The sequence below is a fragment of the Sphingomonas alpina genome, from assembly GCF_014490665.1.
Classification (GTDB): domain Bacteria; phylum Pseudomonadota; class Alphaproteobacteria; order Sphingomonadales; family Sphingomonadaceae; genus Sphingomonas; species Sphingomonas alpina.
The window spans coordinates 3,209,036-3,263,929 of record NZ_CP061038.1 but is presented as its reverse complement, the minus strand read 5'-3'; the positions used below and the strand labels follow the sequence as shown (position 1 = coordinate 3,263,929).

At 64.0% G+C, this 54,894-nt stretch carries 59 protein-coding genes and 1 pseudogene (2 of these 60 only partly in view); 28 read left to right on the top strand and 32 right to left on the bottom strand.

What is annotated here, in order from left to right; genetic code table 11:
• Positions 1-2,183: the 5' portion of a TonB-dependent receptor plug domain-containing protein gene (locus H3Z74_RS15215; protein WP_187760445.1), read on the bottom strand. 10 nt of this gene lie to the left of the window's left edge; only the first 2,183 of its 2,193 coding nucleotides appear in the window; its start codon is at positions 2,181-2,183; the stop codon falls past the left edge of the window.
• A 182-nt stretch (positions 2,184-2,365) separates the two neighbouring features.
• On the opposite strand from H3Z74_RS15215, the gene H3Z74_RS15210 reads away from it, so the two are divergent.
• Both H3Z74_RS15210 and H3Z74_RS15205 read left to right on the top strand, forming a co-directional pair.
• Positions 2,366-3,415, top strand: coding sequence for a phytase (locus tag H3Z74_RS15210; RefSeq protein ID WP_229726608.1), 1,050 nt, complete (start codon positions 2,366-2,368; stop codon positions 3,413-3,415).
• A 126-nt stretch (positions 3,416-3,541) separates the two neighbouring features.
• Positions 3,542-4,051, top strand: coding sequence for a c-type cytochrome (locus tag H3Z74_RS15205; protein WP_187760443.1), 510 nt, complete (start codon positions 3,542-3,544; stop codon positions 4,049-4,051).
• An 86-nt stretch (positions 4,052-4,137) separates the two neighbouring features.
• Here the strand turns inward: H3Z74_RS15205 and H3Z74_RS15200 are convergent, their stop codons facing one another.
• Positions 4,138-4,512: a hypothetical protein gene (locus H3Z74_RS15200; protein ID WP_187760442.1), complete on the bottom strand. Its 375-nt coding sequence runs from the start codon at positions 4,510-4,512 to the stop codon at positions 4,138-4,140.
• Positions 4,513-4,764: 252 nt separating this feature from the next.
• Positions 4,765-5,118, bottom strand: coding sequence for a hypothetical protein (locus tag H3Z74_RS15195; RefSeq protein WP_187760441.1), 354 nt, complete (start codon positions 5,116-5,118; stop codon positions 4,765-4,767).
• 675 nt (positions 5,119-5,793) lie between these two features.
• Between H3Z74_RS15195 and H3Z74_RS15190 the strand changes: the two genes are divergently transcribed.
• The 3 genes from H3Z74_RS15190 (at position 5,794) to H3Z74_RS15180 (ending at position 7,473) form a co-directional block, all read left to right on the top strand.
• The gene (locus H3Z74_RS15190; protein WP_187760440.1) at positions 5,794-6,438 is read left to right on the top strand and encodes a glutathione S-transferase family protein; all 645 of its coding nucleotides are present in this window, start codon (positions 5,794-5,796) and stop codon (positions 6,436-6,438) included.
• 97 nt (positions 6,439-6,535) lie between these two features.
• Positions 6,536-6,832: a GFA family protein gene (locus H3Z74_RS15185; protein ID WP_229726607.1), complete on the top strand. Its 297-nt coding sequence runs from the start codon at positions 6,536-6,538 to the stop codon at positions 6,830-6,832.
• Positions 6,833-7,014: 182 nt separating this feature from the next.
• Positions 7,015-7,473, top strand: coding sequence for a hypothetical protein (locus H3Z74_RS15180; protein ID WP_187760439.1), 459 nt, complete (start codon positions 7,015-7,017; stop codon positions 7,471-7,473).
• Here the strand turns inward: H3Z74_RS15180 and H3Z74_RS15175 are convergent.
• Positions 7,436-8,836: a transglutaminase-like domain-containing protein gene (locus H3Z74_RS15175; protein WP_187760438.1), complete on the bottom strand. Its 1,401-nt coding sequence runs from the start codon at positions 8,834-8,836 to the stop codon at positions 7,436-7,438. The genes H3Z74_RS15180 and H3Z74_RS15175 overlap by 38 nt on opposite strands.
• A gap of 113 nt (positions 8,837-8,949) precedes the next feature.
• On the opposite strand from H3Z74_RS15175, the gene H3Z74_RS15170 reads away from it, so the two are divergent.
• Positions 8,950-9,261 carry a hypothetical protein gene (locus H3Z74_RS15170; protein WP_187760437.1) on the top strand — a complete coding sequence of 104 codons (312 nt, stop codon included), beginning with the start codon at positions 8,950-8,952 and terminating at the stop codon, positions 9,259-9,261.
• A 57-nt stretch (positions 9,262-9,318) separates the two neighbouring features.
• Here H3Z74_RS15170 and H3Z74_RS15165 read toward each other — a convergent pair whose 3' ends face one another.
• From H3Z74_RS15165 to H3Z74_RS15145, 5 genes are all read right to left on the bottom strand, one after another.
• Positions 9,319-10,383: a ribonucleotide-diphosphate reductase subunit beta gene (locus tag H3Z74_RS15165; RefSeq protein WP_034160547.1), complete on the bottom strand. Its 1,065-nt coding sequence runs from the start codon at positions 10,381-10,383 to the stop codon at positions 9,319-9,321.
• 13 nt (positions 10,384-10,396) lie between these two features.
• Complete coding sequence (locus tag H3Z74_RS15160) at positions 10,397-10,696, bottom strand: hypothetical protein (RefSeq protein ID WP_187760436.1); 300 nt, start codon at positions 10,694-10,696, stop codon at positions 10,397-10,399.
• A gap of 142 nt (positions 10,697-10,838) precedes the next feature.
• A complete protein-coding gene (locus H3Z74_RS15155; protein ID WP_187760435.1) occupies positions 10,839-11,138 on the bottom strand; it encodes a hypothetical protein in 300 nt (99 codons plus the stop codon).
• Between the two features lie 11 nt (positions 11,139-11,149).
• Positions 11,150-11,350 (bottom strand): hypothetical protein, encoded by a 201-nt coding sequence (locus H3Z74_RS15150; protein WP_187760434.1) that lies wholly within the window; start codon positions 11,348-11,350, stop codon positions 11,150-11,152.
• Positions 11,347-11,658, bottom strand: a complete 312-nt coding sequence (locus tag H3Z74_RS15145; RefSeq protein ID WP_187760433.1) for a hypothetical protein — start codon at positions 11,656-11,658, stop codon at positions 11,347-11,349. Before H3Z74_RS15145 ends, H3Z74_RS15150 begins: the two co-directional genes overlap by 4 nt.
• Positions 11,659-11,732: 74 nt before the next feature.
• Between H3Z74_RS15145 and H3Z74_RS15140 the strand changes: the two genes are divergently transcribed.
• On the top strand, positions 11,733-11,975 hold the full coding sequence (locus tag H3Z74_RS15140) for a DUF2171 domain-containing protein (protein ID WP_187760432.1): 243 nt from the start codon (positions 11,733-11,735) through the stop codon (positions 11,973-11,975).
• Between the two features lie 77 nt (positions 11,976-12,052).
• Here H3Z74_RS15140 and H3Z74_RS15135 read toward each other — a convergent pair whose 3' ends face one another.
• The 4 genes from H3Z74_RS15135 to H3Z74_RS15120 all read right to left on the bottom strand — a co-directional run bounded on the left by H3Z74_RS15135 (position 12,053) and on the right by H3Z74_RS15120 (position 16,722).
• Positions 12,053-12,553: an endonuclease domain-containing protein gene (locus H3Z74_RS15135; protein WP_315443303.1), complete on the bottom strand. Its 501-nt coding sequence runs from the start codon at positions 12,551-12,553 to the stop codon at positions 12,053-12,055.
• Between the two features lie 133 nt (positions 12,554-12,686).
• Positions 12,687-14,606: a ribonucleoside-diphosphate reductase subunit alpha gene (locus tag H3Z74_RS15130; RefSeq protein ID WP_390901762.1), complete on the bottom strand. Its 1,920-nt coding sequence runs from the start codon at positions 14,604-14,606 to the stop codon at positions 12,687-12,689.
• A gap of 495 nt (positions 14,607-15,101) precedes the next feature.
• Complete coding sequence (locus H3Z74_RS15125) at positions 15,102-15,815, bottom strand: haloacid dehalogenase type II (protein WP_187760430.1); 714 nt, start codon at positions 15,813-15,815, stop codon at positions 15,102-15,104.
• 13 nt (positions 15,816-15,828) lie between these two features.
• The gene (locus H3Z74_RS15120; protein ID WP_187760429.1) at positions 15,829-16,722 is read right to left on the bottom strand and encodes a LysR family transcriptional regulator; all 894 of its coding nucleotides are present in this window, start codon (positions 16,720-16,722) and stop codon (positions 15,829-15,831) included.
• A gap of 96 nt (positions 16,723-16,818) precedes the next feature.
• Between H3Z74_RS15120 and H3Z74_RS15115 the strand changes: the two genes are divergently transcribed.
• Positions 16,819-17,814 carry an aldo/keto reductase gene (locus H3Z74_RS15115; protein ID WP_187760428.1) on the top strand — a complete coding sequence of 332 codons (996 nt, stop codon included), beginning with the start codon at positions 16,819-16,821 and terminating at the stop codon, positions 17,812-17,814.
• Positions 17,815-17,849: 35 nt separating this feature from the next.
• On the opposite strand, the gene H3Z74_RS15110 is transcribed toward H3Z74_RS15115, so the two are convergent.
• On the bottom strand, positions 17,850-19,202 hold the full coding sequence (locus tag H3Z74_RS15110) for a sensor histidine kinase (protein ID WP_187760427.1): 1,353 nt from the start codon (positions 19,200-19,202) through the stop codon (positions 17,850-17,852).
• The gene (locus H3Z74_RS15105; protein WP_187760426.1) at positions 19,199-19,864 is read right to left on the bottom strand and encodes a response regulator; all 666 of its coding nucleotides are present in this window, start codon (positions 19,862-19,864) and stop codon (positions 19,199-19,201) included. Before H3Z74_RS15105 ends, H3Z74_RS15110 begins: the two co-directional genes overlap by 4 nt.
• Before the next feature lie 120 nt (positions 19,865-19,984).
• On the opposite strand from H3Z74_RS15105, the gene H3Z74_RS15100 reads away from it, so the two are divergent.
• Complete coding sequence (locus H3Z74_RS15100; protein WP_187760425.1) at positions 19,985-20,554, top strand: hypothetical protein; 570 nt, start codon at positions 19,985-19,987, stop codon at positions 20,552-20,554.
• A 45-nt stretch (positions 20,555-20,599) separates the two neighbouring features.
• Here the strand turns inward: H3Z74_RS15100 and H3Z74_RS15095 are convergent, their stop codons facing one another.
• The 4 genes from H3Z74_RS15095 to H3Z74_RS15080 all read right to left on the bottom strand — a co-directional run bounded on the left by H3Z74_RS15095 (position 20,600) and on the right by H3Z74_RS15080 (position 22,985).
• Complete coding sequence (locus H3Z74_RS15095) at positions 20,600-20,959, bottom strand: hypothetical protein (protein ID WP_229726606.1); 360 nt, start codon at positions 20,957-20,959, stop codon at positions 20,600-20,602.
• 100 nt (positions 20,960-21,059) lie between these two features.
• Positions 21,060-21,857, bottom strand: a complete 798-nt coding sequence (locus tag H3Z74_RS15090) for an SDR family NAD(P)-dependent oxidoreductase (protein ID WP_187760424.1) — start codon at positions 21,855-21,857, stop codon at positions 21,060-21,062.
• On the bottom strand, positions 21,854-22,426 hold the full coding sequence (locus H3Z74_RS15085; RefSeq protein ID WP_187760423.1) for a carboxymuconolactone decarboxylase family protein: 573 nt from the start codon (positions 22,424-22,426) through the stop codon (positions 21,854-21,856). Before H3Z74_RS15085 ends, H3Z74_RS15090 begins: the two co-directional genes overlap by 4 nt.
• Positions 22,427-22,457: 31 nt before the next feature.
• Positions 22,458-22,985 carry a winged helix-turn-helix transcriptional regulator gene (locus H3Z74_RS15080; protein ID WP_187760422.1) on the bottom strand — a complete coding sequence of 176 codons (528 nt, stop codon included), beginning with the start codon at positions 22,983-22,985 and terminating at the stop codon, positions 22,458-22,460.
• A gap of 76 nt (positions 22,986-23,061) precedes the next feature.
• Here H3Z74_RS15080 and H3Z74_RS15075 point away from each other — a divergent pair, with 76 nt between their 5' ends.
• On the top strand, positions 23,062-23,715 hold the full coding sequence (locus H3Z74_RS15075; protein ID WP_187760421.1) for a dihydrofolate reductase family protein: 654 nt from the start codon (positions 23,062-23,064) through the stop codon (positions 23,713-23,715).
• 10 nt (positions 23,716-23,725) lie between these two features.
• Positions 23,726-24,373 (top strand): glutathione S-transferase family protein, encoded by a 648-nt coding sequence (locus H3Z74_RS15070; RefSeq protein WP_187760420.1) that lies wholly within the window; start codon positions 23,726-23,728, stop codon positions 24,371-24,373.
• Positions 24,374-24,530: 157 nt separating this feature from the next.
• Here the strand turns inward: H3Z74_RS15070 and H3Z74_RS15065 are convergent, their stop codons facing one another.
• The gene (locus H3Z74_RS15065; RefSeq protein WP_187760419.1) at positions 24,531-27,176 is read right to left on the bottom strand and encodes a putative bifunctional diguanylate cyclase/phosphodiesterase; all 2,646 of its coding nucleotides are present in this window, start codon (positions 27,174-27,176) and stop codon (positions 24,531-24,533) included.
• 156 nt (positions 27,177-27,332) lie between these two features.
• Between H3Z74_RS15065 and H3Z74_RS15060 the strand changes: the two genes are divergently transcribed.
• The 5 genes and pseudogenes from H3Z74_RS15060 (at position 27,333) to H3Z74_RS15040 (ending at position 31,685) form a co-directional block, all read left to right on the top strand.
• Positions 27,333-28,853, top strand: coding sequence for a fumarate hydratase (locus tag H3Z74_RS15060; RefSeq protein ID WP_187760418.1), 1,521 nt, complete (start codon positions 27,333-27,335; stop codon positions 28,851-28,853).
• Positions 28,850-29,503, top strand: a complete 654-nt coding sequence (locus H3Z74_RS15055; RefSeq protein ID WP_187760417.1) for a GNAT family N-acetyltransferase — start codon at positions 28,850-28,852, stop codon at positions 29,501-29,503. The genes H3Z74_RS15060 and H3Z74_RS15055 overlap by 4 nt, the downstream gene beginning before the upstream one ends.
• 13 nt (positions 29,504-29,516) lie before the next feature.
• A pseudogene (locus tag H3Z74_RS15050) lies at positions 29,517-30,438 on the top strand (DMT family transporter).
• Between the two features lie 13 nt (positions 30,439-30,451).
• The gene (locus tag H3Z74_RS15045) at positions 30,452-30,940 is read left to right on the top strand and encodes a hypothetical protein (protein WP_187760416.1); all 489 of its coding nucleotides are present in this window, start codon (positions 30,452-30,454) and stop codon (positions 30,938-30,940) included.
• Between the two features lie 289 nt (positions 30,941-31,229).
• Complete coding sequence (locus H3Z74_RS15040; protein ID WP_187760415.1) at positions 31,230-31,685, top strand: hypothetical protein; 456 nt, start codon at positions 31,230-31,232, stop codon at positions 31,683-31,685.
• Here H3Z74_RS15040 and rdgB read toward each other — a convergent pair.
• Together rdgB and rph are read right to left on the bottom strand one after the other, a co-directional pair.
• The gene (gene rdgB, locus H3Z74_RS15035) at positions 31,682-32,326 is read right to left on the bottom strand and encodes an RdgB/HAM1 family non-canonical purine NTP pyrophosphatase (protein ID WP_187760414.1); all 645 of its coding nucleotides are present in this window, start codon (positions 32,324-32,326) and stop codon (positions 31,682-31,684) included. The two genes, H3Z74_RS15040 and rdgB, sit on opposite strands and share 4 nt — an antisense overlap.
• Complete coding sequence (rph, locus tag H3Z74_RS15030; protein WP_034160525.1) at positions 32,323-33,039, bottom strand: ribonuclease PH; 717 nt, start codon at positions 33,037-33,039, stop codon at positions 32,323-32,325. The genes rdgB and rph overlap by 4 nt, the downstream gene beginning before the upstream one ends.
• 97 nt (positions 33,040-33,136) lie before the next feature.
• Between rph and H3Z74_RS15025 the strand changes: the two genes are divergently transcribed.
• From H3Z74_RS15025 to H3Z74_RS15005, 5 genes are read left to right on the top strand one after another with little or no spacing between them, the layout of a single operon-like run.
• Positions 33,137-33,634, top strand: a complete 498-nt coding sequence (locus H3Z74_RS15025; RefSeq protein ID WP_187760413.1) for a DUF6438 domain-containing protein — start codon at positions 33,137-33,139, stop codon at positions 33,632-33,634.
• Between the two features lie 31 nt (positions 33,635-33,665).
• On the top strand, positions 33,666-34,709 hold the full coding sequence (gene hrcA / locus H3Z74_RS15020; RefSeq protein WP_187760412.1) for a heat-inducible transcriptional repressor HrcA: 1,044 nt from the start codon (positions 33,666-33,668) through the stop codon (positions 34,707-34,709).
• 41 nt (positions 34,710-34,750) lie between these two features.
• Positions 34,751-35,296, top strand: coding sequence for a nucleotide exchange factor GrpE (gene grpE, locus H3Z74_RS15015; RefSeq protein ID WP_187760411.1), 546 nt, complete (start codon positions 34,751-34,753; stop codon positions 35,294-35,296).
• Entirely contained in the window at positions 35,293-35,520 is a 228-nt protein-coding gene (locus H3Z74_RS15010; protein ID WP_187760410.1) for a hypothetical protein, read from the top strand. Before grpE ends, H3Z74_RS15010 begins: the two co-directional genes overlap by 4 nt.
• A gap of 24 nt (positions 35,521-35,544) precedes the next feature.
• Positions 35,545-36,768, top strand: coding sequence for a threonine synthase (locus tag H3Z74_RS15005; protein ID WP_187764347.1), 1,224 nt, complete (start codon positions 35,545-35,547; stop codon positions 36,766-36,768).
• On the opposite strand, the gene H3Z74_RS15000 is transcribed toward H3Z74_RS15005, so the two are convergent.
• The 4 genes from H3Z74_RS15000 to H3Z74_RS14985 all read right to left on the bottom strand — a co-directional run bounded on the left by H3Z74_RS15000 (position 36,769) and on the right by H3Z74_RS14985 (position 39,661).
• Positions 36,769-37,701 (bottom strand): phosphatase PAP2 family protein, encoded by a 933-nt coding sequence (locus tag H3Z74_RS15000; RefSeq protein ID WP_187760409.1) that lies wholly within the window; start codon positions 37,699-37,701, stop codon positions 36,769-36,771. It abuts the gene before it with no gap.
• A gap of 148 nt (positions 37,702-37,849) precedes the next feature.
• A complete protein-coding gene (locus H3Z74_RS14995) occupies positions 37,850-38,278 on the bottom strand; it encodes a vgr related protein (RefSeq protein WP_326838793.1) in 429 nt (142 codons plus the stop codon).
• A 65-nt stretch (positions 38,279-38,343) separates the two neighbouring features.
• Positions 38,344-38,607: a hypothetical protein gene (locus H3Z74_RS14990; protein ID WP_187760408.1), complete on the bottom strand. Its 264-nt coding sequence runs from the start codon at positions 38,605-38,607 to the stop codon at positions 38,344-38,346.
• Positions 38,600-39,661, bottom strand: a complete 1,062-nt coding sequence (locus H3Z74_RS14985) for a Leu/Phe/Val dehydrogenase (RefSeq protein ID WP_187760407.1) — start codon at positions 39,659-39,661, stop codon at positions 38,600-38,602. The genes H3Z74_RS14990 and H3Z74_RS14985 overlap by 8 nt, the downstream gene beginning before the upstream one ends.
• Positions 39,662-39,781: 120 nt before the next feature.
• Between H3Z74_RS14985 and H3Z74_RS14980 the strand changes: the two genes are divergently transcribed.
• Complete coding sequence (locus H3Z74_RS14980) at positions 39,782-40,249, top strand: Lrp/AsnC family transcriptional regulator (protein ID WP_187760406.1); 468 nt, start codon at positions 39,782-39,784, stop codon at positions 40,247-40,249.
• 10 nt (positions 40,250-40,259) lie between these two features.
• On the opposite strand, the gene H3Z74_RS14975 is transcribed toward H3Z74_RS14980, so the two are convergent.
• On the bottom strand, positions 40,260-40,700 hold the full coding sequence (locus tag H3Z74_RS14975; RefSeq protein ID WP_187760405.1) for a copper chaperone PCu(A)C: 441 nt from the start codon (positions 40,698-40,700) through the stop codon (positions 40,260-40,262).
• A gap of 161 nt (positions 40,701-40,861) precedes the next feature.
• Here H3Z74_RS14975 and dnaK point away from each other — a divergent pair, with 161 nt between their 5' ends.
• Together dnaK and dnaJ are read left to right on the top strand one after the other, a co-directional pair.
• The gene (gene dnaK, locus H3Z74_RS14970; protein WP_187760404.1) at positions 40,862-42,772 is read left to right on the top strand and encodes a molecular chaperone DnaK; all 1,911 of its coding nucleotides are present in this window, start codon (positions 40,862-40,864) and stop codon (positions 42,770-42,772) included.
• 67 nt (positions 42,773-42,839) lie between these two features.
• A complete protein-coding gene (dnaJ, locus tag H3Z74_RS14965) occupies positions 42,840-43,961 on the top strand; it encodes a molecular chaperone DnaJ (protein WP_187760403.1) in 1,122 nt (373 codons plus the stop codon).
• Positions 43,962-44,241: 280 nt separating this feature from the next.
• Here the strand turns inward: dnaJ and H3Z74_RS14960 are convergent, their stop codons facing one another.
• Together H3Z74_RS14960 and purB are read right to left on the bottom strand one after the other, a co-directional pair.
• On the bottom strand, positions 44,242-45,129 hold the full coding sequence (locus tag H3Z74_RS14960; protein ID WP_187760402.1) for a peptidoglycan-binding domain-containing protein: 888 nt from the start codon (positions 45,127-45,129) through the stop codon (positions 44,242-44,244).
• Positions 45,130-45,167: 38 nt separating this feature from the next.
• The gene (purB, locus tag H3Z74_RS14955) at positions 45,168-46,469 is read right to left on the bottom strand and encodes an adenylosuccinate lyase (RefSeq protein ID WP_187760401.1); all 1,302 of its coding nucleotides are present in this window, start codon (positions 46,467-46,469) and stop codon (positions 45,168-45,170) included.
• 377 nt (positions 46,470-46,846) lie between these two features.
• Between purB and H3Z74_RS14950 the strand changes: the two genes are divergently transcribed.
• Positions 46,847-47,230: an EF-hand domain-containing protein gene (locus H3Z74_RS14950; RefSeq protein ID WP_229726605.1), complete on the top strand. Its 384-nt coding sequence runs from the start codon at positions 46,847-46,849 to the stop codon at positions 47,228-47,230.
• Between the two features lie 152 nt (positions 47,231-47,382).
• Here H3Z74_RS14950 and H3Z74_RS14945 read toward each other — a convergent pair whose 3' ends face one another.
• Positions 47,383-47,676, bottom strand: coding sequence for a hypothetical protein (locus H3Z74_RS14945; RefSeq protein WP_187760400.1), 294 nt, complete (start codon positions 47,674-47,676; stop codon positions 47,383-47,385).
• Positions 47,677-47,805: 129 nt separating this feature from the next.
• Entirely contained in the window at positions 47,806-48,501 is a 696-nt protein-coding gene (radC, locus tag H3Z74_RS14940; RefSeq protein ID WP_187760399.1) for a RadC family protein, read from the bottom strand.
• 103 nt (positions 48,502-48,604) lie between these two features.
• Between radC and H3Z74_RS14935 the strand changes: the two genes are divergently transcribed.
• Genes H3Z74_RS14935 through H3Z74_RS14925 form a run of 3 tightly spaced genes read left to right on the top strand, consistent with a single transcriptional unit; the run spans position 48,605 to position 52,402 of the window.
• Positions 48,605-51,850 (top strand): intermembrane phospholipid transport protein YdbH family protein, encoded by a 3,246-nt coding sequence (locus tag H3Z74_RS14935; RefSeq protein WP_229726604.1) that lies wholly within the window; start codon positions 48,605-48,607, stop codon positions 51,848-51,850.
• Between the two features lie 4 nt (positions 51,851-51,854).
• Positions 51,855-52,022, top strand: coding sequence for a YnbE family lipoprotein (locus H3Z74_RS14930; protein WP_187760398.1), 168 nt, complete (start codon positions 51,855-51,857; stop codon positions 52,020-52,022).
• Between the two features lie 8 nt (positions 52,023-52,030).
• A complete protein-coding gene (locus H3Z74_RS14925; protein ID WP_187764344.1) occupies positions 52,031-52,402 on the top strand; it encodes a YdbL family probable chaperone protein in 372 nt (123 codons plus the stop codon).
• A 264-nt stretch (positions 52,403-52,666) separates the two neighbouring features.
• Here the strand turns inward: H3Z74_RS14925 and H3Z74_RS14920 are convergent, their stop codons facing one another.
• Positions 52,667-54,894, bottom strand: partial view of a TonB-dependent receptor gene (locus H3Z74_RS14920; RefSeq protein ID WP_229726603.1) — the 3' portion only. The gene runs 187 nt beyond the window's last position; the window shows 2,228 of its 2,415 coding nt (coding positions 188-2,415); its start codon lies beyond the right edge, outside the window — the gene reads right to left on this strand; it ends in the stop codon at positions 52,667-52,669.

The window sequence follows — 54,894 nt, the reverse complement described above, 5'->3', positions numbered from 1 at the left end:
GCGCGCAGGGTTACCTGATACAGCGGGCCGGCATTTTCGCGCTCCAGCTCATATTCCTTGAGGACGCCGGCGCGGCGGTTGGCGAGAATTTCCTGATAGGAATCGCCGTCATATTTCAGGAATGCCTCCTTCTTCGACCGGCGCAGGATGTCCTGTACCGAGAAGCGCAGCACGAAATGCTTGCCCAGCCGCTTTTCGACGAATGCCTCCAGATCGGGATCATAGGTCAGGTCAATGGTTTCATCGAAATTGGACTCGCTTGCCTTGCTGCGTCCCGAGACCGTCGCACCGAAACTGGCGTCGAGCTTGTTCAGCGTGTGGATGAAGCCGGCATTATAGACATGGTGCGGCTGGTTGTTGAATCGCCGCTTCTCACCGGTGAAGGGGTCGCGGATCGAGCTGTCGAGATAGGTGTAATTGGCGAACAGGCCGGTGTCGGGCAGGCCGATCACGTCCAGCGGCGCGGAGAAGTCGACCTCGAAGCCCCAGGTCTTGCCCTTGCCGATATTGCGCGGCTCGAGGATGTCGAAGCTGTCGTTGCCGTTCACATAATTGGTGTTCGTGTCGACCGTTTCGATGACGTCGATGATGTCGCGGTAGAAGAAGTTGATGCCGAAGATACCCTTGCGGCCCAACTTGCGTTCGTAACCGACATCGACGCCCCAGGCGCGTTCGTTGCGCAACAGCGGATTGCCGCGCGTCACATTTTCATCGGCCGGTTCTTCTTCCTGCAGATAAGGCGTGATCAGGTCGTAATTCGGCCGGCGCACGGTGCGGGCGATCGAGGCGCGGAACTGATCGGCGCTGGTCGGGGCGTAACGGAGATGCAGCGACGGGTTGAGCGCTTCGGTATTGTAGCGCGCGCTCTGCGTCAGATTGGCGGCGCCGGCCAGATTGCTGAGAACGTTGCGGCGCGTGATTTCGTAGCGGAGCCCCGCGTCGATCGTCAGCATCGCATTGGGCTCGAACGTCAGTCGGGCATAGGGATCGTAGCGCTTCTCGCGAATACGGAACACCGAGCCCGCGATCGGTCCCTCCAGCTCGCTGTCGTCGTCAAAGGTGAAATTGGTGCCGTTGCGGGTCTTGTTCAGGACGTCGATGCCGGCCTTGAAGCGCAGGCTGTCCGTGCCGACCGCGTAATAGAGCGTGCCGGTATATTCGTCGTCCTTGATGCGCAGCGTCTCGGTGCCGGCAAGCGTCGCATTGGCCGCGGTGCTGCCTTCATCGCTGCGCACCTTGGTGTTCTCTCGATAGCCCGACCAGCTTCCGGCGATGCCGACCTGTCCGCCGCCCAGATCGAAGGCGCCATCGGCGTTGATCGCATAGGTTTGCTGCTTGATCTTCTCATGCTGCAGCTCGACCCCGTCCGGAGTCAGCTTGGCACCCTTGAAGGTCGATGAGACTTCATTCTCGTCGCGATTGGTATCGACGAAGAAGCCCTGAAGCCGCAGGAAGCTCTTGCCGCCGAAATCATGACGAATCTCGGCGCTGCCCGATAGATCGCTGCCGTCGCGCGTATCGTCCTGCAGCTCGGTATTCTTGAACTGCGGATCGGCCGCATCGAGCGAACCGGTGGTGAATTTCTTGAAGCGCAGCGAAACCTTCTTCTTGGCGTTGCGACGCTCCTGATAATTGAGGGCGCCCCAATAGGTTGTGTCTTCTCCGATGCGGCCGGCATAGGCAGCGCCGAGCGACGGGCGGACCTTGCCGTCCTTGTTGATCAGCGCACCGAGCTTGGCGAAGCCGCCCTCGAAGGTCGCGGCTTCCTTGGTGACGATGTTGAGCGTGCCGGCGACGCCTTCGCTGGGCTGGTCGGCACGCGGCGAACGGACGATCTCGATCTTCTCGACCAGTTCGGCCGGGATGCGGTCGACGAAGAAGCTGCGATCGGCCTCGCCGCCGGGTGCGCGGCGGCCGTTGATCAGCACCTGGGTATAGCCGGGCGGCAGGCCGCGGAACTGCACCGCGTCATATTCGAGCACGTCGGATGTGAAGGTCACGCCGGGCACGCGCTTGAGCATCTCGCCGACCGAGACGGGTTCGAAACGCTGGAAATATTCGAGATCATAGGACAGCACCGGATTTGGGTCCTCGGTCCGGTTGCGGAAGATGATCGTGCCGTTGACGATGATGTCGCTGGATTGCTGCTGATCCTCGGCAGCCGGTTCTGCCGGCGCAGCCACAGGCGTTTCGTTCGGGCCGGTCTGAGCAACTGCCAGTGTTGGCAAAATCAATGCTCCAAAGGCGCATCCGGCGAGAAGTATCCGCGTGTCGATCATCATGACCCCCGTTGATTATTATGAAATTGACCGGGGAAACGCTGCGTGCCAACGGGCCCCTTCGGCAGCGCAGTTAGGTAATGATTATGACAGGGTCGCGGAATTCAGGTTTCACTTCGGTTACACTTTTGGTGACAGTTTTGTTACTTGGCGGATGCGCGGCCGCTGAAGTCCCGGTGGAAACGCGTATTGCCAATGCCTTGCCGGCCAAGACCGTCCAGGCGGCGGGCGAGACCGAGGCGGTGGCGACCGCCAACGCCGATGCGGCGGATGATCCCGCGATCTGGCGCAACCCGGCCAACCCGGCGGGGAGCCTGATCGTCGGCACCGACAAGAAGGCCGGGCTGTATGTATATGGCCTGGACGGCAAGGCGCGCGATTTCGTCGATGCCGGTCGGGTCAACAATGTCGATCTCGCCACCGTCGGCGAGCGGATCATCGTCGCGGCAAGCGACCGCAACGATCTCGCCAATGCGCAGATCACGCTGTTCGCGCTCGACGGCGCAACCGCGAAGCTGACCCCGCTGGGCAAGGTCGCGGCCGGGGCTGGCGAGGCTTATGGCATCTGCCTCTACCGTGCTGCCGATGCGCTGTACGCGTTCATGGTGGTGAAGGACGGTACGATCCGCCAGGTCGCGATCGATTTGAGCGGCGCGACACCGACGGGCAAAGTGGTGCGGGTGATGAAGCTCGGTACGCAATCCGAGGGCTGTGCGGTCGATCCGGCCAGCGCGCGGCTTTATGTGGCGGAGGAGGATGCCGGACTGTGGCGCTTCGACGCGCGCGCCGATGGTCCGGTCGAGCCGGTCAAGGTCGCCGCCGCCGATGGCAAGGCAATCGTCGCCGATGCCGAAGGGGTCGCGGTGGCCGACGGCTATGTCGTGGTGTCGAGCCAGGGCGACAATGCCTATGCGGTCTATCGCCTGTCGGACGAGACCTATGTGGGCCGTTTCCGCATCGCGCCGGGCACGTTCGGATCGACCGAGGAGACCGACGGGATCGAGGTCGTGGCGGGCGATTTCGGCCCGTCTTTTCCCGACGGCATCATGGTCGCGCAGGACGGCATGAACGCGCCGCGCGCGCAGAATTTCAAGCTGGTGCGCTGGGGCGAGATCAAGGCGGCGCTGGGGCTCTAAGGGTTGGGGTTTCCTGTTCTTCATTCCCGCGAAAGCGGGAATGACGGGGGAAGCGGGGCGATGTGAAGCATTGCACCGGCGCCGGGGAGGGCATAGCCTTACCGCACTCTTGAAGGAGATCGGGTTATGCGCGGCGGAACGATAGCGATCCTGGGCGCGAGCCTGGTCCTGGCGGCGGCGACCGGCGCCAATGCCGGCGGGCAGACTGGCCCCGCCGTATCGACGCCCCCGGCAGCGGCGAGCGTGCCGGTCGATCCGGCGGCGATCGTGGCCGGGCGCAAGGCGGCATTCCTGCTTTCCGCGGCCAATTTCGGTGGCATGAAGGCCGTGATCGACAGTGGCGGCGACGTCGCCGGCCAAGCCTTTGCCGCGCGGTCGCTGGCCAATTGGGCAAAGGCGCTGCCGGCGATGTTCCCGCCGGGCAGCAATGTCGCGCCGACCGAAGCGCTGCCCAATGTGTGGACCGACCGCGCCGGATTCGAGGCGAAGGCGGCCGCCTATGCCGAGGCGGCGGGCAAGCTCGCCGCGCTGGCCAAGGCGGGCGACAAGCCGGGCTTCGCCGCGCAATGGAGCGAGTTGCGCAAGACCTGTGGCGGGTGCCATGAGGCATACCGCAAGGAAGACAAGAAGGGCTGATGCGGCCAGGCTTCGGGCCGGGCCAGCTGGTTTTTCTGTCATGTCAAAGCACATTCGGGTGCATTCCCGCGTGCCGATCGGCGCCCTCAAGTCCGGGGCGGCCGCCAATCACCCTGTCCGACATTGGCAGATGATTTCGGCCTGTGTCGGAGCAAGGCCGCGGCCATGCTGATGCGCCACAAGCCGAACGGCACCAGCGAGACACCTGATAGTCGGTCCAGCAGCGGGTCGACATGCAGCACCGCCCAGATCCCGAGCGCGGCGAGCGCGAGCCCGGCCACGATGTTCAGCATGCTGCCGCCGATCCACTGAAGCTGCACGGACCGGGCCGCGAGGGTCAGGATCCGATCGGTGATCGCGAGGTCGAATTGGCTGGCCAGCGTGCCGAGCCCGACCAGCAGCCACGGGACGACCGCCAGCCCGATCAGGATGAGTGCAATGACGGTGATCACACCATCCATGAGAGACCGGCCTTTCGCTGTCGCGGCGGAAATTATCGCTGGTTTGATGTCAAAGAGCGGGTCGGCGACTGACGGGCCGCCGGTTGGAGCGACAATGGGTGCAATTGCGGCGGGTTTGAATCGGGCAGAGGGGGCGCGCCGATGCTGCGCGCGATCAGCACATCGGCGCGATTGATCGAACTGCTTCTGGCGATTTCTGCGGGAATTTTACCGGGTGCTCGCGGGCCTGTCGGGAATTGGCACGGCGATCCGTCAGGGGGCGTCGGTTTTCGTCCATTGCCGGAGCACGGCAACGCCCCTGAAAATCCGCCACAAGCCGAACGGCACCAGCGCAGCGCTCAGGATACGATGCAGCAGCGGGTCGAAATGCAGCACCGCCCAGATCCCGAGCGCGGCGAGCGCGAGGCCGGCGAGGACATTCACCACGCCGCCGCTGATCCATTGCAGCGTCACGAGGCGGACCGCGACGGCCAGGATCGGACCGGCGATCCCGAGGTCGAAATAGCTGGCCAGCGCGCCGAGCGCGACCAGCAGCAGCGGGATGACCGCCAATCCGATCAGGATGAACGCCATGATGGTGATCATATGGTCGAGCAGCGGGTTCATGAGCGGCGGCCTTTGGCGGTTGTGGCGGAAAGCTGCTCCATGGGCCGCGCTATGGCGCGAAATCGGGTGAGGGTCATTCGGTATCGTCATGTCAAAGAGCGGGCCGGCGGCCGGGAAGACACCGGACGAGCGACAATGCGCGCGATTGCCGCCGGGCTGAATCGCGTGAGTGCCGCACCGCCGGCGCCGGCGTCGACGCTGCGCGGCGGGTGCGGGGAGAGATATGGGACACCGGATTGTCGCATATCCCGGGGGCTGGACGGGCGGGCATTGTCGTTGATGGGCCGGATATCGGTGGTCGACCGGTCTGAATGGTCGGAAATTAAATTAAATAATATCAAACGGTTGGGTGAATGTTGGATGTGTCCCATATCTCGGCTGGGGAGATATTGCGCGCCTTTCAGCGCCGTCCGGGTATAGGTCGGCATACGCGATCCGTGCGCCCGGGTCGGGATGGAGGATCTTGTGCTCGGCTTCAAATTGCGCAGCCGGGAAGCCAGAGTCAGATGGCTTTGGTTTAACCCATCCCGTCATTCCCGCGAAAGCGGGAATCCCGCTTCTTCTTCTGAGTGCGGGCTAGGCAGCGGGAATCCGCTTTCGCGGGGATGACGGAAGAGGTCTAACGAAGGCCTCCAATGGGGAGCTGTTTCCCACAAACGAGAAGGGCGCGCCGGTATGAGCGAACTGACCATCTGGACCTATGACTGGGTTCCCGAAGGCCCGCGTGGCTTCGTGCGTGATCTCCGGCTGAGATGGGCGTGCGAGGAAGCCGGTCTCAACTACACGGTCGGAACGGTGCCGTTCGATGGCCGCGAGACCAATCATCTGGCGCATCAGCCCTTCGGGCAGGTCCCGTATCTGCAGGACGGCGGCGTGGAGCTGTTCGAAAGCGGCGCCGGGCTGCTGCATCTGGCGCGGAAAAGCGACACGCTGATGCCGCGCGATCCGGTCGGTGAAGCGCAGACATTGCAATGGACGATCGCTGCGCTCAATTCGATCGAGATGGTCAGCGTGCCATGGTGGTTCCTGAAGATCTGTGGCGACGATGATAATGGCCTGACCGGATGGCTGCGCCAGCGGCTCGACCATCTGGAACGGGTGCTGGGCGAGCGGGAATGGCTCGCCGCCGATCGCTTCACCATCGCGGACCTGCTGATGGCGGATGTGCTTCGCGTGTCGCTGGTTCGCGCCTTTGACGACCGCCCGGCGACCGAGGCCTATGTGAAGCGTGTCACCGATCGTCCCGCGTTCAAAAAGGCCAGGGCCGACCAGATGAGTCATTTCGAGGCGGCCGACCGGGTGAGAGAGACGGCGAGCTGACGCGCGGCCTGATTCCCGCCACTGTGCCACGAGCCGGATCGTTACGATGGCCGTGTCCGTTGTAACGGTCCGGCCGCTCGATTGGAGGAGACGCAACATGGACCAGTTCACCGGTGGCTGCCTGTGCGGCAATGTCCGGATCATGGCCTCGGGGCTGCCATATCGGGTCGGGATTTGTCATTGTCTCGACTGCCGCAAGCATCATGGCGCGCTGTTCGAGGCGAGCGCGATCTTCCCGGAAGATGCTGTGACGATCGAGGGTGAGACGCACGACCATGCCGGGCGGTTCTTCTGCCCCCGCTGCGGCTCATCCCTGTTCGCGCGCAGCGGCGACGAGGTCGAACTATATCTGGGATCGCTGGACTCCCCCCGACCAGCTGGTGCCGACCTATGAAAGCTGGACCATTCGTCGCGAGTCCTGGCTGCCGCCATTCCCGCTTGCGAGGCAGTATGAGCGGGATCGTGAGGGGACGGGGCGGTTCGAGGGGTAGCATAAGCGATGTGCCCGAAGCAGGGGCGAACCTCCCAATTGCAATGAGGTCATGATACGATATGCTCGCACCGGGAGGTCGACCCATGAGCCTGTTTCCACGCATTCAGAGCCCTTGCCCGTACAAGGGCAACCTGTCCGACATCATGGACGGCAGCCAGTGCCGGCTGTGCAAGCGCGAGGTCCACGACCTGACCGCGCTGAGCGTCGGCGAGCGGCAGGCGCTGCTGAGCGGCTGCGAAACGGAAATCTGCGTCAGCTATGCGGTGAGCGCGCGTTCGGTTCTCGCCGCCGCTGCGCTGGCGGCCACGGCTATCGCCATCCCTGCCCATGCGCAACAGGCGGAGCCGGCCGCTTCAGTCGACGAAGAGGTGGACTATATCATTGTCGGCGGGCTGCGTGCGCCGAAAAATGCGCAATGGGTGAAGGACGAGCCGGTGAGCGACGCGCCGGCGCTTCCGGTCACGTATGACGACCCGGCCCCTGCTCAGGCGGCGGGGCAGGCGGTCACGATGCCGGCACCGGTGACGCCGGCCGCTTCCTGACTTCGGTCATTCCCCGCCAGTCCAGCAGACCGGCGACCTGCGTCGCTGCACCGATCGCCCAAGGTTCGCCATCGCCGATCGCAAGCGCGATATGCGACGCGTCGAAGGTCCCGAACGAGATGTCGAAGCTTTTCCACGACCCATCGACATAAGCGACCACCCAGCTGTGCGGCATGAACGCGTTCCTTGCGCCATGATAGCGTTCGCGCGAATAGATCAGGCCGCTGGCGACGCGCGCCGGGATGCCGGCGGCGCGGGCGAGGCCGGCGAGCAGGGTCGCGTCCTCGGTGCAGTCGCCCGCCCGGCGGCGCCAGGATTGCAGTGCCGAATAATGGCCGTCGAAATCCTCATCTTTCAGGCGGCGGCGCGCGAGGCGCTCGAGCCGCTTCATCTTGCCGATATCATTCTGCGCGGCGGCGATGCCGCGAACGGCGCTGCGGAGTTCAGGCGCATCGCTCTCGATCCACGCCGATGGCCGCCGCCAGCGCGCCAGGTCGGACGGATCGGTCGACAGGCCGGGGCCGCAGGTCGCGCAGATATCGAGCCGCAGCCCGGTATCTTCGGCCGTGATCCCTTGTTCGCCGGTAACGGGCAAAGCCGGGCGGAAGGCGGCGGGCAGGCCGAATTGATACCGGATATGACCCTCCAGTGCGGTACGCGAGATCGCATAGGGCGACGCGATCATCTGGTGACGCGTGGTCGGCGCCTGCAATTCCTGTGGAGATATCGGTTGATCGGACCGTTGCAGGATCACGCTGTTGCCGGGCAGCGGCTGTTCGGCGCGCAGGATGCGGCCCTTGTCATCGAGCCGGATCGACCAGACCAGGCCGGGTAGCCCGTTTCGCCAGGCCGACAGGATCAGATCGCCCGTGCCTGCCCCATCGGTGCGTTGCCATCTTGTGGCGGAGGCCGGGCGAGGTGCCGTGTCGCCCGCCGCGAGCAACTCCTGCAGATACAGGATGGACTGGCCGTCTTCGTCTGCGGCCTCGACGGCGTTTTCGGGATCCGGCGTGCCCTTGTCGACGGCCGCAGCGTCATTCTGGACCGTGACCAGATGGAGGCGTCGCTTCTTGCCGTCCGATGTCTCGATCGAAACCCGGATCGTCCTGCCCTGGGCATCGAGCTCGCGCACGCTCCGTACATGCGAGCGGGACTCGTTATGCCCTTCGACGCGAAAGGCCATTTCCCTTTCCCGGGTGATCCGGGTGGTTGTCGCATCACTCTCTTTTGTCTCATGCTGCCAGCCGATCAGCTGGCCGCGCTGATCGACGATGGGAAACCACAGATCATCCTGCGCCTCCGCGGTGACGGGCCAGAGCAGCAGGAGTGCCGCGCCCAGTGCGAAATTCAGTCGTGGGCGCATGGGGCGATGGTTGTCATGCGGTCGGGTGCTGTCAAGTTTGGGTTCGATGCAGGCGACCTGCTGTAACGAGAAGCACCGCCTAACCAGCGGGCTTTTTCATGGTAACGAACGGCGTGAAGAGCTATTTCTTGATAGGCTTTGAAAGCGCGGAGCGCGCTCAAGCTGCCCTTTCGGACTTCTTCGCCGGCCAAAGCGGAGAGACTTGGGTGCTGTTCGCCAACGCCGACGATCCTATGGCTTACTTTTATCTCGGCACGAACGAATACGGAGAGTTCGAAGAGTTCGCGAAAGACGCAAACCTCATCCAAGCCGACATCAGTGGCCGGCACTTCAACGAAGACGATAAAATCGTCGCTGTCCTTGCTGGGTTACGGGACCGGATCGGCGGATACATCTTCAACGATGATGATATGAAGCTAAGGTAGTAGCGGGTTACACACGTATATAGGTCCCTCCCTCGAAAGGGAGGGACTGTGCCGATGTTACTCCGCCGCCACACCAGCCTGTGAGAACATATCCCCGCCAGCGTCCCCACCATTGGCATCCTCGTTCGCCGCCGGTCCCGCCTTCGCTTTCTGCCGCTTGTCGAAGCCGTCCCACACTTCGTTCCAGTTGCCGCGCGTCGCGGCCTTGGAATATTCCGTAGCGCGCTGTTCGAAGAAATTGGCGTGCTCGACACCATTCAGCATCGGGGCGAGCCAGGGCAAAGGATGGTCGTCGACCATGTAGATCGGCTTGAGGCCGAGCTGCCCCAGCCGCCAGTCGGCGATGTAGCGGATATACTTCTTGATCTCCTTCGGGGTCATGCCGTTGACCGGGCCCATTTCGAAGGCGAGATCGATGAAATTATCCTCGAGATGCACCGTGGTCTGGCACATGTCGCGAATGTCCTGCTTCACCGCCTTGGTGTAGCAATCGCGCTCCTTCACGAAGGTGTGGAACAGCTTGATGATGCCTTCGCAGTGCAGGCTTTCGTCGCGGATCGACCAGGTGACGATCTGGCCCATGCCCTTCATCTTGTTGAAGCGCGGGAAGTTCATCAGCATGGCGAAGCTGGCGAAGAGCTGAAGCCCCTCGGTGAAGCCGCCGAACATGGCGAGCGTCTTGGCGATATCCTCATCGGTATCGACGCCGAAGCCCTGCAGATAGTCGTGCTTGTCCTTCATCTCGCTATATTCGAGGAAGGCGCCGTACTCGCTTTCGGGCATGCCGATCGTGTCGAGCAGATGGCTGTACGCGGCGATGTGCACCGTCTCCATATTGGAGAAGGCGGCGAGCATCATCTTGATCTCGGTCGGCTTGAAGATGCGGCCATATTTCTCGTGGTAGCAATCCTGCACCTCGACATCGGCCTGCGTGAAGAAGCGGAAGATCTGCGTCAGCAGATTGCGCTCATGGTCGCTGAGCTTCTGCGCCCAGTCGCGGCAATCCTCGCCGAGCGGCACTTCCTCCGGCATCCAGTGGATCTGCTGCTGGCGCTTCCAGAAGTCGAACGCCCAGGGGTATTCGAACGGCTTGTACTGCTTGCGGGCTTCGGTGAGGGACATGGGGTTACGCCTTTCAGACTGAATGCAGGAATTGAATGAAGAAGGTCGCGGCAAGGAACAGCATCATGGCGCTGCCGAAACGTGCCGAAAATCTCGATGGAAGGCCGGAGTCATCCGGCCAGGCCAGCCAGCTGACGGCCACGCAGCAAAACACTGCGGCCAGCAGAAGATTGGACCAGTGGGGTGCGTCGATGCCCAGCCAATATTCCCTGGCCAGCGTAACGAGCGCAGCCAGTGACACCAGAATCTGGATCAGGCCGAGCGTTTGTCGCGGTTGCCGCCTGGGCGATGTGGCGCTTGTTGCCCTGGTCATGATGCTGCTCTCCGGTCGCAATGGTCGCCAGCAATATCCCCACGAGTCGCCGTCACCTTAGCACAGCACGCTGCCGCGAGGGTGCTTTCGAGCGGTCCGAACCGTGTCGGCGAAGCGAGGAGGACAGTAGGCGTGCTGCTGATCATGATGCCGCAGCCCTGAACAGGAGCGCTGCCTGGATGGCGGCGATCAGGAGTAAAAAAATGCCTGTGAGACGGTTGCCAAACGTTCTCATCTCGGGGTCGTAACGGCCGGCCACCAAGCAAAACAGGCCGCCCCCTCCGCAGAACAGAAGCACTATTACCCGGCCGGCCGCGATGGCGGCAGGGGTTTCGTGTACCCAGTTCCCGAAGCCGGTCAGCGTGAACACCAACTGCAACAACACGGCGATCACGGCGGTGATCAGTAGCAAGCGCAGGCGGGGCCAGAAGCGGCGCGTCATCGTAGCAATGCTCACGACGCAGCGCTCCAGCGCCACATCGCGGTCGCCGACATCGCGAGTACGACGCCGAGCGCCACAGCCATGATCCCGACCATGCGGAAGACATAGACTTTCGCAGGGCCGGCGGGCCGCAGCAGTGCCAGCAACAGGCCCGCGCCGATCAGGCTGAACAGCAGCGCGACCGCGTACATGATGGCGATCTGCAGCGTCATCGCGACCGGCGTCGATCGACATAGATCCGCCGCGAGCCGCGATGCGAGCCGACGCCGAACACGACGATGCCGAGGAAATAGCCGAAATCATACCAGCCGCCATTATTGGGCACGGCATAGACCGCGACGTCGGGCATGAAGAGCGACAGCACCCAGGCGACCGGGAAGATGAAACCGTGCCACAGGCCCAGCAGGAAGCCGGGCGCGGTGGGTGCGACTGCCGCGGGTACCTGATGCGCGCAAGCGGCGAGCGTCGCGGCAAGAGTGAGCGCGAAAGCCAGACGCAGATATGGGGTCGTGGTCAGCATGGCGAGCTCGCCGGTGCATCCATTCGCGCCGGCACGCGTTCAATTGCGGCAACCATAACCAAGGAGCGACGAGCATGGCCGATCTGAGCGCAGTCAAGGAACATATGGACGTCATCGGCGCCGACGGCGTGCATGTCGGCACCGTCGACAAGGTCGAGGGCGACCGGATCAAGCTGACCAAGGCCGATAGCGGCCAGGGGAGCCATGAAGGGCATCATCACTTCATCTCGGGCGGACTGGTTGCCGATGTCGAGGGTGATACGGTGCGGCTGAGCGCCAATGCCGACGTCGCGGTGAGCTTCGAAGAAGAAGCGTGAGCTCACTTTCCCTCTCCCCTTGTGGGAGAGGGAGGGAGCGACGCAGTCGCGGAAGGGTGAGGGGGACGGGGCGAGCGTCACGTGCGATCACTCCCCCTCATTCGGCGCTTCGCGCCACCTTCTCCCACAGGGGGAGAAGGAATTTGAGCTGCGATCGTTGTGACTACGCCGTCGAGGTTTTCGAGGATGTCGTTGTTCCCGAAGCGCATCACTTGGTAGCCTTCGCCTTCCAGGAAGCGCGTGCGGCGGGCATCCGCTTCAGCGTCGATCGCGTGCTGGCCGCCATCGGCTTCGATGATCAGCTTTGCGCCGTGTGAGCAGAAATCCACGAAGAAACGTCCCATCGGAACCTGGAAGCGGGATTTCGCTGCCGGGAATGTTTCGCGTAGCGCTCCCAGCAGGCGTTTCTCAGCTTCCGTGGCATTGCGGCGGAGGTCCCGAGCTCGGGCGGTAGTGTTCGCAGGCAGCAGCTGGCGCTTGGTCAGGCCTTCCGCATTCCCCCTCATCTTCCCACGCTTCGCGTGGGCCCAGTGATGGGTGAACAGCGCCCCGCGCTGTTCAGGCAATGCCGGGGGCATTGCCGACCCATCACTTTCTCCCACAATGGGAGAAGAGTTTTCAGCAGTCGCGTTCGCTGATCCCGCTCCCCTTGTGGGATCGGGAGGGAGCGACGTAGTCGCGGAAGGGTGAGGGGGACTTAAAGACGCCACCTCACTGGCACGCCAAACACTCGTCATAATCCTTCGATTCGACCTGGATTTCGCGCAGGTCGATCGTGTTGTCGGCCTCCACCCCGCCGGCGAAACCGGCGCGCTGGATCGACTTGGACCGGAGATAGTAGAGCGACTTGATGCCCAGCTCCCAGGCGCGAAAGTGCAGCATCAGCAGGTCCCATTTCTCGACATCGGCCGGGATGAACAGGTTCAGCGACTGCGACTGGTCGATATAGGGCGTGCGATCGGCGGCGAGCTCGATCAGCCAGCGCTGGTCGATCTCGAAGCTGGTCTTGTAGCAATCCTTTTCCTCAGTGCTGAGGAAGTCGAGATGCTGGACGCTGCCGCCCTGTTCCAGGATCGAGTTCCACACCGCGTCGCTGTTCTTCGATTTTTCGATCAGCAGCTTTTCGAGATAGGGATTCTTGATCGAGAAGCTGCCCGACAGCGTCTTGTGCGTGTAGATATTGGCCGGGATCGGCTCGATGCACGCGCTGGTGCCGCCGCAGATGATGCTGATCGACGCGGTCGGCGCGATCGCCATCTTGCAGCTGAAGCGTTCCATCGCGCCCTGATCGGCGGCGTCGGGGCAGGGGCCGCGCTCGACCGCGAGCTGCATCGAGGCTTCGTCGACCTGCGCCTTGATGTGCTTGAACATCTTCAGGTTCCACGACTTGGCCATCGCGCCTTCGAAGGCGAGGCCGCGGGCCTGGAGGAAGCTGTGATAGCCCATCACGCCGAGGCCGACCGAACGCTCGCGCATTGCCGAATAGGCGGCGCGCTCCATGCCGGGTTCGGCACGGTCGATATAATCCTGCAGCACATTGTCGAGGAAACGCATCACGTCCTCGATGAACCCCTTCTGGTCCTTCCACTGGTCCCAGGTTTCGAGGTTGAGCGAGGACAGGCAGCATACCGCGGTGCGGTCATTGCCGAGATGGTCCTTGCCGGTCGGCAGGGTGATTTCGGAACACAGGTTCGAGGTCGAGACCTTGAGCCCGAGCTCGCGGTGATGCTTGGGCATCGCCTTGTTCACATGGTCGGAGAAGACGATGTACGGCTCGCCGGTGGCGAGACGGGTCTCGACCAGCTTCTGGAACAGGCTGCGCGCATCGACCTTGCCGCGCTCCGACTGATCCTTCGGGCTGCGCAGCGTCCATTCCTTGCCGTCGCGGACGCATTCCATGAATTCGTCGGTGATCAGCACGCCGTGGTGCAGGTTGAGCGCCTTGCGGTTGAAATCGCCCGAGGGTTTACGGATCTCGAGGAACTCCTCGATTTCCGGGTGGCTGACGTCGAGATAGCAGGCGGCCGAGCCGCGGCGCAGCGAGCCCTGGCTGATCGCCAGCGTCAGCGAATCCATCACGCGCACGAACGGAATGATGCCGCTGGTCTTGCCGTTCAGGCCGACCGGCTCGCCAATGCCGCGCACATTGCCCCAATAGGTGCCGATGCCGCCGCCGCGCGAGGCGAGCCAGACATTCTCGTTCCAGGTGTCGACGATGCCGTTGAGACTGTCCGGCACCGAATTGAGATAGCAGCTGATCGGCAGGCCGCGGCCGGTGCCGCCGTTGGACAGCACGGGGGTCGCGGGCATGAACCAGAGCTGCGAGATCGCGTCATAGAGGCGCTGCGCGTGCGCGGCATCGTCGGCATAGGCCGAGGCGACGCGCACGAAGAGATCCTGGTAGCGCTCGCCCGGCAGCAGATAGCGGTCGGTCAGCGTGTCCTTGCCGAAATCGGTGAGCAGGGCGTCGCGCGAATGATCGACCTCGACCGGGTAAAGCTGTGGCTTCACTTCCTTCGAATCGCCGCGCGCGTCGAGCTTGCGCTTCGCCGTTCCCTTGCCCTTGTCCTTATCCTGAGCAAGCGCCTCGTCGGGGGTGCCGGTGATCGCGTCCATCGCGTCGGTTGCCATGTTTACGCTCGCTTCCTGACCGTCTCTGAAGTCCATCGAATGCCGCCCTTGTCTCAAATATGTTACCCGACCGGTGTTCCCGGTCCGTTCGAATCGGGGCGAACCCCCAAGCTACCATTTCCGGGCGTCCCAGTGAGAACAAAATCTCACCCCTCGCGCCACCGTGATGGCGCGTGCGGGCATGCTCGCAATATGGTGTTGCGACTGATGTTCTACCAGCTCTTGGGTTCGCCCCCGAACTCAACCCCTACAGATTGTGCCCATTCTGGTCCCGAGGCAAGACAGTAAATGACAAATTAGAGACTCGGTTCGTCGCTATTTTGAGTCGGTTCACGGCAAGCGCCAGGTACCGCAGCGCAGCGACGCGTGGTCAAAGCTGGCTTTGCCGAAAGGCAAGAGGACGAATACGGAACGGAGAAAAATTTCGCAAAATAATTTGCGCGGATTCCGGTGCTGATTCAGATCAGGAAGACGCGGCGCAGACGATATTGAACGCTATCGTTCGAGCTGCCCGGCGAGCCCGATGAAGCTGTCGGCGCGATAGTCCCAGTCCTGCGCCAGATTCGCGTCGGGGGCGATTCGGCCGCCATATTCCTGCGGCCTGTGGACATAGGCCGTCATCAGGCCGCACGCCCGCGCAGCGGCGAGGTCGCTGTGATGTGCGGCGACCAGGCACAAGGCGCCGGGCGCGATGCCGAGGATATCGGCGGTGCCGAGATAGGCCTGTGGCAGCGGCTTGTAGTGACCGGTCGATTCGGCGCCGAGGATCGTGTCCCAGGGCAGGCCGGCGCGCCGGGCCATTTCGAGCGTGAGCGCGGTATTGCCGTTGGACAGAGTGACGATGGGGAAGCGGACTTTCAGCCGGGTCAGTCCCTCGACCGCATCGGGCCAGGGATCGAGCCGCCGCCAGGCACGGGCAAAGCGGTCGAGCGCCGCGTCTTCGATGCCGGACGGGTCGATGTCGTGGCGGGCGAGCAGGGCTTCGAGCGTCTCGCGGTTGAGAATGTCGAGCCGCGTATAGGGGCGGCGCCCGCTGCGGCATTCCTCCATCGCCGGCTGGTAGAGACCACGCCACTGGTCGGCGAACTGCGCGCCGTCGATTTCATGCCCGAGTGCTGCAAAGAAGGCGTCGGCCTCGCGCGCGATGCTAGTGCGCCAGTCGACCACCGTGCCGAACACGTCGAAAGCGAGAGCAAGGGGTTGGGGCATGAACGTCTCCGGACTATCCACCTGCTTTGACGAAATCGATGAACGCCCGCAACGGCGCGGGCATGTGGCGGCGGCTGTGATAGTAAAGCGAGGGGCCGGGGAAATCCTCCTGCCAGTCGCTCAGTACCTGGACCAGCGCGCCGCGATCGATCTCCGGCTGGAGATATTCGGCGAAGCTGGCGATCAGGCCAAGCCCGGCCAGCGCTGCGGCCATGCCGATCGCGTGCGACGAGGAGATCAGCGGACCTTCCGGCGCGATGCGGAAGCGCTTGGCGCCACGCTCGAAATCCCACAGCGCGAGATGGCCGCTGGCGAAGCGATGGCCGATCCGGGCGTGATCGGCGAGATCGCGGGGATGTTTCGGCACGCCGTGCGCGGCGAGATAGGCGGGCGAGCCGGCGACCGCGAAGCGCTGATATTTCGGGCCGATCGGGATCGCAATCATGTCCCTGGCGATGCTTTCCTCATAGCGGATGCCGGCATCGAAGCCGTGCGCAAGCACGTCGAGGAAGGTGTCCTCGGCAATGATCTCCATGCGGATGCCGGGATGCGCGGCGAGGAAGCGCGCGATGATCGGCGGCAGGATATAGTGCGCAACGACGGTCGGCACGTTGAGCCGCAGCGTACCGCTCGGCTGGCCGTCGCGCACCGCCAGGCCGTCGAGCGCGTCGGAGATTTCGGCCAGCGCAGGGCGCAGCCGTTCGAGCAGGCGCTGGCCCGCCTCGGTCGGCGTTACGCTGCGCGTGGTGCGATTGAGCAGGCGCACGCCGAGATCGCCTTCGAGCCGGCGCACCGCGTCGCTGAGCGAGGAAGCGGAGACGTTGCGGTCCTGCGCTGCGCTGCGAAAGCCGCCGGCCTCCGCGACGCTCGCGAAGAGTCGGATATCATCGAGATTGGGCGTGGTCATTGTCCGAATTCCCGCACGGGCTGTTCCAATAACATCGGCTTATTGCACGATCCCCGGTGTGGCATAAGCGGGCAAGCGATTTTGAGGAAACGGATCATGGAACAGCGCAACCTGGGCAGAAACGGCCCGGCGACATCGGCGATCGGGCTTGGCTGCATGGGCATGTCGGGCATGTACGGCCCGTCCGACCGGGCGGAGAGCATCGCGACGATCCATGCCGCGCTCGACGCCGGTGTGACTCTGCTCGACACCGGCGATTTCTACGGCATGGGGCATAACGAGATGTTGATCGGCGAGGCGGTGAAAGGCCTGTCGCGCGACAGCTATCAGCTCAGCGTCAAGTTCGGCGCGATGCGCGATGCGGCGGGTGGCTGGTCGAAATATGATGCGCGGCCCGAGGCGGTGAAGAACTTCCTTGCTTACTCGCTGCAGCGGCTCGGCACCGACTATATCGATGTGTATCGCCCGGCGCGACTCGACCCGGACGTGCCGATCGAGGAGACGATCGGTGCGATCGCCGAAATGGTGAAGGCTGGCTATGTCCGGCATATCGGGCTCAGCGAAATGGGCGCGGAAACGATCCGGCGCGCGGCGGCGGTGCATCCGATCTGCGATCTGCAGATCGAATATTCGCTGATTTCGCGCGCGCCGGAAGAGGCGATTTTTCCGACCACGCAGGAGCTCGGGATCGGCGTGACCGCCTATGGCGTGCTGTCGCGCGGCCTGATCAGCGGGCATTGGCAGAAGGATGCCAGCCGGGCGGGCGACTTCCGCGCAATGAGCCCGCGATTCCAGTCCGGGAATGTCGATGCCAATCTGGCGCTGGTCGATGCGTTGCAGGCGGTGGCGGCGGCGAAGGGTGCGACGGTGGCGCAGATCGCCATTGCCTGGGTCGCGGAGCAGGGTCGGGATATCGTGCCGCTGGTCGGCGCGCGGCGGCGCGACCGGTTGAGCGAGGCGCTCGGGGCGCTGGATGTGGTGCTGAGCGGCGAGGATCTGGCCGCGATCGAGCACGCGGTGCCCAAGGGCGCGGCGGCGGGCGATCGGTATCCGACGCCGCTGATGGCGCATCTCGATAGCGAACGGGGATGACCCTCTAACTCCTCTCTCGCATGGCGGGGGACGAGTTAGAGGGCTGCTGGCAACCTCACGGTCACCTGCAGTCCACTGCTCTCCGCCGCATCCAGCGACAGAGTCCCGCCATAAAGCTCGGCCAGTTCGCGCGCGATCGACAGGCCGAAGCCATGGCCGTCGCCGGACTCGTCGAGGCGACGGCCCGGCTGCATCGCCGCGACGCGTTCGGCGTCGGGGATGCCGGGGCCGTCATCGGTGATGATCAGCCGGACCCTTTGCGCGTCGCGTTCGGCGCTCACCATAATACGCCTCGCCGCCCAGCGCCACGCATTGTCGAGCAGATTGCCGGCGAGTTCATCCAGGTCCTGCGGATCGAGCGCAACCGACAGGCCGGGGTCGATCGCGATGTCGGCGGTGACTGGCCGGGCGGCATGGATGCGGCCCAGCGCCTCGGCAAGCCCCTCGATCGCCGGGCGCAGTGGCGTCGCGACCCGCGTGACGCCGCCCGGCGTGCCGGTGCGGGCGCGGCCGAGATGGTGGCGGACCGCTTGATCGATGCGATCGAGCTGCGCACCGAGCGACCCGTCGGGGTCGCGCTCGCGCAGCGCAAGGGCGAGCGTGGCGAGCGGCGTCTTCAACCCATGCGCGAGATTGGCGACATGGCCGCGCGCATTGGCCAGCGCCGCGTCGTTCGCATCGAGCAGCGCGTTGATCTCATCTGCCAGTGGCGCGAGTTCGGTCGGCTGGTCGGGTGGAACGCGCGCGTCACTGCCGCGCCGTACCGCCGCCAGCGCCTCGCGCAGCTGGCCGAGCGGGCGCAGGCCGATGCGCAGCTGGATCAGGGTGGACAGCGCCAGCGCGATGCCGAGCAGGGCGAGCGAGCCAAGCAGCGGGATCATCGCCGCCCGGATCGGGCGTTCGACGATGGCGCGCGGCGCGGACGCGGTGATCCGGACGATGCCGGCCGAGGTTGGAACGGTCAGCGCGCGGGCGTGGTAGGCATGACCGTCAGCGGCCCGCCAGAGGAGCGGGCGCGGCTCGTCCGAGCGATCGTTCCGGTCAGGACGCAAGTGGGGCGGCGGCTCGTCGAGCCGAAACGGCCCCGGATCGGGTGCGGCGGGCGAGCGGATCGTGCCGGCGGGTGCGTCGATCCGCCAGCCCCAGCCGGAATCGGCCCGGTCATAGGGTGGGGCGAGTGAGATGCGCCCGCGATCGATCGCGCCGTCCGGCCCGATCGCGGTGGCGAGGATCGCGATCTGGGCATCGAGCTGTTGGTCGAGTCCGTGCATCACGAAGCGTTCGAGCACAGCACCGATCGCGACTGCGGCGAAAGCAAGCGCGGCCAGCGTCGCGAGCAGCGCTGTGGCGAGCAGCCGGCCGTAAAGCGATTTCGGCATCAGCCTCATTGCGGCGCCTCGGTCAGGCGATAGCCGCGCCCGCGCACCGTTTCGATCAGGTCTCGGCCGACCTTCTTGCGCAGCCGGCCGATAATCACTTCGAGCGAGTTGGAGTCCGGGTTGGCATCGCCGTCATACACCCGTTCCATCAGGTCGAGCCGGTCGATCACCACGTCCTTGCGCAGCATCAGCGCGGAGAGCACGCGCCATTCGAGCGCGGTGAGGCGCAGCGGCAGGCCGTCAAGTTCGAACTGGCCGGTCTGTGCGTCGAACGACACGGGGCCGCAGCTGACGATGCTTGCGGCATGACCCGAAGCGCGGCGGACCAGCGCGCGCAGCCGCATGACCAGTTCCTCGAGCCGGAACGGCTTGGTCAGATAATCGTCGGCCCCGGCGCGGAAGCCCTCGACCTTGTCCGACCAGCCATCGCGCGCGGTGAGGATCAGCACCGGGTGCGCACGGCCCGCCGCGCGCCATTCCTTCAGCACCGTTATGCCGGGCTTCACCGGCAGGCCAAGATCGAGCACCGCGGCGTCGTACAGCCCGGTGTCACCGAGATGCGCGCCGTCCTCTCCATTCGTGGCAGTGTCGACGGCGAAATGCTCGGCGCGCAACGCGCGGGCGATGCCCTCGGCGAGCGCCATATCGTCCTCAACCAGCAGGATGCGCATTCTCGTCCTTTCAACCTGCGGGCTAGGATCCTGCGTTAAACCGAAACTGAACAGGAAGGTTCAGCGGGCCGTGGGTGCGACTCGCTAGAAACTGCCATCGACACAGATGGAGTGACCATAATGACCGAAGAAACCAAGACCAGCCGCACACTGTTCAAGGCATCGCTCGCTGCCGTGGCGTTGCTTGGCGTCGGCGTTGCCGCCGGGGCGGCCGCGATCAAGGTGAGCGGGCCGTCGATCGAGATGGCGCCGATCAAGCCGATGGCGATCTCCGGCCTGACCGACAGCACGAACGTCATAACGCTGCGCGGGAAAGTGGCCGAAGTCTATGGCCCGATGTTCGTGATGCAGGACGGCAGCGGCAAGGCGCTGATCGATGGGGGGCGCCGGCATGGAATGCTGGGCATGAGTTCGAATAGCCCGGTCGCGACCGGTGCGATGGTGACGATCCAGGGCAGATTCCATGACGGCATCGTCCATGCCTCCTTCCTGATCGGTGCGGATGGCAAAGTGACGGAGCTGGGCGGCCCTCCGCATGGTCCAAGGGGCACGGCGCATGATGGACCGGATCGCGGGCCGGAAGGGCGTGACGGTCCTCCGCCACCCCCGCCGGCCGATGGTTCGGCACCGCCGGCACCTGCCGCTCAGTCGCCGGTTACGCCGGCTGCGATCGGCAACCGCGCCGGCTGATCAGAAAAAGGGCGGCGACCTGTCCGGTCGCCGCCCCATTTCAGCTTAGCGGCAGATGCGCACGCGACGGCCGTAGCGCCAGTCGGTCCAGCAACGGCGATAGCCATTGTTCCAGCCGTAGCGACGGCCGCGATCCCAGCGGTCACCACGCCAGCCGCGATCACCACGCCAGCGACGGTCGCCGCGCCAACCGCGATCACCACGCCAGCCACGATCGCCGCGCCAGCGGCGGTCGCCGCGATCACCGCGCCAACCACGATCACCACGCCAGTTACGGTCGCCGCGATCATAACGGTCATGATAGCCATCGCGACCATGGTCGTAGCGCTGGGCGTTTGCGGTGCCGCTCACGCTCATCGCCGCGACCATCAGGCCGATAGCAACGAGAAATTTGGGCATTCTCATGGGGTACATCCTTTCCAGCCCGCCACGTCGGGCATGTCGGGAAGAATACGCGCATGATTGAATCCTGTTCCTGAACCGGGCGGTTATCCGACGTTCAGGCTTAGCCCAGCCGTACCGACTGCCCGCCATCGACCGGCAGCAGCGCACCAGTCACGAAGCGCGCATCGTCCGACGCCAGCCACAGCGCGGCGTGCGCCACGTCCCACGCGGTGCCCATCCGCCCCATCGGCACGCGCGCGTCGCGCTTGGCGCGCAGTTCCGCCTGCGCCTCGCCGGTCAGGCCGGCCCAGCCCTGGATCGCCATCGGTGTGTCGATCAGGCCAGGCAGGATCGCGTTGCAGCGAATCTGGTGCCGGGCATTGAGGGCCGCAACGCTGGTGGTGAGCTTGTTCACGCCCGCCTTCGACACTTCATAGGCAATGATCCCGGCCGGCGCGATCGCGGCAAGCGAGGAAATGTTGACGATCGCGCCTTGCCCTTGCGCGCGCATCACGGGCAAGGCGTGCTTGATTGTCTGCATCATCGCGGTGAGGTTGAGATGGAGGATCGCGTCGAACCGTGCGGGATCGGTCGCCTCGACCGATGCGTCTCCCGCGCCGCCGCCAACATTGTTGTGGAGAATGTCGAACCGGCCGAGTGCGGCGACGCCCGCCGCGATCAGCGCCGCGCATTCCGCCTCGTCGCGGATATCGGCGGCATGCGCGTGGGCGGTGCCGCCTTCACCGGCGATCAGCGCAGCGGTTTCCCCGGCCCGGTCGAGATTGCGATCGACGCAGAATACCGCTGCGCCCTCGCGGGCGAACAGCATCGCCGTCGCCCGGCCATTGCCGATCGTGTCGCCCGGCGTCTGCCCGGCGCCGATGAGGATCGCGGTCTTGCCAGCCAGCCGGCCGGTCATGCGCGGCGGTCCAGGTCGGGGTCGAGCACCAGGCCCTTGTCGAGCTGCACGCCGAAGCTGTTCAGCAGCATCGACACCTGGGTGTACTGACCGACGGTATAGACCAGGTCCATGCACTGTTCGGTGCGGAAGTGGTGGCCAAGTGCTGCCCAATGCGCGTCAGTGATGAAATGGTCGCGGGTCAAGTCGTCGCACGCATCGAGGATCGCAGCATCAGCACTGCTCCAGCCGGGCGAGGCGCTGCCCGTCTTGATCCGCGCGATCTCTTCGCCGGTCAGCCCGGCGCGCTTGCCGATCACGACATGCTGCGCCCATTCATAGCCCGAGCCGCAATTGAAGCCGGTGCGCAATATGGCGAGTTCGCGCTCGCGTTCCGGCAGCGTGTTGTACTTGCCGAGGATGTAATTGCCCCATTTGAGGAATCGGTCGAGCGCACCGGGGTGTCGCGCCATGGTGCGGAAGATGTTGAGGACGAAGTTGCGTTCGACGAACGGCGCGAGGACTTGCTTCTGCGCATCGGTCGCCTCGGCATCCGATAGCGGTTCGATCCGTGCTTTGCCCAGGCGCATGCGACTCTCCCGTTTTTGAATTACGGGTATGCTAGTCCGTCGAGCTGGCCGAGTCTCGATCCAATTGAGCGACCATCGCTTCATACGCCATCTGAAGTCGAACGGCGACGCTCGCGCGTCCCGTGGACGGTGTGCCGAGATGCGCGGTGCGGAGCTCGTCCATGAAGTCCGTCCACATCTCCGGCCCGCCCTCTTCGAGCAATTGTGCGCGGATCGCGAGATCGGGCGTGACGGGCAAATGGCGACGGCCCCAAGCGCCAAGCTGGACGATCAGCGGCACGAGTTGGATCGCCGGCTCGGTCAGGCTGTAGATATGCTTCTGTTTGTGGCTGGGATCGTCAGTGATCGCCAGAAAGCCTGCCGCGACCAGTTTCTTGAGCCGGTCGGCAAGGATGTTCGACGCGATGCGCTCTTCCGACGCGACGAGTAGTTCGCGGAAATGGCGGCGATTACCGAACATCACGTCACGAATGACGATCAGGCTCCAGCGGTCGCCCAGCGCCTGAATCGTGAGGTTGATCGGGCAGCCCGATCGAGGGTCGTCGATATGGATCGTCATGACTGGTTGCAATATAGGATCAGTTGTGTAGAAAGCAACTGCTTTTGATTCGCAATCGGTTTGAAAAGGACGGATGATGACGAAGATTCGCGTTGGCGGTTACTCGATCTCAGTGGATGGTTTTGGCGCCGGCCCCGATCAGGACCTCGACAATCCGCTCGGCGTGCGCGGCAAAGAGCTGCACGAATGGGCTTTCGGCACCAAGACCTTCCGCACGATGTTCGGCGAGGAAGGCGGCTCCACCGGCATCGATGAGAGTTATGCCGCTCGGGCGATGCACGGCATGGGGGCATGGATCCTCGGCCGCAACATGTTCGGGCCAGTGCGGGGCGCGTGGCCGAGCGAGGGGCCGAACGCGGACTGGAAGGGCTGGTGGGGCGACACGCCGCCCTATCATTGCCCGGTGTTCGTCCTGACGCATCATGCCCGGGCGTCGATCGAGATGAACGGCGGCACCGTGTTCCATTTCGTGACTGGCGGGATCGATGAAGCGCTGGCGCGGGCGAAAGAAGCGGCGGGCGCCCGCGATATCCGCATCGGCGGGGGCCCGGCGACCATCCGTCAGTATCTGCAGGCCGGCGTGATCGACGAGCTGCATTTCGCGGTTGCGCCGGTGGTGCTCGGCGGCGGTGAGGCGATGTTCGCCGGGATCGACCTCCCCGCGCTCGGCTATAAGGTGACCGAGCAGACCCAGGGCGAGAACGCGATGCACATCGTGCTGACGAAATAGGTGGAGAGAGATGGCGATTAAAATCTATGCGCACCCCTTGTCGTCCTACTGCCAGAAAGTGTTGATCGCGCTATACGAGAGCGGCACGCCGTTTGACTATCGCGAGCTTGGGCCGGACACGCCCGACTATGCCAGGGAGTTTGCGGCGCTCTGGCCGATGCAGCACATGCCGTTGCTGGTCGATGGAGAGCGCTCAGTCGCCGAGACCAGCGTGATCATTGAATATCTCGACCGATATCATCCCGGTGTGGCTCCGATGATTCCGGCCGACATCGAGGCTGCGCTGGAAGCGCGCTTCATGGACCGCTTCTTCGACAATTATGTCATGACCCCGTTGCAGACCGTGGTGTTCGAGCGTCGACGGCCCGAGGGTAATGCCGACCCCTATGGCGTCGGGAAGGCGCGGGAGATGCTGGCCAGGGCCTATGGCTGGCTCGATACGGTGATGGCGACGCGGGAATGGGCGGCAGGAGACGCGTTCGGCCTGGCCGATTGTGCGGCGGCGCCGTCGCTGCTCTATGCGAAACATGCGCTGCCGTTTGACGGGTTTCCCAATGTCGTGGGGTATCACCAACGGCTCGAGGCACGGCCCTCGGTGGCGCGGACGCGAGAAGAGGGCAAGCCGTTCTGGGACTGGTTTCCGCTGGCGAACGGGTAGAGGGATCAGCCCCCGCCATTCCGACCTGAGCTGATCCCCGGCAAAGGCCGGGGCCCAGTCGGAATGACCAACGTAACGAGACGCAACGACTCTTACCGCCTTTTCCCGCCTGAGCCCCCGCCTTCGTCGGGGAAGCGGGAGTGAGGGGGTTAGCTCCTTACCCCGAACGGCGGATCGCGGGGGCCTGAGCGACCGGGTTGAGCCGTTCCATGTTGAACGTCTGCGCAAACTCGATGCCAGCCTTGCCATCGGCGGCCCAGCGCAGCTTGGCGGGGAACATCTGCCCCTCGAGCAGTTCGATCAACAGATCTATGCCGTCGACCTCGCCATCGATCTCGATCCCGTCGATCATCGCGCCGGTTGAGGACATGTTGCGGATGCGGACTTCGCCTTCGATGCCTTCGGTCGCGACGCGCGCGGTACGCAGCATCTTGGTCCGCGGCGAGCGGCTGACGCGGTAGCCAGTGGCGGTGGCCATGCCGCCCTTTGCCGCAAGCTGCTCGAGCACGGCCGAGGCGCGGGCAGCCTTGCCATAGACATAGCCCTGGATGTGGCTGCAGCCCAGTTCGCGGATCAGCGCGATCTCATCCTGCACTTCGACACCCTCGGCAGTGGTTTCCATGCCGAGCGTATCGGCCAGCGTGACGATCGCCTTGATGATTGCGGCGTTGCGGTTGCCCGCGACCGCTGCGCCGCGCACGAAGCTCTGGTCGATCTTGATCTTGTCGAACGGCGCCTTCTTCAGATAGCCGAGCGAGGAATAGCCGGTGCCGAAATCGTCGAGCGCGAGACGCACGCCGATCGTCTTCAGATTCTTGAACATCTGCTCGGATGAGGCATCCTCATTGTTGAGGAACACGCCTTCGGTGATTTCGAGTTCGAGGCGGTCCGGGCGAATGCCCGACCGCGCCAGCGCATTGGTCACCACAGCAGGCAAAGCCGGGTTGGCGAACTGGATCGGCGAGACATTGACCGCGACGCGGATGTCGCGCGGCCAGGTCGCTGCATCGGCGCAGGCGGTGCGCAGGACCCATTCGCCGATCGCTTCGATCAGCCCGCAATCCTCGGCGACGGGGATGAACTCAGCCGGGCTTACCGCGCCGCGCGTCGGGTGATTCCAGCGCAGCAGCGCTTCATAGCCGACGATCCGCTCGCTTTTTGTGCTGACTACCGGCTGATAGGCGACATGGAATTCATTTTGCGGGAGCGCGTTGCGCAAATCATCCTCGAGTTGCTTGCGGTTCTGCGCGCCGTGCAGCAACTCCTCGCGGTAGAAGCGGTGGATGCCGCGCCCATCGGCCTTGGCAGCGTAAAGCGCGAGATCGGCATTGCGCACCAGCGTTTCCGAATCCTCGCCGTCGACCGGCGCGATGGAAATGCCGATCGAGCAACCGATTGTGATCGATGATCCGTCGATGAAATAGGGCTGTGACAGCGACGCGATGATCGCGCGCGCCAGTTCGGCGAGCCGGTCGCGATTGGCCTCGCGCGGCAGCACGACCTGGAATTCGTCGCCGCCGAGCCGGCCCACCAGCCCCGCATCGCCGACGCTGCGCAGCAAACGCTGGCTGACCTGTTTGAGCAGTGCGTCGCCGGTCTGGTGACCCAGCGTGTCGTTGACCGCCTTGAACCGGTCGAGATCGAGCAGCAGCAATGCGGGCGAACCAAAGCCGCCACCTTGCGGTGCGAGCGTCTGATCGAGTGCGAGGCGCATGCGCTGACGGTTTGCGAGCCCGGTGAGGCCGTCGAACAAGGCAAGGCGCGTGATCTCGGCCTCCGACTTGCGCTTTTCGGTCAGGTCGCTGCCATTGCCGATAAAACCCTGGAAGCGATTCAGGCCGTCGAGGATCGGCCGGCCGGAGATCGACCACCAGCGTTCCGTCCCGCCGGCCGCGGCGCGCACCGAATAACCGGAGAAGGAGGTGCGCGAGGATAGATGGAAGCCCAAGGTGCGCTCCGTATCGGGCGACGCGCTGTCGACCTTGAACACCGCGGTGAGCATGGCGCCGATCGCTTCATTGTCCGGCGTGCTGACCTCGTTGGCGACCTGGGGCGACAAATAGACCAGCCGGCCCTGCCGGTCGGTCTGCCAGAACCAGCCGCTGCCATGATCCTCGAACTCGCGGATCAGGCGCAGCGCGAGATTGCCGTCATTGGTATCGGCGTCTCGCGCCTCCGCCTGGGCCCGATCGAGCCGTGCCAGGCCGCTGGTGGCGATGATCAGGCAAGCGAGAAACACCGCCGCGATGCTCGTAACGACACCCAGGCCGTTGTGCAGCGCAATGGTCGCGACCAGCGCGCCGGCATAGCCGAGCGTTGCGGCGCGCAATGCCTGAAGCGCCATGGCGGTGACGATGACCGCGCCAAATACGGCGACGAAGCCGGCGAGTTGCAGCGTGCCGTTGGAGACGTGCGTCGTCATCCACAACATCGAGAACAGGCCGGCACCCAATCCCGTGGCGTAGATCAGTGAAAGCCGCACCTTGATATGCGGCGGCCAGTTGCGTGGCGCGGATAATTTGAGCAGTGCCAGCGCGACCACGCCGAGCAGGACGACCAGTCCGCCGCGCACCGCGATCGGTGCGAGCAGGTCATGGAGCCCGACGGTCATCGCGGTGGCGAGCAGCATGGCCGCAGCGAGGATCTGCGTGAGCAGGGCGGCGGGCCAGGCGGTTGCGGCCTGTTCGAACTGCAATTGATGCGCGTCGGGCGCCCTGTCCTCGTCAACGCCGAGCGACAGATCGCTCCACAACGAGGTCATCGATCCGAGAATATCGGACAGGGGATTGAACGGCCGGCGCATCGATTATTTTCGATAACGACAAGGCATTCGGATTTGCTTGCCGTTGATGGTTAACAAGGCGTGCCGACAATGGTGATGATGAAGGTGCACCAAGCCTCTTGGCCACCTGGCACGCTCGGCATATGGACGGCGCCAAGCGAGTGCCGGGAACCGACCATGACAGTGATTATCCGCGAAGACGATTTGATCGAAAGCGTCGCCGACGCGTTGCAGTTCATCAGCTACTACCATCCGATGGATTATATTCGCGCGCTCGGCGTCGCCTATGAGGCGGAACAGAGTCCGGCTGCGAAGGACGCCATCGCGCAGATCCTGACCAACAGCCGTATGTGTGCCGAGGGTCATCGCCCGATCTGCCAGGATACCGGCATCGTCACGATATTCATCAAATGGGGCCAGGATTGCCGGCTGGAAAAGGGCGACCGGTCTTTGCAGGAAGTGGTCGATGAGGGCGTGCGTCGCGCCTATCTCAACCCCGAGAACAAGCTGCGCGCTTCGATCCTTGCCGATCCGGCCTTTACGCGCCGCAACACCAAGGACAACACGCCGAGCGTGCTCAATGTCGAGATGGTGCCGGGCAAGACGGTGTCGATCGACGTCGCGGCGAAGGGCGGCGGCAGCGAGAACAAGTCCAAGTTCAAGATGATGAATCCGAGCGATTCGATCGTCGACTGGGTGCTCGAGATGCTGCCGCAAATGGGCGCCGGCTGGTGCCCGCCGGGCATGCTCGGCATCGGTATCGGCGGCACCGCCGAGAAATCGATGCTGCTCGCCAAGCAGAGCCTGATGGGTGCGATCGACATGGCGCAGCTGAAGGAGCGCGGGCCCGAGAACGATATCGAGAAGCTGCGCATCGAGATCTACGACAAGGTCAATGCGCTGGGCATCGGTGCGCAGGGACTTGGCGGACTGTCGACCATTCTCGACGTCAAGATTTTCGACTGGCCGACGCACGCCGCGTCGAAACCGGTGGCGATGATCCCCAATTGCGCGGCTACGCGCCACGCCCATTTCACGCTCGACGGCTCCGGCCCGGCCTATCTCGAAGCGCCCAAGCTGGAGGAATGGCCCGACGTCAACTGGACACCCGACAAGGCGGCGATCCGCGTCGATCTCGACACGCTGACGCCGGAGGTGGTGCAGGGCTGGAAACAGGGCGACCGGTTGCTGCTCAACGGCAAGATGCTCACCGGGCGGGATGCCGCGCACAAGCGCATTAAGGACATGCTCGACGCGGGCGAAAAGCTGCCGGTCGAGTTCAAGGGGCGCGTGATCTATTATGTCGGCCCGGTCGATCCGGTGGGTGAGGAAGTGGTCGGTCCGGCCGGCCCGACCACCGCGACGCGGATGGACAAATTCACGCGCATGATGCTCGACCAGGGCCTGCTCGCGATGGTCGGCAAGGCCGAGCGCGGCCCGGCTGCGACCGAGGCCATCGCCGAGGCGAAGAGCGCCTATCTGATGGCGGTGGGCGGCGCCGCCTATCTCGTTGCGCGTGCGATCAAGGGGTCGAAGATCGTCGGGTTCGAGGATCTCGGCATGGAGGCGATCTACGAATTCGAGGTGAGCGATTTCCCGGTCACCGTGGCGGTCGATTCGAGCGGCGCCAATGTGCACACACTTGCGCCGCTGGTGTGGAAGGAAAAGATCGCCAGACAGGCGCTGGAGAACGCGTGACGCAAGGGCCCTCCCGTGGCGAGTTGCGGATCGCGCGACTGAGTATCGCCGAAGGGCCGGCCTTTGACGATTTCTACGAGATATTTTGCGAGGCGCTTCCGGCGAGCGAGCGCAAGACGCGCGAGCAGATCGCGGCGCTTGTGACCAGGCCCGACTATCGCATCCTGATCGGCGAAATCGACGATCAGGTGATGTCGTTCGCGGTTCTTTTCCTGTCGGACCGCCACCCGATGGCGCTGCTGGAATATCTCGGAACCTCGGCCGCTGCGCGCGGGCGAGGGCTTGGCGCGGAGATGTTTCGCGCCGTGCTCGATCGGATCGGCAGTCATAGTCTGGTGATCGAAGTCGATAGCGATCGTCAGGACAGTAGCGACCGGGAGATGCGCCGTCGCCGCAAGCAATTCTACGCTCGATTGGGCGCGCGGCAGGTCATGGGCGTTGAGTATCGGATGCCCAGGATCGGTGCTGACTCGCCGCCCGAACTCGACTTGATGATCTGGCCTGGTGAAGGGCGAACCCAGGTCACGCGGGGCGAAGTAACGGCCTGGATCGAGGCTATATATCGCGGAGCCTATGACCGCGTCGTTCCTGACGACGAACTGGCGAAGATGGTCGATGCAATGCCGTCTCACGTCGATCTGACCCGTTGAAGCACCGCCGGCGATGATCGTCCTGCCGATCTGGCTGCCCGCGACGGTGTTCGCCGGCGCGTTGCAGGCATGGCGCACGGCGGTGCAGCGCAAGGTTGGCCGCGACCTGTCGGTCAATGCCGCCGGGCTGGTGCGTTATCTCTATGGCCTGCCGTTCGCGATCCTGTTCGTCCTCGCCTATCAATGGCTGATCGCGCCGGCGCCGTTCCCGGCGCTTGGTGCCAAGTTCTTGTTGTTCTGCGCAGCGGGGTGGGGTCGCGCAGATCATCGCGACCAATTTGCTGCTGATGGCGTTCGACGAGCGCAATTTCGTCGTCGGTACCGCCTATTCGAAGACCGAGGCAGTACAAAGCGCGCTCCTCTCCGTCGTGCTGCTGGGAGAGGGGCTGGGCCGCCTTACCTGGCTTGGCATCGGTTTTGGCGTCGCCGGGATCATGATGTTGTCGACCGGCGGCAAACGCATGAGCGCCGGAGACCTGATCCGTGCACTCGGCCAGCCAGCGGCGCGCTATGGCATTGCTTCGGGATTCTTCTTCGCTCTGACCACGATCGCGATCCGGCGCGCGACGTTCGAGGTCGCGACCGATGACAAACTGCGCGCGGCGCTGGTCGTGCTTGCGACAACCGTGGCGCTGCAGACGGTGCTGCAGGGCGGCTATATCGTGTGGCGCGAGCGTGAGCAGGTGGCGAAGGTGTTCGCCACCTGGCGCGTCGCGGGGCAAGTCGGATTGATGTCCTCGCTCGGATCGGCCTGCTGGTTCACTGGCTTTGCGACGGCGCCGGTCGCGCTGGTGCGGATCGTCGGCCAGGTCGAGGTGGCGTTCACCATGGGGTTCGCGCATTTCTATCTCGGCGAGCGGATTGTGCGCAGCGAGGCGATTGGGTTGTTGCTGGTGGCGGTCGGCGTGGCGCTGGCGCTCGCCGGATCGCTTTGAAGAGGGAAGGACGATGGCCCGCAGGATCATCCTTAGATCGCCGCTGGCTCCAGACGTATTGGCCAGGAAGTTGAAAGCGGTGCTGGGTGGACGTGGCAGGGAAATGAAGGCTGTGGGCGTGACCGGGCAGGGGACCGACCGGGATATGATGCTGTTCTATTTCCGGCCCGACGTGCGGAACGCTTTTCCAAGGTCTCTGATCGCGACCGTAGAGCCGGATGGCGATGGCTCCCGGATTGCGGGAAGGATTGGCGCGCCGCCCAGCGCGGCCGTTTTTCTCGGATGCTGGTTCGGCATCCTGACGCTCTTCCTCGCGCTTGCCGGGCGCTGGATGATCGAATCGGGTACGCCGCTCGGGGATGGCTGGCGGTTGATCGCGATCCCGCTCGCGCTGATGGCCTTTGGTGGCTGGCTGTACCGACGCAGTACCGCAACCGCGAAGGAGGACGAGGCTGCGATCCTCGCCTTTCTTGCCGACACGGTCTCTGCACGGCCGGTTTGATGCGTCTTGCCCGCCATGCTGCGTTCTGTGAGGCGCGCGCAATGAGTAGCGTTGTTCGGGTGCGAACGGCTTCATGACCGCCAGGGTCGGACAGCCGGTGACGATCGTGCCTATGCGGTACCGAAGCGGAAAACGCCGGTATCGCAGGAGGACGTTCTACGATGTGTCGAGGCATTGGGAGGCTTTACGCTGCGATAGGAAATGTCCGATATCGATACCTAATCCGGGCGCGGTGGGGCTTGGGCGCCGCGCCGCGCGGTGATAAGGTCGTTTCGCGGGGAGAACGGACTTGATCGAGCAGGTTGCGCTGCGTCGTTACGATACCACACTTGATCGCGCGGGACTGGCGCTGGGGACTGGCGGGCTGATGGGGGGCCTGTTCGCGGTTCCGCTCATCCTGCTCGGCGGATCATGGTCGTTATTGTCGCTGGTGGTGGGATTCATCGTCGGGGCGGTGATTTCGGCAATGGCGATCGTCGCGATTGGCGGGCCGCTCTGGATGGTGTGCCATGCGCTGGGCAGGCGCGGCCCGCTCGCTGCCGCCGTTGTCGGCGCGGTTGCCGGATTCGCCCTGTTCCTCGGCGGGCAGACCTATGGCTTCGGGCTGTTCGACATGCCCGTGTCCGACGCACGCACATTGATGTTCCGTATTCTCAGCGCGATCGCCACCAGCATCATCCTTGCAGGCTTCTCGGCGGCGATCGGGCTGGCGATGTGGCGTGTCGCGTATCGGCGTGTCGTTTAAAGGACTGCGGTCACCAATTGCCGGAACGCATCGGCGCGGTGGCTGATCGCGTGCTTTGCGTCTGGATCCATCTCGCCGAACGTCTCGCTACCGCCGTCAGGCAGGAACATCGCATCATAGCCGAAGCCGTTCGCGCCGCGGGGCGGCCAGACGAGCGCGCCTTCGACCCGTCCCTCGAACCATTCGACGTGACCGTCGGGCCAGGCAAGCGCGAGCGCGCAGACGAAATGTGCGTCCCGACTGATTTCCGGGAGCCCTGCTTCCGGCTCAAGCGCATCGAGCCGGTCGTTGACCAGGGACATCGCCACACCGAAATCGCGCGACTCCCCGGCCCAGCGTGCCGAGAAAATGCCCGGCTCACCGTTCAGCGCATCGACGCACAGGCCGCTATCGTCGGCCAGTGCGGGGAAGCCGGACAGGTCGGCCGCCTGCAGCGCCTTCAACTCGGCATTGGCGACGAAGGTGGTGCCGGTCTCCTCCGGTTCGGGCAGGTCGAGTTCGGCAGCCGAAATCGGCTCGATGCCGTACGGGCCGAGCAGCTCGCGAATCTCGCGCACCTTGCCCTCATTATGACTGGCGATGATCAGTTTGCCGGGGACGAGCTTGCGGATCGCCTGGGACCCGCTGCCTTCTCCACTCATTTCGCGACCGCCTTTGCCTGTGCCGCGAAGATGTCCGCGCAGCCGATGCGTGCCAAACGCAGCAGACGCAACAAGGCTTCCTCGTCATAAGTCGCGCCTTCGGCAGTGGCCTGTGCTTCGGCGATGTTGCCGTTTTCGAGCAGCACGAAATTGGCATCGGCGTCGGCGTTGGAATCCTCGTCATAATCGAGGTCGAGCACAGGCGTGCCCTGATAGATGCCGCACGACACCGCCGCGACCTTCTGGGTCAGCGGATCGGCGGTCAGCTTGCCCTCGGCCATCAGCCCGTCGATGGCGAGGCGCAGCGCGACCCATGCGCCGGAGATCGATGCGGTGCGCGTGCCGCCATCGGCCTGGATCACGTCGCAATCGAGTGTGATCTGGCGCTCGCCGAGCAGCTTCAGGTCGGTCACCGCGCGAAGGGAGCGCCCGATCAAGCGCTGGATTTCCTGGGTGCGGCCAGACTGCTTGCCTTTGGCCGCTTCACGGCTGCCGCGGGTGTGGGTGGCGCGGGGCAGCATGCCATATTCCGCGGTGACCCAGCCTTCGCCCTTGCCGCGCATCCATGGCGGCAGACGCTCCTCGACCGAAGCTGTCACCAGCACCTTGGTATCGCCGAAACCGATCAGCACCGATCCCTCGGCATGGCGGGTAAAGCGCGGTTCGATCGTGATCGTGCGCATCTGATCGGGGGTGCGGCCGGATGGGCGCATAGTTGTTCTCCAGAAAACGGGTCGGCACGCCACCTAGACGGGTCGCCTCGAACGCGCCAGTGTTGTGCGCAGTTTCGAACCGCTTGAGGAAACCCCGATGCGATCGACCGTCCTGCGCACTCTCCTGTCCTCCGCGCTTCTGCTTGCCGGATGCGCGGTAGCCCCGAAACCGGCCGAGCCGCAGACTGCTGAGCCGGGGGCGATCGTGTACGAAACCGCGCCCTGTTATGGCCTCTGCCCGGTTTATCGTGTCACGATCGCGTCGGACGGAACCGGGACGTTCACGGGCATGCAGCACACGGTGATCACCGGCGACCGCAAATTCGCCGCCTCGCCCGATCAATTCGCTGCCTTCGCCAAAGTGCTCGCGCCCTATCGGCCCAAGGGCACGCGCGACATCACCCCCGGCCAGCCCGATTGTGTTGACGCGGCGACCGATATGCCCAGCGTGGACGTGCAATGGAAATCAGGTACGGCGACCGACAAGCTGACGCTTTATTATGGCTGCAATCTGCAAACCGGCCAGGCGATGGCGGAGGCGTTGCGGACGGCACCGGAGATGCTGCCGATCGCCGACTTCATCGGCAAGCGTTGAGCCGCGCGTCGCGCCGCCCCATATGACCGGTATGTCCGCTCCCCCGATCAGCGATCTCAACGACCGCGCCCGCGATGTGTTTCGCGTGGTGGTCGAGAGCTATCTCGATACCGGCAGCCCGATCGGTTCACGCACGATCGCGCAACTGTCGGGACTCAACCTGTCGCCCGCGTCGATCCGCAACGTGATGCAGGATCTGGAGGAACTGGGCCTGCTCGCGGCACCCCATACCAGTGCGGGGCGGATGCCGACCGAAATCGGCCTGCGCTTGTTCGTCGACGGCATGATGCATGCACTCGAGCCCTCGGCGGAGGAGCGTGCCGCGATCGAATCGCGCGTGTCGCAGGTCGGACCGGTGGAGGAGGCGCTTGCTGCGACCACTGCGGCGCTGTCGGGTCTGTCGGCCTGTGCCGGGCTGGTGATGGTGCCCAAGCGCGAACTGGTGCTGCGCCAGATGAGTTTCGTGCCGCTGTCCGCGGACAAGGCGCTTGCGGTATTGGTCAGTGAGGATGGCGCGGTGGAGAATCGCGTGGTCGACCTGCCGATGGGCGTGTCTCCTTCTGCCCTGGTCGAGGCGGGCAATTACATGACCGCCATGCTGTCAGGGATGACCCTGACTCAGGCACGGACGCGGATCGAGCGCGAGATCGGCGAAGAACGAGCCTTGCTCGACAGCGTCGCGCGCACCCTGATCGAGCGCGGTCTTGCGGTGTGGAGCGAGGATAGTGATCGCCGCCCGGTCCTGATCGTGCGTGGGCAGGGGCGGCTGATCGACGCGGCAGCCGCGGCCGATCTGGAACGGATCGGCACTTTGCTCGATGACCTTGAAGGCAAGCAGGAGATCGCCCATCTGCTCGACAGCGCAAGCGCGGGGGATGCGACGCGGATCTTTATCGGGGCGGAGAACAAACTCTTCTCGCTGTCGGGATCCTCGGTCATCGCCAAGCCGTTTCGTGGGCTCGACGGGCGCGTCGTCGGCGTTGTCGGGGTCATTGGCCCGACAAGGTTGAACTATGCGCGGGTTGTGCCAATGGTTGATTTTACCGCCGCGACACTGGCGCGGCTGATGAGTTGAGGCCGGGCTGGCCGGAAACCTAACAGGACTGAAGCGAAGACATGATCGAAGACGAAAAGACCGAAGCGACCGAGACGATCGACATGGCGGAACCCACCCCGGCTGCATCGGACCCGATCGCCGAGGACCGCCTGGCCAGGCTGGAGGCCGAACTGGCCGAGGCCAAGTCCGGGCTGCTCTATGCGCACGCCGAAGCGCAGAATGTCCGCCGCCGCGCCGAAAAGGAGGCGGCCGATGCGCGCTCCTATGCCGCGACCGCTTTTGCCCGTGACCTGTTGTCGGTGGCCGACAATCTGGCGCGGGGACTCGACGCGATCCCGGCCGAATTGCGCGACGACGAGAAGATGAAAGGTCTGGTCGCAGGCCTGGAAGCGACCGGCCGCGAGCTCGAATCGGTGTTCCAGCGTCACGGCATTACCAGGATGACCGTGCTGGGCGAGACGCTCGATCCCAACCGTCATCAGGCGATGTTCGAAATACCGAGCGATGAGAAGCCGGGCACCGTCGTGCAGGAAATGCAGGCGGGTTACATGATCAAGGACCGGTTGCTGCGGCCGGCATTGGTCGGGGTCGCGAAGGCGGGGTGATCGGATCGGTAGCCCCGGCCCAGGAACCGCGCGCAGTCAACGCGCTGTTCATGCTGGGGCTGATCGCCTGGCCGATCATCTTCGTCTGGTTCCTGTTCTTGCCGGGCTATTCCCGCAGCTTGCGCGTGGCAGCGCTCTCCTATGCATTTGTTCTGCCGGTCCTGGCGGTTGTCGGATATGGACTCGAGTTCCTCGCCGCTTGGCTGAATGCAATGGCGCGTTAGAACCGATAGGAGGGCCGCGTGCCGATCAACCCGAACCTCACTACCGATCGCCCGACCTTCGTCACGCATCTCGAATGCTCGCTGACCGGCGAGCGCTATGAGGCGGACCAGCTTCACGGCCTCTCGCGAGCGGGGCGACCATTGCTCGTTCGCTATGACCTGCCCTCAATCCGGGCGGTTGCGCCGCGTGCGATGATCGCGGCGCGACCGACCGATCTGTGGCGCTGGCGTGAGCTGCTGCCGGTGCGGCGTACCAGCGATATCGTCAGTCTGGGTGAGATCGAGACGCCGCTGGTGCCGATCCCGAAATCCGGCGGGCCGAACGTGCTGGTCAAGGACGAAGGGCGGCTGCCGACGGGATCGTTCAAGGCGCGCGGGCTGGTCATGGCGGTGGCGATGGCCAAGGCGCTTGGCATTAAAAAGATCGCGATGCCGACCAACGGCAATGCCGGTGCGGCCCTGGCCGCCTATGCGACGCGCTGCGGGATCGAGACGATCGTCTTCTGTCCCGACGATACGCCGGAGATCAATGTCCGTGAAATCGCCGCTCAGGGTGCGCGCGTCTACCGCGTCAACGGGCTGATCGACGATTGCGGCGCGATCGTCGGCAAGGGCGCGGCGGAAGGGCTGTGGTTCGACTTTTCGACCCTCAAGGAGCCGTATCGGATCGAGGGCAAGAAGACGATGGGTCTGGAACTGGCCGCGCAGTTCGGCTGGAAGCTGCCGCAAGCGATCTTCTACCCGACCGGCGGCGGCACCGGGCTGATCGGTATGTGGAAGGCATTCGCCGAAATGGAGGCGCTGGGCTGGATCGGATCCGAGCGGCCCAAGATGTTCGCGATCCAGTCGTCGGGCTGCGCGCCGATCGTGCGCGCGTTCGAAGCGGGCGAGGAACATGCCGAGCGCTGGGAAGATGCGCATACCGTCGCGGCCGGAATCCGCGTACCGAAAGCGGTCGGCGACTTCCTGATCCTGCGCGCGGTGCGTGAAAGCGGCGGGCGAGCCATGGCGGTGGGCGACCCGGCGATCCTCCAGGCGGTCGAGGATGCGGCGTTGAAGGATGGCCTGCTGATATGTCCCGAGGGCGGCGCGACGCTGGCCGCTTATCGCGAGGCGTTGCGGCTTGGCCTGGTCGATGAAGACGAGAGTGCAGTGTTGTTTAACTGCGCAACGGGGCTCAAATATCCGATGGCGGATGCATCGAAGACGCTGGACCGGTTCGCTGAGATCGACCTTGCCGTGCTCTGATTAACCGAGCTTCGCCAATGCGAGTTTCGGCGCCAGGCGCGGCACATCGCCGCGCAGTATCGCCATGATGGGCAGCCGCAAGGCCGCGATCGACAGGCCGGCGATCATCAGCCCGCCGATCACGTCGATCAGGTAGTGGCAACCATGGACCGGCGTGGCGAAGAGCATGGCGACATTGATCGCCACCATTGGCCAGCGCAGCAGCTTCAGCGGCCAGGCGGCCCAGATGAAGAGCAATGCGGCGGCGGCATGGAAGCTGGGAAAGCTGATCAGCCCGGACAGCGTGGCAGGGTTGATGACCGTCATGGCACCGCTGCGCAGATTTGCGATGACCATGACATGGTCGAGGCCGATCGCCGGCATGAAGTCGGGTTTCCAGCCGATATAATAAAGCAGGGCGCCCTGGGCCGGGAACAGCGCGAAGGCGGCGACCGTCGCGGTCAGCGCGATGGCATAGGCCATCAGGAAGATGTGCGCGCGATCCCTGCGGCCGGTGACGACCAGCGCGACCAGGATGACCGCTGGCGAATAGAAGATGTTGGAATAGGCCAATATGGCGAGGTGCGCGACGGCGGGATTATGGGCGAAGAAGCGGTAGAACGCGACCCAGTCGAAGCCGAGCGACGCGTCGATCGCTGCGAGCAGGTGATCGACATAACCAGTGGTCGTCGCCGCCACGGCATAGCTGGCCAGGGCACCCAGGAGGCTGAGCAAAGAGAGCAGCCCCAGGCATTCCATGATGTCGGTCAGCGTACGGAGCACCATATTGTCGATCCGGTCGCGCCGCAGCGCGAGAAGGATCACGCTGGCCATCAGCACCCCGCGCATGCCGCTGCTCGCAAAGTCGATCGAGAGGCCGGCGGCCGCGAGGGCGCAGGTCACGCCGATCAAGGCGAGTGATGCATATAACCACAAACCCGCGCGAACGCTCATGCCCGGCTCCCAGTGAAGGGGAATTCAATCGCGGAAATTGGTTAAGCAATTGCCAAAATCGGGTGGCCGAAACGCTATTTGCGCTCTGATTTTTGTCCCGTTCCGAAGGGCAGGATCGATTCATATCGATCGAGATCCGGCGCCCCGGTCACGGGATGGCCGCAACGCAGCAAAAGGCGTGGCGCACGATCTCGGCCTGCTGCTCGATGCCGTAACGGTGGAACGGCAGGCCCGGCCGGATGGCGTAATCGTAGCGGCAAAAAGGGTGACGTCGAAGGGGCAGGAAAAGCCCGCGCTGGCTCTGCCAGATATGACAGAGTTCGTGCAGGAACAGTCCGCGCAGTTCGACATCCTCGATACTGAAATCTTCGCGCCACAGGTCGCTGTGCGGATGGAAATGAACATGGCCGGTCGGCGCCATGACGGTGTTGCGCGGTTGAAGGAAGAACCATTTCCGGCGGCGTATCTCGATCCCGCTCAGGTCGATGCCGTCATGGTACATCGACCGGGCAAGTGCGACCTCGCCCGGTGTCAGCGGCCGGCCGGTTCCCTGAGCTGTCGTCGTGTCGCGGTGCATGCCCGCCTAAATGGGGCGAATAAAGGCTCGACGATAGGGGGTGTTTGCGAGGTGGAGCATCCGGTTCATTGGCGCACCATTTCCCAGGGCGCTCGAATCTCCACGGCACTCACCTGATGCGTCGCGCGCATCTTCTCGGCGATCAGCGAAGCGCCCATTGGGTCGAGGCCTGGCTGGCGGATCGAGATGTCCAGCCAGGCGCCGTCGACCCGCGCCGTCAGGTCCGACGGCGTCAGGCCGCGCTGGGCGAAGTTGTTGACCAGCCGCAGCAGCGTCTGCACATCGGCCAGGGCGCGTATCCGAAATTCGACGACCGCCAGGTCACGCATGTATCGGTACCGGCCGCGCATCGGCGATGATTTGCCGGGCGAGGCCATCGGCGATGATGTTGGTCGGTTCACCCACTGCCGCCGCGCGCGCCAGGATGACCTGGAGGCGGTCGGGAATCTTCCGCACGCGTTCGTGCACCTGTCCCGGTGTCTCGCCCAGATATTCGGCGGCGACATTGATGATGCCACCGGCATTGACGACATAATCGGGAGCATAGGTGATGCCGCGGTCGAGCAGCATTTGCCCGTCGCTTTCGGTCGCCAGCTGATTGTTGGCCCCGCCGCAGACGATTCGGGCGCGGAGCCGCGGAATGCTGGCCGCATCGAGGACCCCGCCAAGGGCGCAGGGTGCGAAGACATCCGCCTCGACCCCGATGATCTCTTCCACGCTCACCGCGCGCGCGCCGAGGGCAAGGGTCACTTGCTCCACGCGATGCCGATCGACATCCGCAACGATGAGCTTTGCTCCTGCATCCGCGAGCAGACGGCACAAATGCATGCCGACATTACCGGTGCCCTGCACCGCGACGGTTAATCCCTTGAGCTCGGATCCGAGCGCAAAGCGAGTAGTCGCCTTCATCGATTCGAAGATTCCCAGCGCGGTCCAGGGCGAAGGGTCCCCGCCGGCCTTGCCGGGACGGGGCTCAAGCCCCGCCACATAGCGGGTGCGCTCACGGACGGCCTTCATGTCGGCGATGCTCGTACCGACATCCTCGGCCGTGATATAGGCGCCGTCCAGTGCCGCCACGGCGTCTGCGAACACGCGAAAGACCGTGGCGCGGTCGAATGACCCGGTGGGGCGGCGCAGCACCGCCTTGCCCCCGCCAAAGGGCAGGTCGGCCATGGCGTTCTTGTAGCTCATGCCGCGCGCCAGCCGGACGGCGTCGGCGTGCATCGCCGCCGGAGAGTCGTAATGCCAGAACCGGCACCCGCCGGCCGCGGGGCCGCGGGCCATTGAATGAATCGCAATGACCCCCTGAACACCGCTGGCCTTGTCGTCGATGACGTGCAGGCATTCCTCGAAATCGGCCGGACGCAGGGCTTGGGCGATCATCTGCTTCTCCTTCCGGTCGATAATTACCATGGGTGAAGCTGATAAAAATTGCGCAATTGAGCTAAATCGGCTCTATTTCAGTATAAAAATATTGTAGATTGTAGATTGAAAGAATAAATGATGCTTGATGACTTGGATGAGTTCGATCTGAAGATTCTGGAGATTCTGCAGGCTGATTCTTCGCGTTCGACAAGTGAGATCGCCGACATGGTCGGCCTGTCGCAGCCGCCATGCTGGCGCCGAATCAACAAGCTGAAAGAGGCGGGCTACATCAAGGCGCAGGTCAGCCTGCTCGATCGCCGTAAGGTCGGCCTCAACGCGCAGATCTTCGCACAGGTCAAGCTCAGCGCCCATGGCCGGTCCAATCTCGCCGAATTCTCCGAAGCGATTCAAAGCTTTCCGGAGGTGCTCGATTGCTTCGTGATGATGGGCAGCGTCGATTTCATGCTGCGTATCGTCGCCCGGGACATCGAGGCCTATGAACGGTTCTTCTTCGACAAATTGTCGCAGGTGCCCGGGGTCCAGGAAATCAATTCCATGGTGGCCTTGTCCGAAATCAAATCGACCACGCAACTGCCACTGCGATGAAGTCCGTCGCTCAGAATTCGGGCGCCGGATCGCCAGCGCCGATCGCTCGTGCCCTATAGTCCACCCGCTGGCCATTGGTGAAGGTAAAGGTCAGCGGCACGACCGCACCGGGCTTGATCCCCGGATTGACGTCGAACAACATGACGTGCTTTCCGCCGGGCGTGAATGCCAGCGTCCCTTGCGCCGGTAACGGCAAGTCGCTGATCGGTTTCATCGTCATGCCGGCTCCGGCCTTCATCGATTCGTGCATCTCGGATTTGATCGCGACAGTCGAATCGACGCTCATCAGCGTCGCATCCGAGGCGCCGCCATGGAGCGTGAAATACGCCGCGGCCGGGCGTCCCTTCACCGCAGCGAGGCGGACATAGCCGTCGCGCGCCTCGATTTCCGCAGGGGGCGAGCAGGCGCTGAGCACCAGCGCAGCGGCGGTAAGCAGGATCGCAAGGCGCATCATAGTCTCTCACTTCGGGAAAGCTGAGCCCCAACTACGCAAGCGAAAATCTTGCGGCAAGCGAAAGCCCCCCTATATCGCCTTCTGTAACGTATCGTGTCTCGATCATCGGGATGCGGTCGGAAGGCATTTTTTTAGAACGACGGGGGTCAGAGGACCAAATGGCTAAAGTAATCGGTATTGATCTGGGCACGACCAATAGCTGCGTTTCCGTGATGGAAGGCGGCAAGCCCAAGGTGATCGAGAATGCGGAAGGCGCGCGCACCACGCCGTCGATCGTCGCGTTCGCCAAGGATGGCGAGCGACTGGTCGGCCAGCCGGCCAAGCGCCAGGCAGTGACGAATCCGGAAAACACCATCTTTGCGGTGAAGCGCCTGATCGGCCGCCGCTTCGACGATCCGGTGACCAAGAAGGACACCGAACTGGTGCCCTACACCATCGTCAAGGGCGCGAATGGCGACGCCTGGGTGCAGGCCGGCGGCAAGGATTATTCGCCGTCGCAGATCAGCGCCTTCACCTTGCAGAAGATGAAGGAAACTGCCGAAGCCTATCTCGGCGAGACGGTGACCCAGGCGGTCATCACCGTGCCGGCATACTTCAACGACGCACAGCGTCAGGCGACCAAGGACGCCGGCCAGATCGCCGGTCTCGAAGTGCTGCGCATCATCAACGAGCCGACCGCGGCAGCGCTGGCTTACGGTCTCGACAAGGACAGCAACAAGACGATCGCGGTCTATGACCTTGGCGGCGGCACCTTCGATATCTCGATCCTCGAGATTGGCGACGGCGTATTCGAAGTGAAGGCGACCAATGGCGACACGTTCCTGGGCGGCGAGGATTTCGACGACAAGCTGTTGCGGTTCCTGGCCGAAGATTTCAAAAAGGCCGAAGGCATCGACCTGACCAAGGACAAGCTGGCGCTCCAGCGCCTCAAGGAAGGCGCCGAAAAGGCCAAGATCGAGCTGTCCTCGGCAGCCACGACCGAGGTGAATTTGCCCTTTATCACCGCTGATCAGAATGGGCCGAAGCATCTCGTCAAGACGATTACGCGTGCCGATCTGGAGCGGCTGGTCGAGGACCTGATCCAGCGTACGCTTGAGCCGTGCCGCAAGGCGCTGGCCGATGCCGGCGTGAAGTCGAACCAGATCGACGAAGTCGTGCTGGTTGGTGGCATGACGCGCATGCCCAAGGTGCGTCAGGTCGTGAAGGATTTCTTCGGCAAGGAGCCGCATTCGGGCGTCAATCCGGATGAAGTCGTGGCGATGGGCGCTGCAATCCAGGCCGGCGTGCTGCAAGGCGACGTCAAGGACGTGCTGCTGCTTGACGTGACGCCGCTGTCGCTCGGCATTGAGACGCTGGGTGGCGTGTTCACCCGCATGATCGATCGCAACACGACGATCCCGACCAAGAAGAGCCAGACCTATTCCACCGCTGACGACAATCAGCAGGCGGTGACGATCCGCGTGTTCCAGGGCGAGCGCGAAATGGCGGCGGACAACAAGATGCTCGGCCAGTTCGACCTGGTCGGTATCCCGCCGGCGCCGCGCGGCGTGCCGCAGATCGAGGTCACCTTCGACATCGATGCCAACGGCATCGTCAATGTGTCGGCGCGGGATAAGGGCACCGGCAAGGAGCAGCAAATTCGCATCCAGGCCTCGGGCGGTCTCAGCGACAAGGACATCGATCAGATGGTCCGCGACGCGGAGCAGTTCGCCGAGGACGACAAGAAGCGCCGTGAGGCGGCCGAGGCGAAGAACAATGCCGACAGCCTGATCCACACGACCGAGCGCCAGATTGCCGAGCATGGCGACAAGGTCGACGCCACACTGAAGGGTGAGATCGAAGCGGCGATCGCTGATGCCAAGACCGCGGTCGAAGGCGGTGATCCCGAGGCGATGAAGGAAAAGACCAACGCGCTGGCGCAGGTCGCGATGAAGCTCGGTCAGGCAATCTACGAGAAGCAGGCAGCGTCGGAAGCGTCGCCTGCGGCTGACGCGGATGCCGAAGCGGCACCTGCCGAAGATGTGGTCGACGCCGAGTTCTCGGAAGTCGACGACAACCAGAAAGCGTAACTCAGTAGATGCGTACCCCCCGTCATGTCGGATTCATCCGGGATGACGGGGAGGGCGGGGGCCCAATATGACCACCGAAGTCGATTTCTACGAACTGCTCGAGATCGAGCGCGGCGCCGACGATGCGACGATCAAATCGTCGTACCGCAAGCTCGCCATGAAATATCACCCCGACAAGAATTCCGGGTGCAAGGATTCTGAAGGCCGGTTCAAGGCGATCAGCGAGGCGTATGAATGCCTCAAGGATCCGCAGAAGCGTGCGGCCTATGACCGGTTCGGCCATGCGGCATTCCGCAATGGGCAGGGCGGCGGTGGGGGCGGCCAGGACTTCAACGCTTTCAGCGATATCTTCGAAAATATTTTCGGCGAGTTCATGGGCGGCGGCCAGCGTGGCGGCCAGCGCGGCCCGCGGCGCGGCGCCGATTTGCGCTATGACATGGAAATCACGCTCGAAGAGGCGTTCCAGGGCAAATCGACCGACGTGACGGTGGATGTCTCGGCCGCCTGCGACACCTGTTCCGGGTCGGGCGCGAAGCCAGGTACCAGCGCGAAGAATTGCTCGACCTGCGGTGGTGCCGGCAAGGTGCGTGCGCAGCAGGGCTTCTTCGTGGTCGAGCGCGCCTGCCCGAGCTGCCATGGTCAGGGCCAGGTGATCAGCGATCCGTGCAACGCCTGTCACGGCGAAGGCCGGGTCGAGAAGACCAAGACGCTGACGGTCAACATTCCGCCCGGCGTCGATGAGGGCACGCGTGTGCGCCTGACCGGCGAGGGAGAGGCAGGCGCGCGCGGTGCACCGGCGGGGGACCTCTATATCTTCCTGCATGTTGTCCGGCATTCGATCTTCGAACGCGAGGGAACGACATTGTTCGCGCGTGCGCCGATCAGCTTCACCACCGCATCGCTGGGCGGCGAGATTCACATCCCGGGGCCGGACGGGGACTTGCACAGCATCAAGATCCCGGCCGGTACCCAATCGGGGCGCGAGCTGCGCCAGCGCGGCGCCGGCATGCCGGTGCTGCAAGGGCGAGGTCGCGGCGATCTGGTCGTCCGGATCGAGGTCGAGACACCGACCAGCCTGACGTCGCGCCAACGCGAATTGCTTGAACAATTCCGTGCGACCGAAACGGGCAAGGAACATCCGCAGACCACGGGCTTCTTCAACAAGATGAAGAAAGCGGTCGCGGGATAATGTGATGATGATCCCGGCCGTGTCCGCCCCTCCTGCAAGAAGGGGCGGTCCGGCTGATGGATCAGAAGGTCGTGATGACCAACCCGACCACCAGCGCCTGGGCCGCAACTGCCAGCACGCTGCTGACCACGGCTTCCAAACTACGCATGGGTCGTCTCCGAATACCGGTTAAGTCCGGTCCGGCCGAAATACAATTATTATGCTGCGGTGCAACATTGTTGCGCACAGTCGCGAATGCAGAAAACGCAATCGTTACGGCAGGGATATGGTTTCGGAAGCGTCAATGCCCATTGTCGGACCAGTGCGGTGGATCGGCTGGCAGATAGGCGAATTTGATCACGCCGTAGGTTGCGCCGATCGCGTGCAGTGCAGTGTTGTTTTCCCCGCTGCGCGGCGTATCGAGCGAGCGCTCGACGCCGGTTGCATCCTTTACCACGATCGTGCCGGTCCAGCTGACCGTCATGTCGATCGCGCGGCCCATGGTGTGTAGTGACAGGCCGGTCGAGGGCTTGCGGACGATGCCGAATTTTCTGACCATCTCGCGCGCGGTCTTTTTCGATTTGGCCAGATCGCCATGATCCCAATTGATCGCGCAGCCCGGGATCACCGGCACCGCATTCGGTGCACGCTCGCCATTGGCGACTTCCCAGCTGTAGAGCATCAGCTTCGCGCGCACCGGGCTGCGCAGTGTCGATCCCACGCTGATCCGCGCACCGCCGGCCTTTAGCGCATTGGTGAAGGCGATCACTTTCTCGCGAAACGGCGAGGCGAGATCGGCGAGCTTGCTGCTGTTGGGATATTTCGCCTGGTTGGCGTCCCACCACGCAGCCCCACTGAGCGGGGCGCTCCTGGTGGCCGGCGCGGGGGGCTTTGCCGGCTTGAGGCATTGTCCTGCCGCCAGCGCGGCCCAGCTGCGGCCGCCGGGGTCGATCCGGCCGTCGGGAAGCGCTGCGCCGAGCACTTTCGACTGATAGGCCTGGATGGCGAGAATTGTGCCCGGACCACAATCGCCGTCTTCGACCAGCCTCGCGAGGCCAAATGTGGGGATGCAGGCGTTGAGCAGATGTTGAACGGTGATGACATCGGCTTCGTCATTGAAGCCGCCCAGTCCTACCGAAGCACCGATCGTCGCCATGTCGTCATTCGCCCCGAATGATTGATGCGCCAAGGCGTACATCAATCAGTATCGGGCGCGAATGATTCTCCTCATTCGCCGAACACGCGCGCGAAGATCGTATCGACATGCTTCAGATGATAGCCAAGGTCGAACTTGTCGTCGATTTCGGCGACCGACAGGGCCGCGGTGACTTCGGGGTCGGCCTTGAGCAATTCCTGCAGCGACAGTGCGCCGTCCGATTCCCACACCCGCATCGCATTGCGCTGGACCAGGCGATAGGCGTCCTCGCGGCTGACCCCGGCCTGAGTCAGCGCGAGCAGCACGCGCTGGGAATGGACCAGGCCGCCCATCTTGTTGAGATTCTTCTCCATCCGCGCCGGATAGACGACCAGCTTGTCCATCACGCCGGTCAGGCGCGCGAGTGCGAAGTCGAGTGTGATCGTCGCGTCGGGGCCGATATAGCGCTCGACCGAGGAATGGCTGATGTCGCGCTCGTGCCACAGCGCGACATTCTCCAGGGCGGGCGTGACAAATCCGCGCACCATGCGCGCCAGGCCGGTGAGATTTTCGGTCAGCACCGGATTGCGCTTGTGCGGCATCGCCGACGACCCCTTCTGCCCGGGCGAGAAATATTCCTCCGCCTCGAGCACTTCGGTGCGCTGCAAATGACGGATCTCGGTCGCGAGCCGCTCGATCGATGAGGCGATCACGCCGAGCGTTGCGAAGAACATCGCATGGCGGTCGCGCGGGATGACCTGGGTCGAGACGGGCTCGATGCTCAGCCCCATCTTCTCCGCGACATGCGCTTCGACGAACGGGTCGATATTGGCGAACGTGCCGACCGCGCCGGAGATCGCGCAGGTGGCGATGTCGGCGCGCGCTGCGACGAGGCGCGCGCGGTTGCGGTCGAATTCGGCATAGGCCTGAGCCAGCTTCAGCCCGAAGGTCACCGGTTCGGCGTGGATGCCGTGGCTGCGGCCGATCGTCGGGGTCAGCTTATGCTCGACCGCGCGGCGCTTCAGCACCGCCAGCAGCGCGTCGATATCGGCGATGAGGATATCGGAGGCGCGGGCGAGCTGCACCGCAAGGCAGGTGTCGAGCACGTCCGAGCTGGTCATTCCCTGATGCATGAAGCGCGCTTCGGGGCCGACATGCTCGGCAACGTTGGTCAGGAAGGCGATCACGTCATGCTTGGTCTCGCGCTCGATCTCGTCGATGCGGTCGACCTCGAACGCGCCCTTGGCCCAGATTGCGGCGGCGGCTTCTTTTGGCACCACGCCGAGTTCGGCAAGCGCATCGGTTGCATGCGCCTCGATCTCGAACCAGATGCGGAATCGGGCCTCCGGAGTCCAGAGAGCGACCATGTCGGGGCGGGAATAGCGTGGCACCATTGCAACGGTTCCTGAAAATCGGAGTTCTGTTCATCGTGAATCGCGAACGGACTCGCGATGAAGCGCGCGTTAGCAGGGACGAGCCGACGCTTCAAATCGTGAAAATATGAACTATCTGGATAGTGGGAGGTTGATACCTTTGAGTGCTCTGGAGGGTAGTGATAACGCCATCGAGCATTCCGATACTATTTATTCGGAGAGAAATCATGTTGAAATATATTCTTCTTGCCGGTGCGATGACTATTACTGTTCCTGCTCTGGCTCAAGATAAGCCGGTGTCGGGCGATCCTGCAACTCCTGCAGCAACAACTTCGCAACCGACGACGCAGACTGCAACAAGTCCGGCTCCTGCCGAGAGCCAGACTGCGCCTGATGCAATGGCAGCGACCGATCAGGCCGCCACGGGCACGCCGGCGGCGCAAGATTCTGCCGTAGCGCAGACCACGCCGACGGATTCTGCTGCGGCGCCCGCCGAACAGGCGGTCGCGCAGCAGCCCGCACCCGCCACCAGCAAGGCGGAACAGGTCGCGCAGGTCGTGAACACCGAGTTCCCGTCTTATGACAAGGACGCGAATGGCGATCTCAGCGAAACCGAGTTCGCATCGTGGATGGTCGCGCTGAAGACTGCCAGCGATCCGGCAACCAAGTCGGACAGTGCCGAGGTCAAGAAGTGGATCGGCCAGGCCTTCGCCACCGCCGATGCCGACAAGAGCAAGTCGGTTTCGAAGACCGAGCTGACGGGCTTCCTGTCGCAGGGCTAACCGCTAGCGTCAGGGAAATGTCCCTCCGGGGCGGCCGCCATATCCCAGGATATGGCGGCCGTTCTGATTCCGGGAGCCAATTCCGGAAACTTCGAATCAGCCAGCGCCGCATTTGGCTCGCTCTTCAATGCCTATGCGCGCAGGACGCCCGATCAGCGGTGCGCCACAAGCCTGAAATCTGTCTGGTAATAGCCAGGGCCCGCAAGATAGGCGCTTTTATTGTATACGGAGGACCACCCGGCATTTTTCGGCCGGAGCTTGGTCAGGGCGATTTCCCATTCGCGGCCCGTCTGGCAGAACTCGCCGCCGATCCGCTTGCCGGCGGCGTCACGCTTAGGGACACAGACGACACGATCCTGGTCCGCCGCGGCCAGGACACTGTTCTTGGCAACGGCCGGGGCGGGCAATGCCGCCACTGCAGCGATGACGATAATCGAGCGAAACATCGATTTCTCTCCCAAGCTTATCGGATCGAAAGATAATCTCTTCCGGCACTGTCCGCAATGAACCTTGGCGGTCGTGTAAGCTTGGTCAATGCAACGTGTCGCGCCGCAAGGCGCTTCCAGCCATGCGGCTCATATCAGCCCCAGCGCCCTCAGGCTCGCATGTCCGCTGGTGCCCATGATGATATGATCATGCACCGCGATGCCCATCCGTTTGCCCGCCTCGACGATGTTGCGGGTCAGGTCGATATCGGCGCGGCTCGGGGTCGGGTCGCCGCTTGGATGGTTGTGCACCAGGATGATCGCTGCCGAGCCCAGCTCGATCGCGCGGCGGATCACTTCGCGGACATAGACCGCCGCTTCGTCGATCGACCCCTGGCTCATCAATTCGTCGCGAATCAGCATGTTGCGGGTGTTGAGGTGGAGCACCCGCACGCGCTCGATCGAATGATGTGCCATATCGGCATGGAGATAATCGAGCAGCGCCTGCCAGTTGCCGAGCAGCGGGCGCTGCTTGACCTCGGCCTGGAGCATGCGCAGCGCGGCGGCATTGGCGATCTTGATCGCGGCGATCGCGGTTTCGCCCATGCCCGAGATGCGCGCCAGCGAAGTCGGGTCGGCCACCAGCACCCCGCCGATGCCGCCGAATTCCGCCAGCAATGTCTTGGCCAGCGGCTTGGTGTCGCGGCGCGGAATGGCGAGCGCGAGGAGATATTCGATCAGTTCATGATCCAGCAGCCCATCGCCGCCATGCTCGTTGAGCCGCTTGCGCAAGCGGGCGCGGTGGCCGGTAGCATCACCGGCTGTATCGGGGTCGGGAACGCTCATCTGTTCCATGAATTACCCATTGGCGGCGGCTGCGCAATTGCGCGAAGCGGCCAAGCGTCTATTCTAGGCCCAGTCGTGACGCCATCCAGGAGTATCGAACGGCGTGACGGCTGACCCAGTTGACCTGCCAGACGCCGCACCGGAGCGCCGGAGGCGCCGCCGTGCGCTCCCCAGGCTGGGGCGTGGGGCGCGGATCATTGCGGTCATCGCGCTGGTTCTGCTCGGCGCTCTGATGGCGCTCTGGACTCAGCGCAAGACGATTGCGTCCAATTATGTCGACAGCTTTCTGGCCGAAAACCATGTGCCCGCGCGATATTCCATCGCTGATCTCGGCTTCGACCGGCAGCGGCTGACCAATGTCGTGCTCGGCGATCCGGCCCATCCCGATCTGGTGGCGGACTGGATCGAACTGCGCACCAATGTCGGCTTTTCCGGCGCGTCGGTCGATGCGGTGCGGGCGGGGCATGTGCGGCTGCGCGGCAAACTGATCGATGGCAAAATATCGCTGGGCGCGCTCGATCGCCTGCTGCCGGCGCCGAGCGGCAAGCCCTTCGCGCTTCCCGCGATCGGCCTGGATGTCGCCGATGGCCGCATGCGGCTGGAAACGCCGCACGGTGTGATCGGGTTGAAGCTCAGCGGGCGCGGCCGGCTGGATGATGGCTTTGCCGGCACGCTGGCGGCGGTGTCGGACCGGCTCGACGCCGGCAGCTGCATCGCCGAGAAGCCGGCGGCGGCGCTGAAGATCAGGATCACGAAAGCAAGGCCTTCGCTGACCGGACCGGTTCGTGCCGTGGCGGTCACGTGCGGCGACACGCGAGTCGCTGGGCTGGGCGGCGATCTCGGCTTGGCACTGAGCGAAACGCTGGACCGCTGGACCGGCAAGGCGCGGCTGGCGGTGGCGACCGTGCGGCACCCGCAGGCGCAACTGGCTGCGATCAGCGGCACGATCGGCTTTGCCGGCACCGCCGCCGAGACGAAGGGACGGGTCGATCTCGCCGCGAGCCGCTTCGGCAGCGCGGTGGCAAGCGGGTCCTCACTGGCCATCGCCGGCGACTATCGGATCGCCAGCCAGAGTGGCTTCACCGGCACGATCGGTGCGGGGACGGTTGCGCTGGCCAAATCCTATCTCGCCCCGATCGGGCAATTGGCGACCATGGGACAGGGGACGCCGGTCGGGCCGATCGTGGCGCAACTGGCCAAAGCGGCGATCACGGCCGGCAACGCGTTCAGCGTCAACGGCGATGTTGCAGCGGTGATCGGCGGCAATTCGGGCCGGGTCGATGTTTCGAAAGTCGCCCTTTCCTCGCCGTCCGGCCTGGAAGCCACGCTCGACAACGCGGCTCTCTCCTATGGCTGGCCCAAAGACGGCGTGCGCATCGCCGGGCAGCTCGATATCGGTGGCGGAGGCTTCCCTCTCATGTCGGCCACGCTGGCGCAATCGGCGCCGGGCAAGCCGGTCACCGGCGTCGCCACGCTGCGCCAGCCCTATACGGCGAACGGCGCCAGCCTGGCGCTGACCCCGGTCCGGTTCAGCGCGACCCCGGGCGGTAATACGCGCGTCTCGACCAGGGCCACGCTGTCGGGTCCGCTCGGCGACGGGCGCGTGGATGGCTTGAGCGTCGCGCTCGACGGCGCATGGAACGGCGGCTCGCGGCTGTTGCTCAATCCCGTCTGCACGCCTTTGTCGTTCCAGCGGCTGGCGGTGTCCGGCCTGGTGCTGCGCCCGGCGAGCCTCGATCTCTGCCCGGTCGGTGGCGCGCTGATGCGCCTCGACAATGGGCGGCTGGGCGGCGGCGCGACGATTGCCGCACCTCGCCTCGCCGGTAATCTCGGCAGCACACCGGTCACGCTGGCGGCCGCCGGTTCGCGCATCACGCTCGGCGATACCGGCTTCGGCCTGACCGATCTGGCGGTGCGGCTCGGCACCGAGGAGCGGCTGACCCGGCTCGACTTCGCCACGCTCGACGGACGGCTCGACGGCAACATCGTCAGGGGCAGCTTCGCCGGTGGCGCGGGCCAGATCGGCAAGGTGCCGCTGCTGATGTCGGCGGCGGCGGGCGACTGGACGCTCGAGGGTGGCCGGCTCGGTCTGCACGGCGCGATGAGTGTGGCCGATGCCGAACCGGATCCGCGCTTCAAGCCGCTTGCCGCGCGCGATGTCGTGCTGACGCTGGTCGACAGCAAGATCGCCGCGACCGGCACCCTGGTGCATCCCGAAAAGGGCGTGCAGGTTGCGACCGTCGCGATCGTGCATGACTTGTCGGACGGTGCCGGCAAGGCCGACCTCGCCGTCGCCGGCTTGAATTTCAACGACAAGTTCCAGCCCGACGAACTGACCCGGCTGACCTTTGGCGTGATCGCCAATGTCGCGGGCACGGTGGCCGGCACCGGCCAGATCCGCTGGAATGCCGATGCGGTGACCAGCGACGGCGTGTTCCGCACCGCCAATGTCGATCTGGCCGCTGCCTTTGGTCCGGTCACCGGCATTGCGGGCGAGATTCACTTCACCGACCTGCTCAACCTGGAAAGCGCACCGGGGCAGGTCGTCACGATCAAGACGATCAACCCGGGCATCCCGGTCAATGAGGGGCGCATCGTCTTTCGCACCCTCGCCGGCACCCGCGTGCAGGTGGAAAGCGGCGACTGGCCGCTGGCTGGCGGCCAACTGGTGCTGGAGCCGACCCTGCTCGACTTCACCGAGGCGCAGCAGCGCCGCATGACGTTCCGCGTGACCGGCATGGATGCGGGCAAGTTCCTGCAGCAGTTCGATTTCGACAATCTCAACGCGACCGGCACGTTCGACGGCAGCATGCCGATGATCTTCGACCAGGCCGGCGGTCGAATCGAGAATGGGCATTTGACCATGCGCGCCGGGGGCGGGACGGTCGCCTATCTCGGCGAAGTGACTCAGGAGGATGTCGGCTTCTGGGGCAATCTCGCCTTCCAGGCGCTGAAATCCCTGCGCTACCGCAATCTCGAGGTGATCATGAACGGGCCGCTGGCCGGCGAAATGATCACCGAGGTGCGCTTTGCGGGCGTCGGGCAGGGCGATGGGGCGAAGCGCAATTTCCTGTTCGACCGGCTGCAGAAACTGCCCTTCGTGTTCAATGTCCGCATCACGGCGCCGTTTCGGCAGTTGATCGATTCGGCTCAATCCTTCTACGATCCGAAACGGCTGATCGAGCGGAACCTGCCGGCGTTGATCGAGGAACAGAAGAAACGCGCCACCCCGCCTCAAGGAACGCCACCGATACAGGCTCCCAGACTGCCCCCGGGCAGCCCGGGGCCATTCAGCCTCAAGAAAGCAGGACCGTGCCATGACAGATGCAGTGATCTGGAAACGAAGTAGAACGATGACCCTTGGGGTGGTGGCACTGTCCGGTCTGGCGGGATGCGTGAATGTCAGCGCGCCCGACAAGCCGATTGTGATCAACCTCAACATCAACGTGAAACAGGAGGTCGTGTACCGTCTCGATGGTGAGGCGAAAACGACCATCCAGGCCAATCCGGGAATTTTCTGATGAAGACGATGGACAAGATGATGATTGCGGCGGGCCTGGTGCTCGCTTCTGTTTCAAGCATGGCCCTGGCGCAGCGCGACCCGGCCTATCAGGCCGCGCGCGACGCCGGCCAGGTGGGCGAACAACCCGACGGCTATCTCGGCGTGGTCGGTGCGGGTACGCCGCAGCTGCGGGCGATGGTCTCCAACATCAACATTCAGCGCAAGGCGACCTATACCCAAAAGGCCGCGGCCGCGAACGTGACGGTGATCGACCAGGGCCTGACCTTTGGCTGCAACCTGATCACGCAGACCAAGCCGGGCGAGAAATATATGGCGCCCGACGGCAGCTGGAAGACGCGCACATCCGCGCCCCCGGAACGCGACCCGCGCTGCCCGTAAGGTGCGCCGTCAGTTGAGCGATAAGAAAGGGGCCGCGATGCGAATCGCGGCCCTTTTTGGTGTCGGCTGGAACAGATCCTGAGCTGGCCCACTCCCAGCGCAAACCAACGTCGCTCCAGAATTGGGCGGCTTCAGATATACCCTCCCACTGTCATCCCCGCGAAAGCGGGGATCCCGCTTTTTCTTCCGCGAGGCGTGACGCAAGGCAGCGGGATTCCCGCTTTCGCGGGAATGACGGCGGTGGGTTAATCAAAAGCCTTCCTGCTAGAACTTCGCGCTGATCGTCCCGAACCACTGGCGCGGTGCGAGCGGGAATTGATTGAACGTCCCCGATGCGGCGCCGATGCTCAGCGTCGACGCGGCCTTCTTGTCGGTGATGTTGGTGACGTTGAGGCTGATATTCAGCTCCTTCACGAACGCGCTGTCGCCAAGCGGAATCGCCGCGCCGAGCCGCCCCGAAAGCGTGAAATAGCTCGGGACCGACAGGTCGTTGGTATAGGTCGCATAACGCTTGCCGAGATAGTCGCCGACCAGCTGCACGTCGAAAATGCTGTAATTCGCGCTGGCGATGAATTTATAGACCCAGTCCGGTGATCCCGGCACCTTCTTGCCCGCGGTCGGCACCGTGGTGGTGCCGCTGACATAATTGTCCTGATATTTCGACACATTGTAGGACAGCGCATTGTAGAGTGAGAAATGCGATCCGACGCGCAGCGTGCCGGCGATATCCACCCCGTCGGTCTTCACGCCGCCGACATTGTTGATCAGCGGTGAGCCGCTGACGATCGAGGTGATCACCGGGGTCGGGCTGACCGACAGCAGCCGGTTGCTGAAATCGACATGATAATAGCTGATCTGGCCGTCAAAGCTGATCCCGCCGCCGAACGACTGTTGCGCACGAACACCGGCTTCATAGGTCCAGCTGGTTTCGGGCTTTGCCGTATCGCGGAAGATATCGAACGCTTTCTGGCTGCCCAAAGCGAAGGGCGACAGGCCGCTCGCCGCGCTGGTCTGGAACTGGCGGATATTCTTCTGCGCATTGGCGAACAGCTGGATATGGTCGCCGGCCTCCCACAACACGCCGAGCTGCGGCAGGAACCAGGTGTTGGTGCTGATCTCGCCATTGGGCAGCGCCGTCGATCCGGTGAAGGATCCCGGTATCGGCTGCACCTTCATCAACTGCCGCGCGCGCTGGAACGTGCTCTTGAAGCCGGCCTGGACGGTCAGTGTCGGGATTGGCTTCCAGCTGTCCTGGATATGCGTCTGGAGTTCATCGACGCGCACTTCGCTCCAATATTGCGTGATCAGCGGGGTCAGCGTGTCGTTCGGCCGCTGATAGGGCGTGGACGGATTGCTGACGTCCAGCGCGTACCAGCGGCGCTTGGCCGACGAGCTCTGACGCTCGTACCAGCCGCCGATCTCGATCTGGTGATTGCCCAGCTCGACCTGCACGCTCGACAACAGGCCGCCGCGGTCGATGCGATATTCCGTGGTCCGGGTCGCCAGGCCGGACCCGCCGAACAAATTGCTCAGGCGGGTGAGGTTTTCTGTTGTCGTCGGCAGGCCGGTCCCGGGAAAATAATAGGAGAAAAGCTGCGGCAGGCCGGCAACCTTGATCGGGCCGGCGACCACGCCGACGCCGTCGTCGTGATGGTAATAGACCTGGTTGGAGAAGGTCACCTTGTCGCTGATATGCCAGTCATATTTGGCATAGCCGAGCCAGTCGGTGCGCTGCGCGTCGCTGTAATAATTGCGATAATTGGGGTTTTTGTCATCGAACGTGACGGGCGAGAAATAGGGCAGCGCGGCCTGGAAATTGGGATAGAGGAACGGGCGCGCATACGGCGCGGTGGCGCGATTGGCGAGATTGATCACCGTCGCGTCCTCATTCGGCTCGATCTTGTCCGAATAGGCGGCATAGAGCGTCAGCTTGCCGGTCGAATCGTCATGCACGAACTTGGCGTCGGCCTGGTATCCGCCCTGCTTGCCGTTGAAATCCCATGCCTTCGCCTTGTGGCGCAGGCCGGAGATATAGAAGCTGTTGCCATTGCCGAATGTGCCGCTGTCGAGCCGGACATAAGTGCGCTGCGTGTCATAACTGCCCAGCGTCTGCGCGATCGTCGCACCCATTTCCGACTTGGGGTCGCTGGAGAAGGTGTCGATCGTGCCGCCGAGATTGCTGGTCGATGCAGTGCCGAGATCGCCGGCACCCGAAGCGAGCGTGACGCGGCCGACATCTTCCGAAATGATCGCGCGCTGCGGCGACAGGCCGTTATAATTGCCATAGGTCTGGTCGCCGAGCGGCACGCCGTCGAGCGTGTAGCCAAGCTGCTGCGCATTGAAGCCATGGATGAACAGCGAGATATTCTGCTCGTTATTGCCCCAGGGGTCAGCAGTCAGGAAGGTCACGCCGGGCAGTGTCTGGATTGCCTTGAGCGGGGAGACGCCGGGCAGGATTTTCTGGATGTCGGTGCCGGTGACCTGAGTCACCG

Coding starts and splice junctions, on each gene's coding strand:
- H3Z74_RS15070 (WP_187760420.1), top strand. CDS start 23,726: ATGGCGATTAAAATCTATGCGCACCCCTTGTCGTCCTACTGCCAGAAA.
- H3Z74_RS14945 (WP_187760400.1), bottom strand. CDS start 47,676: ATGTTTCGCTCGATTATCGTCATCGCTGCAGTGGCGGCATTGCCCGCC.
- H3Z74_RS15175 (WP_187760438.1), bottom strand. CDS start 8,836: ATGCGCCCACGACTGAATTTCGCACTGGGCGCGGCACTCCTGCTGCTC.
- radC (WP_187760399.1), bottom strand. CDS start 48,501: ATGAGCGTTCCCGACCCCGATACAGCCGGTGATGCTACCGGCCACCGC.
- H3Z74_RS15090 (WP_187760424.1), bottom strand. CDS start 21,857: ATGACCGGCCGGCTGGCTGGCAAGACCGCGATCCTCATCGGCGCCGGG.
- H3Z74_RS15000 (WP_187760409.1), bottom strand. CDS start 37,701: ATGAGCGTTCGCGCGGGTTTGTGGTTATATGCATCACTCGCCTTGATC.
- H3Z74_RS15140 (WP_187760432.1), top strand. CDS start 11,733: ATGGCCGATCTGAGCGCAGTCAAGGAACATATGGACGTCATCGGCGCC.
- H3Z74_RS15165 (WP_034160547.1), bottom strand. CDS start 10,383: ATGTCCCTCACCGAAGCCCGCAAGCAGTACAAGCCGTTCGAATACCCC.
- H3Z74_RS15210 (WP_229726608.1), top strand. CDS start 2,366: ATGACAGGGTCGCGGAATTCAGGTTTCACTTCGGTTACACTTTTGGTG.
- H3Z74_RS15085 (WP_187760423.1), bottom strand. CDS start 22,426: ATGCGCCTGGGCAAAGCACGGATCGAACCGCTATCGGATGCCGAGGCG.
- H3Z74_RS15195 (WP_187760441.1), bottom strand. CDS start 5,118: ATGAACCCGCTGCTCGACCATATGATCACCATCATGGCGTTCATCCTG.
- H3Z74_RS15095 (WP_229726606.1), bottom strand. CDS start 20,959: ATGAGAATGCCCAAATTTCTCGTTGCTATCGGCCTGATGGTCGCGGCG.
- H3Z74_RS15155 (WP_187760435.1), bottom strand. CDS start 11,138: ATGACGCGCCGCTTCTGGCCCCGCCTGCGCTTGCTACTGATCACCGCC.
- H3Z74_RS14995 (WP_326838793.1), bottom strand. CDS start 38,278: ATGCACCGCGACACGACGACAGCTCAGGGAACCGGCCGGCCGCTGACA.
- H3Z74_RS15025 (WP_187760413.1), top strand. CDS start 33,137: ATGCGATCGACCGTCCTGCGCACTCTCCTGTCCTCCGCGCTTCTGCTT.
- H3Z74_RS15075 (WP_187760421.1), top strand. CDS start 23,062: ATGACGAAGATTCGCGTTGGCGGTTACTCGATCTCAGTGGATGGTTTT.
- H3Z74_RS15145 (WP_187760433.1), bottom strand. CDS start 11,658: ATGCTGACCACGACCCCATATCTGCGTCTGGCTTTCGCGCTCACTCTT.
- H3Z74_RS14990 (WP_187760408.1), bottom strand. CDS start 38,607: ATGCGTGACCTGGCGGTCGTCGAATTTCGGATACGCGCCCTGGCCGAT.
- H3Z74_RS15130 (WP_390901762.1), bottom strand. CDS start 14,606: ATGGCAACCGACGCGATGGACGCGATCACCGGCACCCCCGACGAGGCG.
- H3Z74_RS15135 (WP_315443303.1), bottom strand. CDS start 12,553: ATGCCCCCGGCATTGCCTGAACAGCGCGGGGCGCTGTTCACCCATCAC.
- H3Z74_RS15150 (WP_187760434.1), bottom strand. CDS start 11,350: ATGACGCTGCAGATCGCCATCATGTACGCGGTCGCGCTGCTGTTCAGC.
- dnaJ (WP_187760403.1), top strand. CDS start 42,840: ATGACCACCGAAGTCGATTTCTACGAACTGCTCGAGATCGAGCGCGGC.
- H3Z74_RS14930 (WP_187760398.1), top strand. CDS start 51,855: ATGACCCTTGGGGTGGTGGCACTGTCCGGTCTGGCGGGATGCGTGAAT.
- H3Z74_RS15080 (WP_187760422.1), bottom strand. CDS start 22,985: ATGACGATCCATATCGACGACCCTCGATCGGGCTGCCCGATCAACCTC.
- H3Z74_RS15200 (WP_187760442.1), bottom strand. CDS start 4,512: ATGGATGGTGTGATCACCGTCATTGCACTCATCCTGATCGGGCTGGCG.
- H3Z74_RS15185 (WP_229726607.1), top strand. CDS start 6,536: ATGGACCAGTTCACCGGTGGCTGCCTGTGCGGCAATGTCCGGATCATG.
- rph (WP_034160525.1), bottom strand. CDS start 33,039: ATGCGCCCATCCGGCCGCACCCCCGATCAGATGCGCACGATCACGATC.
- H3Z74_RS15205 (WP_187760443.1), top strand. CDS start 3,542: ATGCGCGGCGGAACGATAGCGATCCTGGGCGCGAGCCTGGTCCTGGCG.
- H3Z74_RS15045 (WP_187760416.1), top strand. CDS start 30,452: ATGGCCCGCAGGATCATCCTTAGATCGCCGCTGGCTCCAGACGTATTG.
- H3Z74_RS15060 (WP_187760418.1), top strand. CDS start 27,333: ATGACAGTGATTATCCGCGAAGACGATTTGATCGAAAGCGTCGCCGAC.
- dnaK (WP_187760404.1), top strand. CDS start 40,862: ATGGCTAAAGTAATCGGTATTGATCTGGGCACGACCAATAGCTGCGTT.
- H3Z74_RS15125 (WP_187760430.1), bottom strand. CDS start 15,815: ATGCCCCAACCCCTTGCTCTCGCTTTCGACGTGTTCGGCACGGTGGTC.
- hrcA (WP_187760412.1), top strand. CDS start 33,666: ATGTCCGCTCCCCCGATCAGCGATCTCAACGACCGCGCCCGCGATGTG.
- H3Z74_RS15105 (WP_187760426.1), bottom strand. CDS start 19,864: ATGCGCATCCTGCTGGTTGAGGACGATATGGCGCTCGCCGAGGGCATC.
- H3Z74_RS14980 (WP_187760406.1), top strand. CDS start 39,782: ATGCTTGATGACTTGGATGAGTTCGATCTGAAGATTCTGGAGATTCTG.
- H3Z74_RS14950 (WP_229726605.1), top strand. CDS start 46,847: ATGGCAGCGACCGATCAGGCCGCCACGGGCACGCCGGCGGCGCAAGAT.
- H3Z74_RS14985 (WP_187760407.1), bottom strand. CDS start 39,661: ATGATCGCCCAAGCCCTGCGTCCGGCCGATTTCGAGGAATGCCTGCAC.
- H3Z74_RS15120 (WP_187760429.1), bottom strand. CDS start 16,722: ATGACCACGCCCAATCTCGATGATATCCGACTCTTCGCGAGCGTCGCG.
- H3Z74_RS14925 (WP_187764344.1), top strand. CDS start 52,031: ATGGACAAGATGATGATTGCGGCGGGCCTGGTGCTCGCTTCTGTTTCA.
- H3Z74_RS14975 (WP_187760405.1), bottom strand. CDS start 40,700: ATGCGCCTTGCGATCCTGCTTACCGCCGCTGCGCTGGTGCTCAGCGCC.
- H3Z74_RS15115 (WP_187760428.1), top strand. CDS start 16,819: ATGGAACAGCGCAACCTGGGCAGAAACGGCCCGGCGACATCGGCGATC.
- H3Z74_RS15065 (WP_187760419.1), bottom strand. CDS start 27,176: ATGCGCCGGCCGTTCAATCCCCTGTCCGATATTCTCGGATCGATGACC.
- H3Z74_RS15180 (WP_187760439.1), top strand. CDS start 7,015: ATGAGCCTGTTTCCACGCATTCAGAGCCCTTGCCCGTACAAGGGCAAC.
- grpE (WP_187760411.1), top strand. CDS start 34,751: ATGATCGAAGACGAAAAGACCGAAGCGACCGAGACGATCGACATGGCG.
- purB (WP_187760401.1), bottom strand. CDS start 46,469: ATGGTGCCACGCTATTCCCGCCCCGACATGGTCGCTCTCTGGACTCCG.
- H3Z74_RS15190 (WP_187760440.1), top strand. CDS start 5,794: ATGAGCGAACTGACCATCTGGACCTATGACTGGGTTCCCGAAGGCCCG.
- rdgB (WP_187760414.1), bottom strand. CDS start 32,326: ATGAGTGGAGAAGGCAGCGGGTCCCAGGCGATCCGCAAGCTCGTCCCC.
- H3Z74_RS15100 (WP_187760425.1), top strand. CDS start 19,985: ATGACCGAAGAAACCAAGACCAGCCGCACACTGTTCAAGGCATCGCTC.
- H3Z74_RS15110 (WP_187760427.1), bottom strand. CDS start 19,202: ATGAGGCTGATGCCGAAATCGCTTTACGGCCGGCTGCTCGCCACAGCG.
- H3Z74_RS15160 (WP_187760436.1), bottom strand. CDS start 10,696: ATGACCAGGGCAACAAGCGCCACATCGCCCAGGCGGCAACCGCGACAA.